This is a genomic window from Burkholderia pyrrocinia (assembly GCF_001028665.1).
Classification (GTDB): domain Bacteria; phylum Pseudomonadota; class Gammaproteobacteria; order Burkholderiales; family Burkholderiaceae; genus Burkholderia; species Burkholderia pyrrocinia.
This window is the reverse complement of the sequence record NZ_CP011503.1, coordinates 736,825-793,343: the sequence shown is the minus strand read 5'-3', so window position 1 is coordinate 793,343 and position 56,519 is coordinate 736,825. Positions and strand designations below refer to the sequence as shown.

The following is a 56,519-nucleotide window of genomic DNA, read 5'->3' as shown; positions in this document are numbered from 1 at the left end:
GCGGCAGCGGCAGCGGCCGCACCGCTCCAGGTGCCGGCCGGCTTCGACACCGAAGCGTTCCTGCGCAGCGCGAAGGTCTATTTCGTGCGCCTGCAGGCCGCGTGGGACCAGGGCAACCTGGCCGACATCCGCGAGTTCACGACGCCCGAAATGTTCGCCGAGATCAAGATCGACCTCGATTCGCGCGGCAACGAGTCGAACCAGACCGACGTCGTGCAGCTCGACGCGGAACTGGTCGCGATCGAGGATCGTGGCATCGAGCAGTCGGCGAGCGTGCGCTTCCACGGCCTGATCCGCGAATCGGCGAACGCGTCGGCCGCGCCGTTCGACGAAGTCTGGAACCTGTCGAAGTCGGGCAGTCAGGGCTGGCTGCTCGCGGGCATCCAGCAGCTCAACACGCACTGAGCGTGACCGGCGGCCCGCGCCGCCGGCCGCCTGGGCGACGGCCGCCGCACTGCGACCGCTTGCCGCCCGGGTGTACGGTCGGGCACGGTCTGCCGACGATCCGACGTTACAATAGAAACCCGCGTGGGCGCCCGGCCTGCGCGGGTTTTTTCTTTCCCAGCCCGATGACCTTTGCCGCCAAGCCTTTTGCTGCTGCTGTCAATCACCTGCTCGCGCGCGAATCGTGGGCGCGCGACCGCCTGATTCCGTATGCGGGCAAGACTGCCCGGATCGACGTACCCCCCGTCACGCTCACGCTGCTGGTGCAGCCCGACGGTTATCTGTCGGCTGTCGACGCGCACGATGCGCAACAGGTCGACGTGTCGATCGCACTCGCGGGCGACACGGTCGCCGCGTTCCTGCAGGGCGGCCAGGCGGCCGTGATGAAGCACGTGAAGATCGAGGGCGATGCAGAATTCGCGACGCAGATCGCGAAGCTGGCCGAGCACCTGCGCTGGGAACCGGAAGAAGATCTCGCGAAGCTGGTCGGCGACGCGGCGGCGTACCGGATCGCGACGGTCGTGCGCGATGCCGGCGCACGCGCGCGGCGCACGGGCCGCAACGTGCTCGATTCCGTCGCCGAGTACTGGCTCGACGAAAACCCGCAAGTCGTCCGGCGCACGGCGCTCGGCGGCTTCGACGCCGAACTGGCGCGCGCACGCGATGCGCTCGCGCGGGTCGAAAAGCGGGTCGAGCGACTCGAACAAAAAATCGGCGCGCGCACGGGTTCCGGCCCGCGCGGCGCGCACTGAGGGCCGCAGGGCATGCGCATTTTCCGTTTCATCAAGATTGTCTACACCGTCATCCGCTTTGGTCTCGACGAAGTGATGCTGTCCCGGATCGACGACCGGCGCGTGAAGCTGCTGCTGCGGATCACGACGATCGGCCGCCGCTATTCCGATCCGCCCGCCGTGCGGCTGCGTCACGCGCTCGAAAGCCTCGGCCCGATCTTCGTGAAGTTCGGCCAGGTGCTGTCGACGCGCCGCGACCTGCTGTCGGTCGATTTCGCGAACGAACTCGCGAAGCTGCAGGACCAGGTGCCGCCGTTCGATTCGGCGGTCGCGATCGCGATCGTCGAGAAGTCGCTCGGTGCGCCGGTCGACGAGCTGTTCGATGAATTCGAGCGCGAGCCGGTCGCGAGCGCGTCGATCGCGCAGGTGCACTTCGCGAAACTCAAGCAGGGCGTGCACGCGGGCAAGGCCGTCGCCGTCAAGGTGCTGCGCCCGAACATGCTGTCCGTGATCGATTCGGATCTCGCGCTGATGCGCGACATCGCGATCTGGACCGAGCGCATGTGGGCCGACGGCCGGCGCCTGAAGCCGCGCGAGGTCGTCGCCGAATTCGACAAGTATCTGCACGACGAGCTCGACCTGATGCGCGAAGCCGCGAACGGCAGCCAGTTGCGCCGCAATTTCGCGGGCCTCGACCTGCTGCTCGTGCCCGAGATGTTCTGGGATTTCTCGACGTCGCAGGTGCTCGTGATGGAGCGCATGACCGGCGTGCCGATCAGCCAGGTCGAGACGCTGCGCTCGGCCGGCGTCGACATCAAGAAGCTCGCGCGCGAAGGCGTCGAGATCTTCTTCACGCAGGTGTTCCGCGACGGCTTCTTCCATGCGGACATGCACCCCGGCAACATCCAGGTGAGCCTCGACCCGAGCACGTTCGGCCGCTACATCGCGCTCGATTTCGGGATCGTCGGCGCGCTGTCCGATTTCGACAAGAACTACCTCGCGCAGAACTTCCTCGCATTCTTCAAGCGCGACTACCACCGCGTTGCGACGCTCCACCTCGAATCGGGCTGGGTGCCGCCCGAGACGCGCGTCGAGGAGCTCGAAAGCGCGATCCGCGCGGTGTGCGAGCCGTATTTCGACCGCGCACTGAAGGACATCTCGCTCGGCCAGGTGCTGATGCGCCTGTTCTCGACGTCGCGCCGCTTCAACGTCGAGATCCAGCCGCAACTCGTGCTGCTGCAGAAGACGATGCTGAACGTCGAAGGGCTCGGCCGCTCGCTCGACCCCGAACTCGACCTGTGGAAGACCGCGAAGCCGTACCTCGAGCGCTGGATGACCGAGCAGATCGGCCTGCGCGGCTGGTACGAGCGCTTCAAGGTCGAGGCGCCGCAGTGGAGCAAGACGCTGCCGCAACTGCCGCGCCTGATCCACCACGCGATGGCGGCGCGCCATGACGCGCCGCGCGCCGCGAGCGAGGACCTGATGCGCCAGATCCTCATCGAGCAGAAACGTACGAACCGGCTGATGCAGGCGCTGCTGATCTTCGGCCTTGCCGTCGGGGTCGGGGCGCTCGTCGCGCGCGTGTTGCTCGCGCTTGCGTACGGCACATGACCGAAAGGAGCAGCGCGATGCCCGATCCGAAACAACCGGCCGCGCCGACGGCCGCCGATTTCGCGACGCGCGACCCCGGCAACGCGTCGTTCTGGGACGAGCGTTTCGAGCGCGGCGTGACGCCGTGGGAATTCGGCGGCGTGCCGGACGGCTTTCGCGTGTTCGCGCACCGGCTCGAGCCGTGCGCGGTGCTGATCCCCGGCTGCGGCAGTGCGCAGGAGGCCGGGTGGCTCGCGCAGGCCGGCTGGCCCGTGCGTGCGATCGATTTCGCCGCGCAGGCGGTGGCTGTCGCGAAAGCGCAGCTCGGCGCGCATGCGGATGTCGTCGAGCAGGCCGACTTTTTCGCCTACCGGCCGCCGTTCGACGTGCAGTGGGTGTATGAGCGCGCGTTCCTGTGCGCGCTGCCGCCGAGCCTGCGCGCCGACTATGCGGCACGGATGGCCGAGTTGCTGCCGGCGGGCGGATTGCTGGCCGGCTATTTCTTCGTGACGGCGAAACCGAAGGGGCCGCCGTTCGGGATCGAGCGTGCCGAACTCGACGCGCTGCTCGCGCCGCACTTCGACCTGATCGAGGATTTGCCCGTCACCGATTCGCTGCCGGTGTTCGAAGGGCACGAGCGCTGGCTCACGTGGCGCCGCCGCTGATGCCCTGGCGTCACGGCCGTTGCCGGAGCGCGTCGAGGTTTCGGCTATAATTCAAGGTTTTGCAAGCCGTTTCCAGTTTCCGCGGGAAAAATATCATGCCGATCTACGCCTATCGATGCGAAGCGTGTGGTTTCGCGAAGGACGTGCTCCAGAAGATGAGCGACGCGCCGCTGTCGCAGTGCCCGGAGTGCGGGAAGGATGCGTTTCGCAAGCAGGTGACTGCCGCGGGCTTCCAGCTGAAGGGCTCCGGTTGGTATGTCACCGATTTCCGCGGCGGCTCGGGCGGCGCCAGTGCACCGGCGACGGCGTCGGGCGACGCGGCGCCGGCAGCTGCTGCGGCGGCCACGCCCGCGGCGGACGCGCCGGCTGCATCGAGCAGTTCCGAAAGCACGACGACGAGCGCCGCGCCGGCACCGGCTGCAGCGCCCGCCGCCGCCAGCAGTTGACCGTCGCGGCCCGGCCGGGCCGCGACTACCCCGCGCCGCCGGCGCGGTTCATTGACGGCAGATGATGAAAAAGACGACCCTGAAATCGGTGTTTCTGACCGGCCTGCTGGTTCTCGTCCCGCTCGCGATCACGCTGTGGGTGCTCGGTCTCATCATCGGCACGATGGACCAGACGCTGCTCCTGCTGCCGGAATCGTGGCAGCCCGAGCGGCTGCTCGGTTTCCACCTGCCGGGGATCGGCGCGGTGCTGACGCTCGCGTTCATCTTCGTCGTCGGGCTGGCCACGCGGAATTTCATCGGCCAGAAGCTCGTCACCTGGTGGAACGCGGTCGTGCGCCACATCCCGGTCGTCGGGCCGATCTACACGAGCGTCAAGCAGGTGTCGGACACGCTGCTGTCGAGCAGCGGCAACGCGTTCCGCAAGGCGCTGCTGATCGAATACCCGCGCCGCGGCTCGTATACGATCGCGTTTCTGACCGGCACGCCCGGCGGCGACGTGCTCAATCATCTGACGGAAGAATACGTGAGCGTATACATCCCGACGACGCCGAACCCGACGTCGGGCTTCTTCCTGATGCTGCCGAAGAGCGAAGTCATCGAACTCGACATGTCGGTCGATGCCGCGCTGAAGTACATCGTCTCGATGGGCGTCGTGGCGCCCCCGGCGCCGGCTCCGGCGCCCGCCCGCCGCCCCGTCGAGCCGCCGCTGTAAGTAAAGAATCATCGCCCGGGCCGCGCGTTGCGGCACCCGTTGATCAAACCGAACGAAAGCAAACATCATGTCGATGCGTACTGAATACTGCGGTCTCGTGACCGAACACCTGCTGGGCCAAACCGTGTCGCTGTGCGGCTGGGTGCAGCGCCGCCGCGATCACGGCGGTGTGATCTTCATCGACCTGCGCGATCGTGAAGGCCTCGTGCAGGTGGTGTGCGACCCGGATCGCGCGGAGATGTTCGCGACCGCCGAAGGCGTGCGCAACGAGTTCTGCGTGCAGATCAAGGGCCTCGTGCGCAACCGTCCGGACGGCACGGTCAACGCCGGCCTGAAGAGCGGCAAGATCGAAGTGCTGTGCCACGAACTGAACGTGCTGAACGCGTCGGTTACGCCGCCGTTCCAGCTCGACGACGACAACCTGTCCGAAACGACGCGCCTCACGCACCGCGTGCTCGACCTGCGCCGTCCGCAGATGCAGCACAACCTGCGCCTGCGTTACCGCGTCGCGATCGAGGCGCGCAAGTACCTCGACGAGCAGGGCTTCATCGACATCGAAACGCCGATGCTGACGAAGAGCACGCCGGAAGGCGCGCGCGACTACCTCGTGCCGTCGCGCGTGAACGCGGGCCAGTTCTTCGCGCTGCCGCAGTCGCCGCAGCTGTTCAAGCAGCTGCTGATGGTCGCGAACTTCGACCGTTACTACCAGATCACCAAGTGCTTCCGCGACGAGGATCTTCGTGCCGACCGTCAGCCGGAATTCACGCAGATCGACTGCGAGACGTCGTTCCTCGGCGAGCAGGAAATCCGTGACCTGTTCGAAGACATGATCCGTCACATCTTCAAGACGACGATCGACGTCGAACTCGACGCGATCTTCCCGGTGATGCCGTACTCGGAAGCGATGGCGCGTTTCGGTTCGGACAAGCCGGACCTGCGCGTGCAGCTCGAATTCACCGAGCTGACCGACGCGATGAAGGACGTCGACTTCAAGGTGTTCAGCACGCCGGCCAACGCGAAGGACGGCCGTGTCGCGGCACTGCGCGTGCCGAAGGGCGGCGAGCTGTCGCGTGGCGACATCGACGGCTACACGGAATTCGTGCGCATCTACGGCGCGAAGGGCCTCGCCTGGATCAAGGTCAACGAGAAGGCGAAGGGCCGCGACGGCCTTCAGAGCCCGATCGTCAAGAACCTGCACGACGCGTCGATCGCGGCGATCCTCGAGCGCACCGGCGCTGAAGACGGCGACATCATCTTCTTCGCGGCCGATCGCGCGAAGGTGGTCAACGACAGCCTCGGCGCGCTGCGCCTGAAGATCGGCCATTCGGAATTCGGCAAGGCGAACGGCCTCGTCCAGGCCGGCTGGAAGCCGCTGTGGGTCGTCGACTTCCCGATGTTCGAATACGACGACGAAGATGCGCGCTACGTCGCTGCGCACCATCCGTTCACGAGCCCGAAGGACGAGCACCTCGAGTACCTCGAGACCGACCCGGGCCGCTGCCTCGCGAAGGCCTACGACATGGTGCTGAACGGCTGGGAAATCGGCGGTGGCTCGGTGCGTATCCACCGCGAGGAAGTGCAGAGCAAGGTGTTCCGCGCGCTGAAGATCGGCGCGGAAGAGGCGCAACTGAAGTTCGGCTTCCTGCTGGACGCGCTGCAGTACGGCGCGCCGCCGCACGGCGGTATCGCATTCGGCCTTGACCGCATCGTCACGATGATGGCCGGCGCCGACTCGATCCGCGACGTGATCGCGTTCCCGAAGACGCAGCGTGCGCAGGATCTGCTCACGCAGGCACCGAGCCCGGTCGACGAGCGTCAGCTGCGCGAACTGCACATCCGTCTGCGTCAGCCGGAACAGCCGAAGGCGTAACGCGTTTTCGCACCCGGTCGTGTGTGCGGCGATGCGCACACGACGCAACTGAAAAAGGCGCAGCGATGCGCCTTTTTCATTTTTTGCGGTACAGTCGCAGCACTTGCCGCCCGTTCGGAGCACATGCCCGGCGCGCGGCCCTGTGCCGCATGAAACAAAGATGACGAAGCCGCCGAAAATCCCCGAATCCGTTCTCGTCGTGATCTACACGCCCGACCTCGATGTGCTGGTGATCAAGCGTGCCGACCAGCCCGATTTCTGGCAATCGGTGACCGGATCGAAGGACGCGCTCGACGAGCCGCTCGCGCTCACCGCCGCGCGCGAAGTGGCCGAGGAAACCGGCATCTCGGTCGGCACGCCGGACCTGCCGGCCACGGCGCTGGTCGACTGGCGCCACCGGATCGAATACACGATCTATCCGCAATACCTGCACCGCTACGCACCGGGCGTCACGCGCAACACCGAGCACTGGTTCGGCCTGTGCGTGCCGCGTCGCGTCGACGTGACGCTGTCGCCGCGCGAGCATGTGGATCACGCATGGCTGCCGTTCCGCGAGGCGGCCGCGCGCTGCTTCTCGCCGTCGAACGCCGAGGCGATCCTGCAATTGCCCGTGCGCGTCGCACTCGCGCGCACGCCGCACGGCTCGTCCGCATGACTGCGGAGACCCGCAAGCGCTTCGCGCAATTGCGACAGATGTTCCTGCAGGAACGCGGCTCGGCGTCGCGGCTCGCGTTCACGGCGGGCAACACGGTGCGGCTGTGCGAGGGCGGCGGCGAATTCTTCCGGGCACTGATCGAGCAGATCGACGGCGCGCGCGAGCAGGTGATGCTCGAAACCTATATCTTCTGCGACGACGCGGCCGGCCGGCCGGTGTCGGACGCGCTGATCCGCGCGGCGCAGCGCGGCGTGCGCGTGCGCGTGATCACCGACGGCATCGGCACCGCACGCCTGCCGCTGTTCGACACGTGGGCGCAATCCGGCGTCGAGCACTGCATCTACAACCGCTTCCTGTTCGGCCGCTTCGGCTTTTCGCGCACTCACCGCAAGCTCGCGGTGATCGATCATGCGACCGCGTTCTGCGGCGGCATCAACATCGTCGACGACTACGCGCAAAACGGCACGACGCTGCCGTTTCCGCGCTGGGACTTCGCGGTCGAGATGGCAGGGCCCGCGGTGTCCGACGTGCGCGCCGCGTTCGAGCTGCAGTGGCACCGGATCCAGTTCGGCCACAAGCCGTATGCGCAGTACGCGGCCGGGCTGAACGGCGGCGAAGCGTTCCCCGACATGTTCCGGCGCTGGATGCGCAGCCACCGGTGGATCAAGGCCGGCGCGCTGCGGGTCGTGACGGAGCCGAGCGTCGCGTTCGTCGCGCGCGACAACGTCGTGAACCGCCGCGCGATCGAGAAGGCCTATCTCGCGGCGATCGGCCAGGCGCGCCAGCAGATCCTGCTCGCGAATCCGTACTTCATGCCGGGCCGCAAGCTGCGCCGCGCGCTGACGGGCGCCGCGCGGCGCGGCGTCGACGTACGGATCCTGATCGGCCGCAAGGAGTTCGCGGCGCTCGATACGGCCGTGCCGTTCCTCTATCACACGCTGCTGCGCGCGGGCGTGCGCGTGGCCGAATACGACAAGACGATGCTGCACGGCAAGGTGGCCGTGATCGACGACAACTGGGCGACGGTCGGCTCGTCGAATCTGGACGCGCTGAGCCTGATGCTGAACAATGAGGCGAACGTCGTGCTGGTGCGCTACGATGCGGTCACGAACGAACTGCGCGATGCGATCGCGGCCGCGTTCGCCGATGGCCGGGAGATCGACGCCGCGCGATTCGCCGCGCGCCCGCGCATCGAGCGTATGCTGAACTGGCTCGCCTATACCGCGTATCGGGTCGTGATGAAGGCGCTGACGGTCGGCAGTTACGACTGACGCGGACTAAGCATCCGCTTCAAAAAATCTGTCCGCACGTTCGTGCGGAAAAGCCGCTCCGGTCCCGCCGGAATCGCGCAAAATAGCGGCTCGGTTAGACACCGGTTTCTAATAATTTCCTTGTTTCGCGAGCGGCCGCACTCAATAATAGTACGGCCGTTCGATTTTATTCGAACCCCCGAACGGTTACAGAAATAGCTATGCGAAAAGGCGAACAGACGCGTGCCGCGATACTTGAAGCTGCTTTGGACCTCGCCAGCCGTGACGGGCTGGAGGGGCTGACGATCGGCCTGCTGGCCGAGCGCATGCAGATGAGCAAGAGCGGCGTGTTCGCGCACTTCGGATCGCGCGAGGACCTGCAGGTCGAGGTTGTCCGCGAGTATCACCATCGTTTCGAAAACGAGGTGTTCTTTCCGAGCCTGCGCGAGTCGCGCGGTCTGCCGCGTCTGCGGGCGATGCTGGCGCGCTGGATCGAGAAGCGCATCCAGGAGGTGACGACTGGGTGCATCTACATCAGCGGCGCAGTGGAGTACGACGACCGGCCGGACAGCCCCGTGCGCGAGCAGTTGATCGCGAGCGTGACAGCCTGGCGTGCCGCGTTGCTGCGTGCCATTTCGCAGGCGATGGAAGAGGGGCATCTGCGTACGGATACCGATCCGGACCTGATGCTCTTCGAGTTGTACAGCTTCACGCTCGGCCTGCATCACGACGCACGTTTCCTGCATTCGCCGGATGCCGTGCGCCTCACGTGGGCCGCGCTGGAAAAGACGATTGTTTCGTATCAGAGCGAGAGCCGTTAGCGGCGCGTGATCCGCCCGCCAGGAGCTCGAGCCGTTGCCCACCTTTGGAGAGAGTCATGGGACAGTACGCCGCGCCGCTGCGCGACATGCAATTCGTGTTGCACGAGCTTCTGAACGTCGAAGCCGAGGTCAAGCAAATGCCGCGGCATGCGGACCTCGACGCCGACACGATCAACCAGGTCCTCGAAGAAGCGGGCAAGTTCTGCTCCGAGGTGCTGTTCCCGCTGAACCAGGTCGGCGACCGCGAAGGCTGCACGTATGAAGGCGACGGCGTCGTGAAGACCCCGACCGGCTTCAAGGAGGCGTACCGGCAATACGTCGAGGCCGGCTGGCCGGCGCTCGGCTGCGATCCGGACTACGGCGGCCAGGGCCTGCCCGCGTTCGTGAACAACGCGCTCTACGAGATGATGAACTCGGCGAACCAGGCATGGACGATGTATCCGGGCCTGTCGCACGGCGCGTACGAATGCCTGCACGCGCACGGCGCGCCGGAACTGCAGAAGGCCTACCTTCCGAAGCTCGTGACGGGCGAATGGACCGGCACGATGTGCCTGACCGAGCCGCACTGCGGCACCGACCTCGGCATCCTGCGCACCAAGGCCGAACCGAACGGCGACGGCTCCTACTCGATCAGCGGCACGAAGATCTTCATCTCGAGCGGCGAACACGACATGGCCGAGAACATCGTCCACCTCGTGCTCGCGCGCCTGCCGGACGCGCCGCAGGGCACGAAGGGCATCTCGCTGTTCATCGTGCCGAAGTTCATTCCGGACGCGTCGGGCGCGCCGGGCGAGCGCAACGGCATCAAGTGCGGCTCGATCGAGCACAAGATGGGCATCCACGGCAATTCGACGTGCGTGATGAACCTCGACAACGCGAAGGGCTGGATGGTCGGCGAGCCGAACAAGGGCTTGAACGCGATGTTCGTGATGATGAACGCGGCCCGCCTCGGCGTCGGCGCGCAGGGCCTCGGCCTCACGGAAGTCGCGTACCAGAACTCGCTCACGTATGCGAAGGAGCGCCTGCAGATGCGCTCGCTGACGGGCCCGAAGGCACCGGACAAGCCGGCCGACCCGATCATCGTGCACCCGGACGTGCGCCGCATGCTGCTCACGCAGAAGGCGTATGCGGAAGGCGCACGCGCGTTCACGTACTGGTCCGCGCTGCAGATCGACAAGGAGCTGTCGCACGCCGACGAAGCGGTGCGCAAGGAAGCGGCCGACCTCGTCGCGCTGCTCACGCCGATCATCAAGGCGTTCCTGACCGACAACGCGTTCGAGTGCACGAACCACGCGATGCAGATCTACGGCGGCCACGGCTTCATCTCCGAGTGGGGCATGGAGCAGTACGTGCGCGACGCGCGGATCAACATGATCTACGAAGGTACGAACTCGATCCAGTCGCTCGACCTGCTGGGCCGCAAGGTGCTCGGCGACATGGGCGCGAAGCTGAAGAAGTTCGGCAAGCTCGTTACGGAATTCGCGGAAGCCGAAGGCGTGAAGCCGGAAATGGCCGAGTTCATCAACCCGCTCGCCGACATCGGCGACAAGGTGCAGAAGCTGACGATGGAAATCGGCATGAAGGCGATGCAGAACCCCGACGAAGTCGGCGCTGCCGCCGTGCCGTACCTGCGCACCGTCGGCCACCTGGTGTTTTCGTACTTCTGGGCGCGGATGGCGCGCCTCGCACTCGACAACGAAGCGTCGGGCGATCCGTTCTACAAGTCGAAGCTCGCGACGGCCCGCTTCTACTTCGCGCGCCTGCTGCCCGAGACGGCATCGACGATCCGCGCCGCGCGCGCCGGCTCGAAGACGCTGATGGAAGTCGACGAATCGCTGTTCTGACGCGAGTCCGGGCGGTGCGCGATGCGTGCCGTCCGAACGCAACGGTTCCTGGTACTCACTACGCTGTGCAGCCCTCACATCCCGCGCTGCACGACATTATCCGGAGACATCCCGTGAGCAATTTCCTGATTCGCAAGGTCGCCGTGCTGGGCGCCGGCGTGATGGGCGCGCAGATCGCCGCGCACCTCATCAACGCGCGCGTGCCGGTGCTGCTGTTCGACCTGCCGGCCAAGGAAGGCCCGAAAAACGCGATCGCGCTGAAGGCGATCGAGAACCTGAAGAAGCTGTCGCCCGCGCCGTTCGGCGTGAAGGACGACGCGAAGTACCTCGAAGCAGCGAACTACGAGGACGACATCGCGAAGCTGGCCGAATGCGACGTCGTGATCGAGGCGATCGCCGAGCGGATGGACTGGAAACACGACCTGTACAAGAAGGTCGCGCCGCACATCGCGCCGAACGCGATCTTCGCGACCAACACGTCGGGCCTGTCGATCACGAAGCTGTCCGAAGGTTTCTCGGACGAGCTGAAGTCGCGCTTCTGCGGCGTGCACTTCTTCAACCCGCCGCGCTACATGCACCTCGTCGAGCTGATCCCGACCGCGCATACGCGCCCGGAAATCCTCGACCAGCTCGAGACGTTCCTGACGAGCATCGTCGGCAAGGGTGTCGTGCGCGCGAAGGACACGCCGAACTTCATCGCGAACCGCGTCGGCATCTTCTCGATCCTCGCGGTGATCACCGAGGCCGCGAAGTTCGGCCTGCGCTTCGACGAAGTCGACGACCTGACGGGCAGCCGTCTCGGCCGCGCGAAGTCGGCGACGTTCCGCACCGCCGACGTGGTCGGCCTCGACACGATGGCGCACGTGATCAAGACGATGCAGGACAACCTCGCCGACGATCCGTTCTTCCCGGTCTACCAGACACCCGCCGTGCTCGCCGAACTGGTGAAGCAGGGTGCGCTGGGCCAGAAGACGGGCGGTGGCTTCTACAAGAAGGAAGGCAAGGCGATCAAGGTGCTCGACGCGAAGACGGGCACCTACGTCGACTCGGGCGCGAAGGCGGACGAAACCGTCGGCCGCATCCTGAAGCGTCCGCCGGCCGAGCGCCTGAAGCTGCTGCGCGAGACGGACCATCCGCATGCGCAGTTCCTGTGGTCGATCTTCCGCGACGTGTTCCACTACATCGGCGTGCATCTCGAGTCGATCGCCGACAACGCGCGCGACGTCGACCTCGCGATCCGCTGGGGCTTCGGCTGGAACGAAGGCCCGTTCGAAGGCTGGCAGGCTGCCGGCTGGAAGCAGGTCGCCGAGTGGGTGCAGGAAGACATCGCGGCCGGCAAGGCACTCGCGAACGTGCCGCTGCCGTCGTGGGTGCTCGAAGGCCCGGTTGCCGAGCAGGGCGGCGTGCACACGGCCGAAGGCTCGTGGGCGCCGGCAGCGCAGCGCTTCGTGCCGCGTTCGGATCTCGCGGTGTACGGCAAGCAGGTGTTCCGCGCGCCGCTGCTGGGCGAAACGGGCGCCGATCCGAAGACCTACGGCAAGACGCTGTTCGAGACCGACGCGGTGCGCGCATGGGTCGACGACCGTGCGGGCGAGGACGACGTCGTGATCGTGTCGTTCAAGTCGAAGATGAACACGATCGGACCGAGCGTGATCGACGGCCTCGTGCAGGCGATCGAACTCGCGGAGAAGGACTACAAGGGCGTGGTGATCTGGCAGCCGACGTCGCTGAAGCTCGGCACGCCGGGCGGCCCGTTCTCGGCCGGCGCGAACCTCGAAGAGGCGATGCCCGCGTTCATGATGGGCGGCGCCAAGGGCATCGAGCCGTTCGTGAAGAAATTCCAGGAAGGCATGCTGCGCGTGAAGTACGCGAACGTGCCGGTCGTTGCAGCCGTGTCGGGCATCGCGCTCGGCGGCGGGTGCGAGCTGATGCTGCACAGCGCGAAGCGCGTCGTGCACGTCGAGAGCTACATCGGTCTCGTCGAAGTGGGCGTCGGCCTGGTGCCGGCGGGCGGCGGCCTGAAGGAAGCGGCGCTGCGCGCGGCCGATGCCGCAACGGCCGCGAACGCGACCACCGACATCCTGAAGTTCGTCACGAAGTCGTTCGAGAACGCGGCGATGGCGAAGGTGTCGGCGTCCGCGCACGATGCGCGTGCGATGGGCTACCTGAAGCCGTCCGACACGATCATCTTCAACGTGTTCGAACTGCTCGACACCGCGAAGAAGGAAGCGCGCGCACTGGCTGCCACCGGCTACCGCGCACCGCTGCGGGCGAAGGACGTGCCGGTCGCGGGTCGCTCTGCGATCGCGACGATCAAGGCATCGCTCGTCAACATGCGTGACGGCCGCTTCATCAGCGACCACGATTACCTGATCGCGAGCCGCATCGCGGAAGCCGTGTGCGGCGGCGACGTCGAAGCCGGCAGCCTCGTCGACGAGCAGTGGCTGCTCGCGCTCGAGCGCCGCGCGTTCGTCGAGCTGCTCGGCACGCAGAAGACGCAGGAACGGATCATGGGCATGTTGCAGACCGGCAAGCCGGTGCGTAACTGAGCGAGCGGACAGAGCGGACAAGGAGTCTGAAATGAGCAAACAATTGCAAGACGCATACATCGTCGCCGCCAGCCGCACGCCGATCGGCAAGGCCCCGCGCGGTGTATTCAAGAACACGCGCCCGGACGAGCTGCTGGTCCACGCGATCAGGTCGGCGGTCGCGCAGGTGCCCGGCTTCGACACGAAGCTGATCGAGGACGCGATCATCGGCTGCGCGATTCCGGAAGCCGAGCAGGGCCTGAACGTCGCGCGGATGGGCGCGCTGCTCGCGGGCCTGCCGCAGACGGTCGGCGGCGTGACGGTCAACCGCTTCTGCGCGTCGGGCATCACGGCGCTCGCGATGGCGGCCGACCGCATCCGAGTCGGCGAGTCGGACGCGCTGTTCGCGGGCGGCTGCGAATCGATGAGCATGGTGCCGATGATGGGCAACAAGCCGTCGATGTCGCCGCACATCTTCGATCGCAATGAAGACTTCGGCATTGCGTACGGGATGGGCCTGACGGCCGAGCGTGTCGCCGACCAGTGGAAGGTGAGCCGCGAAGACCAGGACGCGTTCTCGGTCGAGTCGCACCGGAAGGCGCTCGCCGCGCAGCAGGCCGGCGAGTTCAACGACGAGATCGCCGCGTACACGCTCACCGAGCGTTTCCCGAACCTGGCAACGGGCGAAGTCGACGTGAAGACGCGCGAGATCGCGCTCGACGAAGGTCCGCGCGCGGATACGTCGATCGAAGGCCTCGCGAAGCTGCGCGCGGTGTTCGCGAACAAGGGCTCGGTCACGGCCGGCAACAGCTCGCAGACGTCGGACGGCGCCGGTGCGCTGCTCGTCGTGTCGGAGAAGGTGCTCAAGGAGTTCAACCTGACGCCGCTCGCGCGCTTCGTGAGCTTCGCGGTGCGCGGCGTGCCGCCGGAAATCATGGGCATCGGTCCGAAGGAAGCGATTCCGGCCGCGCTGAAGGCTGCGGGCCTGAAGCAGGACGATCTCGACTGGATCGAGCTGAACGAAGCGTTCGCCGCGCAATCGCTGGCGGTGATCCGCGATCTCGGCCTCGACCCGTCGAAGGTCAACCCGCTGGGCGGCGCGATCGCACTCGGCCACCCGCTCGGCGCGACCGGCGCGATCCGCGCGGCGACCGTCGTGCACGGCCTGCGCCGCCGCAACCTGAAGTACGGGATGGTCACGATGTGCGTCGGCACCGGCATGGGCGCGGCGGGCATCATCGAACGCCTGTAAGCGGGACGCGACGAAAAGCGACGACGGTGCGCGGGCCACGAGCTCGCGCACCGTTTTTTCATTCCGGTAGAGGAAAGTCAAAGGAGACGGTTGTGGCCGAAATTCAAGTGGAACGCGCCGACGGCGTAATGACGATCACGATCGCGCGCCCGGCGAAGAAGAACGCGCTGACGGCGGCGATGTACCAGACGATGGCCGATGCACTGGCCGACGCGCAGGAAGACAAGGTGGTCCGCGTGATCCTGCTGCGCGGCAGCGACGGCAATTTCAGCGCGGGGAACGATCTCGAGGATTTCCTGAAGTCGCCGCCGAAGGACGAGAACGCATCGGTGTTCCAGTTTCTCGCGCGGATCAGCAGCGCACAGAAGCCGATCGTGGCCGCGGTGCCGGGCATCGCGGTCGGCGTCGGCGTGACGATGCTGCTGCACTGCGATCTGGTCTACGCGGCCGATACCGCTGCGTTCTCGCTGCCGTTCGCGCAGCTCGGGCTGTGCCCGGAAGCCGCATCGAGCGTGCTGTTGCCGCGCCTGGCCGGCCATCAGGTCGCCGCGGAGAAGCTGCTGCTCGGCGAGGCGTTCGACGCACTGGAAGCGCACCGGATCGGGATCGTCAACCGCGTGCTGCCGGCTGCCGAGCTCGATGCGTTCGCGGCGAAGCAGGCGGCGAAGCTCGCCGCGCTGCCGGCGTCGTCGCTGCGCGTGACGAAGGCGCTGCTGAAGGATACGGGCGGCGTGGCTACCGCCGCGCGGATGGCCGAGGAGGCGGGCCACTTCTCCGCAATGCTGCGCGCGCCGGAAGCGCGCGAGGCGATGACGGCGTTCTTCGAGAAGCGCAAGCCGGATTTCCGTCAGTTCGACTGACGCAGCAGGCCGCGCCGGCGGCGGAACGCCGGCGCGATTCCGCGCTCGGGATCAGGCCGTGCCGTAGTCGACGTGGCCGGTTTCGCGGCAGAAGCTGACGAGCCGCAGGCCGGCCGCCTTCGCGATCTCGATCGCGAGCGACGACGGCGCGGAAATGGTCGCGACCATCGGGATGCCGACCCGTGCGGCCTTGCGCACGAGCTCGTAGCTCGCGCGGCTCGACAGGAACACGAAGCCGTCGGTCGTATCGGCGCGCGACAGCACGAGCGAGCCGATCAGCTTGTCCAGCGCATTGTGGCGGCCGACGTCCTCGAACGCGATCCGGATCGCGCCTGTTGCGTCGCACCACGCGGCCGCATGCAGGCCGCCCGTGAGCTGCGTGAGCGCCTGGTGGGCCGGCAGCCCGTGCGCCGCGCGCGCCAGCGCGTCGGGCGCGAGGCGTGCGAGAAAGCCCGTGTCGGGCACGCGTTCGGGCGCGAGGTCGAGCAGGTCGATGCTTTCGATCCCGCACACGCCGCACCCGGTGCGGCCCGCGAGTGCGCGGCGCCGGTCCTTCAGTGCGGCGAACGCCTGCTGGACGACTTCCAGGTGCACTTCCGCGTGCGGCAACGGCGCGTCGGCGTGCAGGATCACCTCGATGTCCTTGATGTCGCTGCCGCGCGCGACGATCCCTTCCGAGATCGCGAAGCCGACCGCGAACGCCTCGAGGTCGCACGGCGTACACATCATCACCGCGTGCGAGATGCCGTTGAAGACGAGTGCGACGGGCCATTCCTGGCCCACGTAGTCGTGCGCGGTTTCGACGGCGCCGCCGCGCGTGCGGCTCACGGACAGTTCGATCGCGCCGCGCGGGTCGGCGCGCAGTTCGTCGCGCAGTTCGTCGGATTCGGTCGGATTCACGAGCACTCCCGTTGATTCGAAGCACGGCCGGCGACAATCGTGTCCGCCGCCCGCGCGCAGAGGTTCTAAAATACCTCAGGCAGGCCGGCCGCGCCGGCATCCGCCACGTCAGGTAACGACCATGGGACTCAGCGACGCTCCGTTGCTATTCAACTTCGAACACGATTCGTCGGAAAACTTCACGTACATCCCGATGATCGTGCGTTTCAATCTCGACCGCTTCGGTCTGCGGATTTCGCTCGAGCAATGGCAACTGCTGCCGCTCGAGGACCGCAAGCTGCTTGCGCGCTTTCCGGCCGACGACGACACCGCGATCGAGCCCAATTTCGATCACGCGCTGTTCGAGATGCTGCGCACGCACGCCGATCTCGAACCGTCGTGGTTCCAGCCGGACGAGCAGCCGACCTGGCGCGCCACCGACACGGTGCCGGAGTCGCTCGTGCAGCAGAGCGCGCTGGCCGGGCTGTCGGCGCCCGCACTCGCGCAGTGGCAGCGGCTCGCGCCGTTCCAGCGCTACGTGCTGGTGAAGCTGTCGCGCAAGCCGAAGCTGAATCACGATTTCCTGCCCGCGATGCGGGAGTTCGGGCTGACGGCCACGCACTGACGAGCCGCGTGCCGCGCCGCAGCGCGGCACTCGCCCGTCAGAGCGGCGGCAGTTGCCGTGGCTTGCGGTCCGGGCCGGTCGCGACGTACGTGAGCGTCGCTTCGGTAACCTTCACGATTTCGCCCATCAGGCGCATACGCTGCGCGTACACCTCGACGTCGACCGTGATCGACGTGTTGCCGGTGCGCGTGATGGTCGCGTAGAAGCTCAAAAGATCGCCGACGAACACCGGCTGCTTGAACACGAACGAGTTGACCGCGACCGTCGCGACGCGCCCATTCGCGCGCTGGCTCGCGGGGATCGAGCCGGCGATGTCGACCTGCGACATGATCCAGCCGCCGAACACGTCGCCGTGGACGTTCGCGTCGTGCGGTTGCGGGACGACGCGCAGCGCGGGCTGTTTTTGCGGGAGTTCGAGGGTCGAATCGGTCATGGCGGGGGCTTTCATCCTGTAATAAATTCACCGCCGCGCGCAGGCTGGCCGGCGAGGCCGCCGGCAGCGGCGCGAAGCGGCTTCTGCGACAATACAACGTCCGCAAATTGTACGAGAAAGCGGGCGAGCCGGCCGCCGATGAAAGCGCCCGGCACCGCCGCCGATCCTTCCCCCATGCGCCGATTTCCTGCTTCCGGCGAGCCCGCGCCGGCTTCGACCGGGCCCCGCAACGACTGGCAGACCATCCGGTCGCTGCTGCCGTACCTGACCACCTACAAATGGCGCGTCGCGCTTGCGCTCGCCTGCCTGATCGGCGCGAAGGTCGCGAACCTCGGCGTGCCGGTCGTGATGAAGCGCATCGTCGACCACCTGTCCTACGTGCAGCAGATCACCGCGCTCGGCCGCGCCGAGCAGTCGGCCGGCATCGTGCTCGCGGGCGGCGTCGGCCTGCTGGTCGTCGCGTATGCGTTCGTGCGGCTGTCGACGTCGCTGTTTACCGAGCTGCGCGAGATCCTGTTCTCGAAGGTCACCGAGAGCGCGGTGCGCCAGCTCGCGCTGCAGGTGTTCCGGCACCTGCACGGGCTGTCGCTGCGGTTTCACCTGGAGCGCCAGACGGGCGGCATGTCGCGCGACATCGAGCGCGGCACGCGCGGCATCCAGCAACTGATTTCGTATTCGCTGTACAGCATCCTGCCGACGCTCGTCGAGGTCGGGCTCGTGCTCGGTTTCTTCGTGGTCAAGTACGAGGCCTATTACGCGTACGTGACGTTCGCGGCGCTGGTCACGTACATCGTGTTCACCGTGAAGGTCACCAACTGGCGCACGCACTTCCGCCGCACGATGAACGAACTCGATTCGCGCGCGAACTCGCGGGCGATCGATTCGCTGATCAACTACGAGACGGTGAAGTATTTCGGCAACGAGGAGTGGGAAGCGCAGCGCTACGACGAGAACCTGAAGCGCTACCGCAAGGCCGCGATCCGCTCGCAGAACTCGCTGTCGGTGCTGAACTTCGGCCAGCAGGCGATCATCGGCACGGGGCTCGTGTTCATCCTGTGGCGCGCGACGCAGGGCGTGCTGGCGGGCAAGCTGACGCTCGGCGATCTCGTGCTGATCAACACGTTCATGCTGCAGCTCTATATTCCGCTGAACTTTCTCGGCGTCGTCTATCGCGAGCTGAAGCAGAGCCTCACCGACATGGACCGGATGTTCGGGCTGCTGTCGGCCGCGAAGGAAGTCGCGGACCGGCCCGATGCGCAGCCGCTCGCGGTGGCCGGCGCGCAGGTGCGCTTCGAGCACGTGAACTTCGCGTACGAGCCGGCGCGGCCGATCCTGCACGACGTGACGTTCACGATCGACGCGGGCACGACGACCGCGGTGGTCGGCCACAGCGGCTCGGGGAAGTCGACGCTGTCGCGCCTGCTGTTTCGTTTCTACGATCTCGACCGGCAGGCGGGCGGCGCGATCCGGATCGACGGCCAGGACATTCGCGACGTCACGCAGAATTCGCTGCGCGCATCGATCGGGATCGTGCCGCAGGACACCGTGCTGTTCAACGACTCGATCTACTACAACATCGCGTATGGCCGGCCGACCGCGACCCGCGACGAGGTGGTCGCGGCCGCGCGGGCCGCGCACATCCACGATTTCATCGAGAGCTTGCCGAAGGGCTATGACACGTCGGTCGGCGAGCGCGGGCTGAAGCTGTCGGGCGGCGAGAAGCAGCGCGTCGCGATCGCGCGCACGCTGCTGAAGGATCCGCCGGTCCTGCTGTTCGACGAGGCGACGTCGGCGCTCGATTCGCGCTCGGAACGCGCGATCCAGCACGAGCTCGACCAGATCGCGCGGCATCGCACGACGCTCGTGATCGCGCACCGGCTGTCGACGGTCGTGCACGCGCAGCAGATCCTCGTGATGGATCACGGGCGGATCGTCGAGCGCGGCACGCACGACGAACTCGTGCGCGCGGACGGACTGTATGCGCAGATGTGGGCGCTGCAGCAGCAGCGCGCGGCGGCGGGCGGGGAAGAGGCCGAGGCCGCGTAAGCGGCGGTGCTGCGCGCCGTGGCGCGCAGCGGGAAGGCGGTGGTCTGCCGCAAGGGCGCGGGTGGCGTAGAGGCACGACGCGGCGCCGCGCCGCTGGTCCGTCCGTCGTCCGGTCAGTCCGTGGCGCGCAGCCGCGCGTCGAGCTCGCCGAGCTGCGCGGGCGTGCCGACGTTCTCCCAGATGCCTTCGTACAGTTCGCCGCTCGCGCGGCCGGCCTCGATCGTCGCGCGGAAGTACGGCGTCAGTGCGCGTCGCGTGCCGGGTGCCAGATCGCGGAACATCCGCGTGTCGTACAGGCCGATGCTGCCGAACGTGACGCGGTCGCCACCGTCGAGCGACAGGCGCCCGTCGCCACCGAGTACGAAGTCGCCGGACGGATGGAATGGCGGATTCGGCACCATCACGAGATGCATCGCGGGCGCGTCGAGCGCCGACATGCGCGCTGCAGGGGCGGCGAGCGTCCCGTAATCGAACTCGGCGAACACGTCGCCGGCCACCGCGACGAACACCGTCGACCGCCCGTCGCGCTCGAGCAGCGGCAGCGCCTGCGCGATGCCGCCCGCGGTCTCCAGCGCTTCGCCCTCGGCCGAATACGCGAGCCGCACGCCCCAGCGCGAACCGTCGCCGAGCGCGGCCTCGATCCGTTCGCCGAGCCACGCATGGTTGATCACGATCGTCTCGATGCCCGCGCGCGCGAGCGCTTCGATCTGCCAGACGATCAGCGGCTTGCCGCCCGCTTCGAGCAGCGGCTTCGGGCGGGTGTCGGTCAGCGGGCGCATCCGTTCGCCGCGCCCGGCGGCGAAGATCATCGCCGTGGTCAGGGTGTCGCTCATGTTCGGCCGGGTTTCAGGACAGTCAGAACGTATAGCCCACGTCGGCCGGCGCGTTGCCCTCGAGTTCGTCGAGCAGCTTCGCGAACGGCACGAGCGGGCGGTAGCGCAGCGCGACCTTGCGCGCATACGCGAGGAAGCGCGGCAGGTCGTTCAGGTAGTGCGGCTTGCCGTCGCGGTAATTGATGCGCGCGAACAGGCCGAGGATCTTGATGTGGCGCTGCAGCCCCATCCATTCGAGCTGGCGGTAGAACTCGCCGAAATCCGGGTCGACCGGCAGGCCGGCCTTTTTCGCCTTCTCCCAGTAGTACGCGAAGCAGTCGAGCTCGAACTCCTCGTCCCAATTGATGAATGCGTCGCGCAGCAGCGACACGACGTCGTACGTCAGCGGCCCGTAGACGGCGTCCTGGAAGTCGAGCACGCCCGGATTCGGCTCGCAGACCATCAGGTTGCGCGGCATGAAGTCGCGCAGCATGAAACCCTGCGGCTGCGCGTGCGCGCTGGCGACCAGCAGCGCGAAGGTACGGTCGAGCGTGCCGCGCATCGCGTCGGTGACCGGCTTGCCGAGGTGGCGGCCGACGAACCATTCGGGCAGCAGCTCCATTTCGCGGCGCAGGAACGCTTCGTCGAACGGCGGCAGCACGTCGGGCTTCGACGTGAGCTGGAAGCGGATCAGCGCGTCGAGCGCGTCGCGCATCAGCGGCCGCGCGGCGGCCGGGTCGACCGGATCGAGCACCGAGATGTACGGCGTGCGCCCGAGGTCCGTCACGAGCATGAAGCCCGCGTCGAAATCGTGGGCCAGCACGTCCGGCACGTGGTCGCCGGCCGCGGCGAGCAACTGCGCGACCTGGACGAACTCGCGGCACTTCTCGGGCGGCGGCGCGTCGACGGCGATCAGCGCGCCGCCGGCGCTCGTGGCCGACGCGACACGGAAATAACGGCGGAAACTGGCGTCCGACGATGCAGGCGCGAGGGTCGACAGGTCGAGCGCGTAGCGCCCGGCGAGCGGGCGCAGCCACGCGGCGAGTGCTTCGAGGCGGGCGTCGGGCTGGGATGCGGCGGATGGGGGCGTCATGAAACTCGGGGGAGGGGGGAACGTCTTGCCATATAATACCCCACGACTTTTTTGACGCGCCCCGCGTCAGCTTCCGCCGTGCAGGCCCGCTGCCTGTCGCGCCGTCCGCCCGATCGCCTCCCCGGTTTGCGCTCAGCCGCAGTCGCGGTTCGACGGCGCGGCCCGCCGTGCGCGAGTGTGCCGTGAAGGCGCGGTTGACAAGGGGCGATTCGCCAAACGATAGATGCCGCCCAAACCGCTATTCCCGAATGTTTTCCCCGGTGACGGGGCGCCGCGCAAACGGCGGCTCGCGCTCGCGCTCCTGGCCGTGCCCGGCCTCGTGCCGGCCGTGTCGTACGCGCAGCTGTCGGGCGCGGCTGCGCAGCCGCAGCCGCTCGACTCGCCGTGGGATCTGCGTCTCGCGCCCCAGCTCGAGGATCATCCGCTGAAGGACGGCGCGAAGCCCGCTGCCTTCGTGATCGCCGACCACACGAGCGGCACGGCCGAGCAGGACCTGGCCGCGAAGGGTTCGGCCGAACTGCGGCGCGGCGACGCCGTCGTGAAGGCCGACGCGATCCACTACGATCAGGATACCGACATGGCCGATGCGTACGGCCAGGTCAGGGTGGTCAATGGCGGCACGTCGTTCGCGGGCCCCGAGGCGCATCTGAAGATCGAGGCGAACCAGGGCTTCATGACGGCGCCGAAGTACCACTTCAACGTGACGGGCGGGTCGGGCAGCGCGGAGCGCGTCGACATGGTCGACAACGAGCGCTCGGTGTTCGTCAACGGCACGTACACGGCGTGCCAGTGCTCGACGAACCCCGCGTGGTACATCAAGGGCAGCCGCTTCGATTTCGATACGGGCGCCGACGAAGGCACGGCGCGCAACGGCGTGCTGTTCTTCCAGGGCGTGCCGATCTTCGCGAGCCCGTGGATGACGTTCCCGCTGTCGGGCGAGCGGCGCAGCGGCCTGCTGCCGCCGACGTTCTCGGTGAACTCGAGCAACGGCTTCGAGCTGACGCTGCCGTACTACTTCAACATCGCGCCGAACCGCGACCTGACGCTCACGCCGCGCATCATCTCGCGGCGCGGCGTGATGGCCGAAGCGACGTTCCGCTACCTGTCGCCGTCGTACTCGGGCACGTTTACGGCCAATTACCTGCCGGATGACCGGCTCGCGCATCGCAACCGCTACGCGATCTACTGGCAGCACCAGCAGAACTTCGGCGGCGGCTTCGGCGGCTACGTCTACTACAACAAGGTCTCGGACAACACGTATCCCGAAGATCTCGGTTCGTCGAACCAGTTCGTCAACGGGACGCAGACGCTGTACCAGCAGGAAGCCGGTCTCACGTACAACAACGGCCCGTGGTCGGTGCTTGCGCGTTACCAGCACTGGCAGACGCTGCCGCCGTCGATCGCGCCGTACAGCCGCGAGCCGCAGTTGAACGTGAAGTACACGAAGTACAACGTCGGCGGCTTCGACTTCGGCGCGGAAGCCGACTATTCGCGGTTCCGCATCACGACGGCCGATGCGACCGAAGGCGACCGGATCGTCTTCAACCCGTACATCGCGTACGGCGTATACGGCCCCGGCTACTTCGTCGTGCCGAAGGTCCAGTACCACTTCGCGTCGTACGACCTGAGCCACCTGTCGTCCGGCACCCCGAACAATCCGAAGCGCTTCACCGAGTCGATCCCGACCGTGACCTTCGACTCGGGCCTGATCTTCGACCGCTCGGTGCGCCTGTTCGGGCAGGACTTCATCCAGACCCTCGAGCCGCGCCTGTACTACGTGTACACGCCGTATCGCGACCAGTCGAACGCGCCGCTGTTCGACACCGCGGAATCGGACTTCGGCCTCGCGGAGATCTACCAGCCGAACACGTTCGTCGGCAACGACCGGATCGCCGATGCGAACCGGATCACGGCCGGCCTCACGTCGCGTTTCATCGATCCGCGCACCGGCGACGAGCGTGCGCGCTTCGTGATCGCGCAGCAGTACTACTTCGCCGATCAGCGCGTCACGCTGAATTCCGCGCAGGCCGCGGCGCAGGCGCGCCACTCGGACCTGATCGTCGGCGCCGCGCTGAAGCTTGGCTCGGGCTTCATGTCGGAGACGGCGTTCCAGTACAACCAGAACAACAACCAGCTCGTGAAGTCGAGCGTCGGTTTCGGCTACAGCCCGGGCGAGCGCCGCGTGATCAACGTCGGCTACCGCTATACGCGCGCGAACACCACGCTCGACGGCCAGCCGATCAACCAGTTCCTGGTGTCCGCGCAATGGCCGCTCACGCGCCGCCTGTATGCGATCGGCCGCTTCAACTACGATCTGGCCGGCGATCGCGTGGTCGACGGTCTGCTCGGCTTACAATACGACGCGGATTGCTGGGCGCTCGGGGTCGGTGTGCAGCGGGCTGCAAACGGCATCAATTCGTCGGGACAGCAGAACTCGTCGACGCGCTTCATGATGCAGCTCACGCTCAAGGGCTTGTCGACCGTCGACAACGGCCTCGTGTCCGCATTCCGCGCCGGGGTGCCGGGCTACACGCCGCTGCCGCCGCCGCCGCCGCCGATGTCCCGCTTCAGCAACTACGAGTAACGCCGGCTTGTCTGCACCGGTCAGCACGATTTCAATGGAGTATCAGTGGCAATGAAGAAAACCCTTCGTTTCGCGGCAGTCGTGTCCAGCCTCGCCGCGTCCGCCGCGCTGCTCGCCGCCGCGCCGGCCGCGGCGCAGGCGCTCGGTTCGCACGGTGCGCAACTTGCCGACGAAGTCGTCGCGGTCGTCAACAACGACGTGATCACGGGCCGCGAACTCGACCAGCGCGTCGGCCTGATCGCGCGCCGGCTGCAGCAGCAGAACGCGCCGGTGCCGCCGGCCGACCAGTTGCGCGCGCAGGTGCTGAACCAGATGGTGCTCGAGCGGATCCAGGTGCAGAAGGCCAAGGACGACGGGATCCGCATCGACGACGCGACCGTGCAGTCGACGCTGCAGCGTCTCGCGCAAGCGAACGGGATGACGCTCGAACAGTACCGCGCGCGTCTGGAGTCGCAAGGCGTGCCCTGGAGCATCTTCACGAGCGATGCGCGTACCGAGCTGATGCTGTCGAAGCTGCGCGAGCGCGAGGTCGACGGCAAGATCACCGTGTCGGACGCCGAAGTCGCGAACTACATCGCGAGCCAGCGCGGGCCGAACGCGGCGCAGCAGCAGGACCTGCGCTTCCAGCACATCTTCATCAAGGCGCCGACCAACGCGCCGCAGGCGGACATCGAAGTCGCGCAGAAGAAGGCCGACGCGCTGCTGCAGGAAGCGAAGTCGGGTGCCGATTTCGAGCGGCTCGCGAAGAACAACTCCGAAGCGAACGACGCGAAGAAGGGCGGCGATCTCGGCTTCAAGGCGCCGAGCGCGCTGCCGGCCGAAGTCGTCGATGCCGCGTCGAAGCTGCGCCCGGGCCAGGTCAACCCGACGCTGATCCGCGTGCCGGACGGCTTCGAGATCGTGCGTCTCGTCGACCGCCGCCAGAGCCAGGGCGCAACCGCCGCGGCACCGAAGATCGTCCAGACGCACGTGCGCCACATCCTGCTGCGCGTGGGCGAAGGCAAGTCGGAAGGCCAGGCGCGCCAGCAACTGGCCGACATCCGCAACCAGGTCGAGGCCGGCGGCGATTTCGCGAAGTTCGCGCGCACCTACTCGCAGGACGGTTCGGCGTCGCAGGGCGGCGATCTCGGCTGGATCAGCCCGGGCGAAACCGTGCCGGAATTCGAGCGTGCGATGAACAACCTGCAGGACGGCCAGATCAGCCAGCCGATTCGTACCGAGTACGGCTACCACCTGATCCAGGTGCTGACCCGCCGCGAGGCGGAAGGCTCGGTGCAGCAGCAGATGGACATCGCGCGTCAGGCGATCGGCCAGCGCAAGGCCGAGCAGGCGTATGCCGACTGGCTGCGCGAGTTGCGCGACTCGTCGTACGTGCAGTACAAGATCGGCGGCGCCGGCCCGGCGAACTGAACGAGCTTCTGATGACCACGCCCGCGCTGCAGATCGCGATCACGACCGGCGAACCCGCGGGCGTCGGCCCGGAGCTGACCGTGCAGGCGCTGCGTGATGCCGCGCAGCGCTGGCCCGACGCGCATTTCACCGTGCTCGGCGATGCGGCGCTGCTCGACGCGCGCGCGGCGGCGGTCGGCGCCGACCCGGCAACGCTCGCCGGCGGGCAGGTGTCGGTCGCGCATCGCGCGCTCGCCGTTCCCGCACAGGCAGGCAAGCTGGATGCGGCGAACGGCCGGTACGTGCTCGACTTGCTCGACGCGGCGATCGACGGCGCGCTGGCGGGCCGGTACGACGCGATCGTTACCGCGCCGCTGCAGAAGAGCACGATCAACGATGCGGGCGTGCCGTTCACCGGCCATACCGAATACCTTGCCGAGCGCACGCATACGCCGCGTGTCGTGATGATGCTGGCGGGCACCGGCGACAAGCCGTTGCGCGTCGCACTCGCGACCACGCACCTGCCGCTGAAGGACGTGTCGGCCGCGCTGACGATCGACGGGCTCGTCGAGACGCTCGCGATCATCGATCGCGACCTGCGGCGCGACTTCGGTCTCGCCGCACCGCGCATCCTCGTGACGGGCCTGAACCCGCACGCGGGCGAGAACGGTTATCTCGGCCGCGAAGAGATCGACGTGATCTCGCCGGCGCTGGCCCGCGCGAACGCGCAGGGCATCGATGCGCGCGGCCCGTATCCCGCCGACACGCTGTTCCAGCCGCGCCATCTGGCCGATGCCGATTGCGTGCTCGCGATGTTCCATGACCAGGGGTTGCCCGTGCTGAAGTATGCGACGTTCGGCGAGGGCATCAACGTGACGCTCGGGCTGCCGATCATCCGCACGTCGGTCGATCACGGCACCGCGCTCGATCTGGCCGGCACGGGCCGCGCCGATCCGGGCAGCATGGTTGCCGCGCTCGATACGGCCGTCACGATGGCGCGCCATCGCCGCGCGGCCTGACGCGGCCCGACCTCACCCCATTCGTCGTATTTTTCGTTTTACTCAGTCGATGTCGAACAGCAGACAGCACCAAGGCCACTTCGCGCGCAAGCGCTTCGGGCAGAACTTCCTCGTCGATCACGGCGTGATCGATTCGATCGTGTCGACGATCGGTCCCGCGCGCGGCCAGCGCATGGTCGAGATCGGCCCCGGGCTCGGCGCGCTGACCGGGCCGCTGATCGAGCGTCTGTCGACGCCCGAGTCGCCGCTGCATGCGGTCGAGCTCGACCGCGACCTGATCGGGCGCCTGCAGCAGCGCTTCGGCGCGCTGCTCGAACTGCACGCGGGCGACGCGCTCGCGTTCGACTTCGGCTCGCTCGCGGCGCCCGGCGACAAGCCGTCGCTGCGGATCGTCGGCAACCTGCCGTACAACATTTCCAGCCCGCTGCTGTTTCACCTGATGACGTTCGCCGACGTGGTCATCGATCAGCATTTCATGCTGCAGAACGAAGTCGTCGAGCGGATGGTCGCGGAGCCGGGCACGAAGGCGTTTTCGCGGCTGTCGGTGATGCTGCAGTACCGCTACGTGATGGAAAAGATGCTCGACGTGCCGCCGGAATCGTTCCAGCCGCCGCCGAAGGTCGATTCGGCGATCGTCCGGATGATTCCGTACGAGCCGCACGAACTGCCGGACGTCGATCCGGTGCTGCTCGGCGAAATCGTCACCGCCGCGTTCTCGCAGCGCCGCAAGATGCTGCGCAATACGCTCGGCGACTATCGCGAGACGATCGATTTCGATGCGCTCGGCTTCGATCTCGCACGCCGTGCGGAGGACGTGAGCGTGGCCGAATACGTCGGCGTCGCGCAGGCGCTCGCGGCGGTGCGCAAGGCCGGGTAACGCGCGTAGCGCGAGCCGGACCGGATGTCGCGATGAGGCTGCTCCGCGGGGCAGCTTTTTTATTGCGCGGGCATGTTGCGCCTGTCTGGCTGCCGCCCGCCGTCACACCCGCCTGCGCGGCGGCGCGTTGACGAGCGCGATGCCGGTCAGCACGAGCGCGGCCGCGGACATGAAGCGCCAGCCGACCGATTCGCCGAGCAGCAGCACGCCGAACGCGACGCCGAACAGCGGCGACAGGAACGTGAATACGGACAGCCGCGACGCGCTGTAGCGCGTCAGCAGCCAGAACCACGACAGGTAGCTGACGAACGCGACGATCACCGACTGGTACGCGAGGCTCGCCACCGCGAGCGGCGTGACGTGCGCGAACGACACCTGCCCGAACAGCGCGGCGAGCGCGACCAGCACGACCGCCGACACCGCGAGCTGGTAGAACAGCGTCTTGCTCGCACTGGCGCGCGCGAGCGCCGTCGAGCGCACGACGACCGTCGTCGCGGCCCACATCGCGCCGCCGAGAATGCCGAGCGCGTCGCCGGCCAGCCCCGCCAGCACGGATGCGCCCGGCGCGCGCGGCTTCAGGAAGCCGTCCGCGAACGCGAGCGCGATGCCGGCGAACGCGAGGCCGACGCCGGCCCACTGCGTGCGCTGCAGCCGTTCGCCCGGCGCGAACAGGTGCAGGCCGAGCGCGGTGAAGCAGGGCGCCGTGTACAGGAAGATCGCCATGTGCGACGCGCTCGTCAGCGTCAGCCCGAAGAACACGCAGACGAATTCGCCGGCGAACAGCGCGCCGGCCGCGAGGCCCGCGCCGAACGTGCCGTCCGCGCGGAACAGCGGCGTGCCGCGCGCGCGGGCCCAGCCCCACAGCAGTATCGCGGCGATCACCGAGCGCAGCCCGGCCTGGAACATCGGCGCGATGGCGGCGTTCGTGCTCTTGATCGCGACCTGCTGGAAGCCCCAGATCGCGCACAGCAGCAGCATCAGGCCGACGGCGCGCAGGTCGAGTGCGCGGCGCATCGGCGTGGCGGCAAGCGTGGTCATCGGCGGGCCTCGCTGATTCGATACGGTGGCAACGAGATCAGGCGGGTGGCGCGTCCGGCGCGCTCGAATCGGCGGTTTCGCACGGCAGAGTGGCTGGTTGGGAGGGTGGTCGCGTTCGGGGGGCGGGCCGCATGCCCGCTTTTGGTGCGAAGTGGAAGGATGTTACCCGATCGGCCGGCCCGAAGGGGGCGCGTCGAGTGCGGCCGGTTCTGCCGGCGTACCCGCACTCGCGCGTATCGGATCGATGCTCCGTATCGGCCACCACGACTGGGCGTCCCCGACTGGGCGCCCCCAACGAGTTTCACCCGACTCTGGTAGAGTTTCCGGTTCTGGAAAGTCCCCACAGGAGTACATGACATGCGTTTGCTGCATACGATGCTGCGAGTCGGCGATCTCGACCGCTCGATCAAGTTCTACACCGAATTGCTCGGCATGAAGCTGCTGCGTCGCGACGAATTTCCGGAAGGCAAGTTCACGCTCGCGTTCGTCGGCTACGAAGACGAAAGCACGGGCACCGTGATCGAGCTGACCCACAACTGGGATACGCCGTCCTACGATCTCGGCAACGGCTTCGGCCATCTGGCGGTGGCAGTCGAGGATGCCTACGCGGCCTGCGACAAGATCAAGGCGCAAGGCGGCAAGGTCACGCGCGAAGCCGGCCCGATGAAGCACGGCACGACCGTGATCGCGTTCGTCGAGGATCCGGACGGCTACAAGATCGAGTTCATCCAGAAGAAGGCGCACTGAGCGCCGGATGAACGGGCCGCGGCGCGCGATGCGCGCGGCGGCGGGTCGAACGGGCGGTGCGGGGTGACCCGCATCGCCCGTTTGCGTTGACGGGCAACGCTGCGCGTTACAGCGACGGCAGCAGCTCGGGCGGGTGATGCTTGAGCGTGTGCCGCGCCTCGCGGAACTCGGGGAAGATCGATTCGACGGTCTGCCAGAAGGCCGGGCTGTGGTTCATCTCGCGCAGGTGTGACAGTTCGTGCGCGACGACGTAGTCGACGATCGACATCGGGAAATGGATCAGCCGCCAGTTCAGGCGGATCTTGCCGTCGCTCGAGCAACTGCCCCAGCGCGTCGCGGCCGACGACAGCGCGTACATCGAATACGTGACGCCGAGCTTTTCCGCGTAGACCGCGAGGCGTTCGCCGAAGATCCGCTTCGCCTCGCCCTGCAGCCAGCCCTGCACGCGATCCTTGATCTGCTGCATGTCGGCCTGCGCGGGCAGCGGCAGCGAGAGCCGCAGCGCATCGGCGTCGAACCCGACGGCGCCCGCGCCGAGCGCGATCGTCACCGTCTTGCCGAGATACGGCAGCTGCGCGCCGTCGCGCCAGTCGATCTGCGGCAGCGCGCGCTGCTCGGTGCGCGTCTTCCACTCCGCGAGCTTCGCGAAGATCCAGCGTTGTTTCTCGGAGATCGCGGCCTCGATGTCGGCGAGCGTGACCCAGCGCGGCGCGGTGATCGACAACCCGCTGCCGTCGATCGTGAAGCCGATCGTGCGACGCGCCGAACGCTTCAGGCGATATTCGAGCACGCGGCTGTCGAGTGCGAACGTGCGCACGCGCGAGCGGTCGGGCGCCGGGCCCGGATCGAGCGGTGCGGCGGGTGCCGCTTCAGGCGGCGCCGGCGGCGTGGCGGGCGCCGACGGTGCGGCGGCCGGCCCGTCGAAGAGCGGCAGATCCATCTGGCGATGATCGAGAGCCACGACGGCTGGCCGTGGCCGCGGACGCTGTTTCATCAGTTCGCTTCTTTTTGTCGTGCGCAACGGCTGCAACCCGGGGGATTCAGACGCGCGCGGCATCGCGCGTGCCGGCATTGCCCGCCTGGCGATAGGAATCGGGATCGATGCGGCGCATTTCCGCTTCGATCCATGCTTCGACCTGCGAGTTCAATGCATCGGGTGTGAGGCCGGTCGAATCGATCGGCTTGCCGATCGACACCGTCACCACGCCCGGGAATTTCGTGAACGAGTTGCGCGGCCACACCCGCCCTGCATTGTGCGCGATCGGCACGACGGGCGTGCCGGTTTCGATCGCGAAGCGCGCGCCGCCCGTCTTGTACTTGCCCTGCTTGCCGACCGGCGTGCGCGTGCCCTCGGGGAACATGATCATCCATGCGCCTTCCGACAGGCGCTTCTTGCCCTGGCGGATCACCGAATTGAACGCGTTCTTGCCTTCCTTGCGGTTGATGTTGACCATGTGCAGCAGCCCGAGCGCCCAGCCGAAGAATGGCACGTACAGCAGCTCGCGCTTGAACACGTAGCAGAGCGGCTTCGGCATCAGCGCCGGAAACGCGAGCGTCTCCCACGCGGACTGGTGCTTCGACAGCAGCACGGCCGGACCGTCGGGCAGGTTGTCCATCCCTTCGATCCGGTAGCGGATGCCGTTCAGCCAGCGCACGACCCACAGCGTCGACTTGCACCAGCCGGCCGCCATCCAGTAGCGCGCGTCGGGACGCATGAACGGGAAGGCGATGAAGCACGCGGTGGCGTACGGCACCGTGTACAGGATGAAGTAGATCAGCAGCAGCAGGGAGCGGACGAAGCGCATCGGCGTGAGTCTGGTGTTAGGGAGGATGCGCGCGGCAGCCGCATCACTCGTGTTCGTGTGAAAGGAAATCGAGCGCAAACGCGCGCAGGTCGTCGTGGACCTTCGTGCCGGGCGGCAAATTGCCCGCGGCGAGTGTTTTCTTGCCCTTGCCGGTCAGCACGAGGTGCGGCTGGAAGCCGACCGCGACACCGGCCTGCAGGTCGCGCAGCGAATCGCCGACGACCGGCGTGTGAGCGGGATCGATCTCGAAGCGCTCGGCGATCATCTGCATCATGCCGGGTTTCGGCTTGCGGCAGTCGCAGTGATCCTCGGCCGTGTGCGGGCAGAAGAACACCGCGTCGATGCGCGCGCCGACCGCGGCCGCCGCGCGATGCATCTTCAGGTGCATCGCGTTGAGCGCGGCCATGTCGAACAGCCCGCGTCCGATGCCGGACTGGTTGGTCGCGACGACCACGCGATAGCCCGCGTGGTTGAGCCGGGCGATCGCCTCGAAGCTGCCGGGCAGCGCGATCCATTCGTCGGGCGTCTTGATGAACGCATCCGAATCGACGTTGATCACGCCGTCCCGGTCGAGGACGACGAGCTTTCGGTTGGGGCTGGTCGGCATCGTGCGGCCCTTATGCGGCGAGCTTCGAGATGTCGGCGACGCAGTTCATCTGCAGGTGCAGCGCCGACAGCAGCGCGAGACGGTTCGCGCGCAGCGCGGGATCTTCCGCGTTGACCATCACGTCGTTGAAGAACGTGTCGACCGGCGCGCGCAGCGCGGCGAGCGCCGACAGCGCGCCCGTGTACGCACGTGCCTCGAGCTGCGACTGCACGTGCGGCGTCACGGCCGCGAGCTGTTCGTGCAGCGCCTTTTCGGCAGCTTCGACGAGCAGCGCCGGCTGCACCGCGCCGTTCGCGCCGCCTTCCGACTTCTTCAGGATGTTCGAGATCCGCTTGTTCGCGGCCGCGAGCGCTTCGGCTTCCGCGAGGTGCGTGAATTCGCGCACCGCGTCGAGGCGTGCGACGAGATCGTCGACGCGCGTCGGGTTCAGGCTCAGCACCGCGTCGATTTCGCCGGCCGAATAACCGCGCTCGCGCAGCAGGCCGCGCAGGCGATCCATGAAGAACGCGAAGATCGCATCGGTCGATTCGGCGACGCCCGGCACGCCTTCGAAGCGTGCGTGGGCCGTGCGCAGCAGCGACACGAGATCGAGTGGCAACTGCTTTTCGAGCATCAGGCGCAACACGCCGAGCGCGTGACGGCGCAGCGCGAACGGATCCTTCTCGCCGGTCGGCGCGAGGCCGATCCCCCAGATGCCGACGATCGTCTCGAGCTTGTCGGCGAGCGCGACGGCGGTCGACACGGGCGTGGTCGGCAGTGCGTCGCCGGAGAAGCGCGGCTGGTAGTGCTCGGCGCACGCGAGCGCGACGTCGTCGGCTTCGCCGTCGTGGCGCGCGTAGTACGTGCCCATCGTGCCCTGCAGTTCCGGGAATTCGCCGACCATGTCGGTCAGCAGGTCGGCCTTCGCGAGGCGCGCGGCGCGCTTTGCGTGCGCGGCGTCGGCGCCGATCGCGGGTGCGATCTCGCCGGCCAGCGCCTCGAGGCGCTCGACGCGCGCGAGCGCCGAACCGAGCTTGTTGTGATAGACGACGTTCGCGAGTTGCGGCACGCGGTCGGCGAGCGGCTTCTTCTTGTCCTGCTCGAAGAAGAACTTCGCATCGGCGAGGCGCGGGCGCACGACGCGCTCGTTGCCTTCGACGATCTCGCCCGGCGCCTTCGTCTCGATGTTCGACACGATCAGGAAGCGCGAGCGCAGCTTGCCGCCGACGTCGGTCAGCGCGAAATACTTCTGGTTCGTCTGCATCGTGAGGATCAGGCATTCCTGCGGCACCTGCAGGAATTCGTCCTCGAAGCGGCACGGGTAGACGACCGGCCATTCGACCAGCGACGTTACTTCGTCGAGCAGCGATTCGGGCATCACGACCGTGTCGCCGTTCGCGTGTTCGTTCAGTTGCGTGCGGATCGTTTCGCGGCGATCGGCGAAGTGCGCGATCACGCGGCCCTTGTCGCGCAGCGTGTCGGCGTACGCGCGTGCATGCTGGATCGCGACGAGGCCGTCGGACAGGAAGCGGTGGCCGAGCGTGGTGTCGCCGGCGTCGATGCCGAACGCGGTGACGGGCACGATGCGATCGTCGTGCAGCACCGTCAGGCGATGCACCGGGCGCACGAACTGCACGTCGGAACCGTCCGGGCGTTGATACGTCATCACCTTCGGGATCGGCAGCTTCGCGAGCGTTTCGTCGAGCGCGGCCTGCAGGCCGTCGGCGAGCGTCGCGCCGGCTGCCGAATAGTTGATGAAGAATGCTTCGGCCTTGCCGTCCTGCGCGCGTTCGAGATCGGCGATCGACAGGTTCGGGTGGCCGAGCGCCGCGAGCTTCTTCGCGAGCGGGGCCGTCGGCTTGCCTTCGGTGTCGAGCGCGACCGACACGGGCAGCACCTTTTCGCGGACCTGCTTGTCAGGCGCGACGGCGCGCACGTTCTGCACGACGACGGCGAGGCGGCGCGGCGTGGCGTAGCGTTCGAACACGAGTTCGCCTTCGACGAGGTCGCGCGCCGCGAGGCGTTGCGCGAGACCTTCGGCGAATGCGTCGCCGAGGCGCGCGAGGGCCTTCGGCGGCAACTCTTCGGTCAGCAGTTCGACGAGCAGGGGGGCGGGATGATTGTGCGTCATGTTTGGAAGAAATCTCGTCTCGTCAGTCTTGGTCGATCTTGCGTTCGACCTTGAGCGGCGGCGCCCATGCCGGCTGCGCGGCGTCCTGGGCATCGGTGGTGAGGCCCGGCACGCCCGGCGGGTTGCCGAGCATCGGGAAGCCGAGCTTCTCGCGCGAGTCGTAGTAAGCCTGCGCGACGAGACGCGACAGCGCGCGGATGCGGCCGATGTACGCCGCGCGCTCGGTCACCGAGATCGCACCGCGCGCATCGAGCAGGTTGAACGTGTGGCCGGCCTTCAGCACGAGTTCGTACGCGGGCAGCGCGAGCTGCGCGTCGATCATCCGCTTCGCTTCCGCTTCGTAGCTGTTGAAGAACGTGAACAGCAGGTCGACGTTCGCATGCTCGAAGTTGTAGGTCGACTGCTCGACCTCGTTCTGGTGGTAGACGTCGCCATACGACAGGCGGCGCAGCTCGGGGCCGTTCGGGCCGTGCTCTTCCCACTCGGTCCACACGAGGTCGTACACGTTCTCGACCTTCTGCAGGTACATCGCGAGGCGCTCGAGGCCGTACGTGATTTCGCCGAGCACGGGCTTGCAGTCGAGGCCGCCGACCTGCTGGAAATACGTGAACTGCGTGACTTCCATCCCGTTCAGCCACACTTCCCAGCCGAGGCCCCATGCGCCGAGCGTCGGGTTTTCCCAGTCGTCCTCGACGAAGCGCACGTCGTTCTGCTGCAGGTCGAAGCCGAGCGCTTCGAGCGAGCCGAGGTAGAGATCGAGGATGTTCTCCGGTGCCGGCTTGAGCACGACCTGGTACTGGTAGTAGTGCTGCAGGCGGTTCGGGTTCTCGCCGTAGCGGCCGTCCTTCGGGCGGCGCGACGGCTGCACGTACGCGGCGCGCCACGGCTCCGGGCCGACCGCGCGCAGGAACGTGTGGACGTGCGACGTACCCGCGCCGACTTCCATGTCGATGGGCTGGAGCAGGGCGCAACCCTGCTTGTCCCAGTAGGACTGCAGCGTCAGGATGATTTGCTGAAACGTAAGCATGAAGAGCCTTCGAGGCGCTGGCGCTCCGTTGCGGGCGGCGCTCCGGGCGGGGCCCGGAGGGTCGGCTCGCGCGGCGGCGCGGCTTGTTAGTGTGCTGAAACGCGTAATTTTACCGGATCGGCGACCGGATGCGGCCGGAACGCGGGCAACGGCGCCGCCGGCCCGCTTCCTGCGGCCTGCGCACGCGTGGCCCGGGCGCGCCGCGCGGCCGCGTGCGGCCCGTCGCGACGCGTGTGCCGCGCCCTTCGTACGGGCGTTAAGATGCGCGTATTGCGGCGCGCGACGTGTGCCGCGTCACCGCTTGCCGACTCCGATTGCATGGACGATTCGACCGACATCCTCATTCCGCTGCTTCCGCCGTTCCTCGCGCTGCTTGGGCGGGCCGCAGATGCGCAGGCACGCGGCGAGCGTGCCGCGCACGATCAGTGGCTCGCCGCTGCCGCCCATCTGCATGCGGTCGACGCCGATGCGCTCGCGCAGCTCACGGCGACGCTCGTCGCGCGGCAGCGTACGGCCGACGCGCTCGCGCTCGCCGAATGCGCGGCGCGCGTGCGGCCGGGCGCGGCCGCGCACTTCAATCACGGCTACACGCTGCAGATGGCCGGCCGTCACGCGGACGCCGTCGCGCCTTACCGCGCGGCGCTGGCGGTCGATGCCGGCTGGCCGTCGCTGCGCAACAACCTCGCGATCGCGCTGCGGCTGTCGGGCGGCGATCGTACGGAGGAAATCGCGCTGCTCGACGCGGCCGTGAACGCCGATCCGCGCGACGTGCAGGCATGGATCAACCTCGTCGTCGCGCGGCTCGCGACGCAGGACCTCGATGGTGCGCTCGCGTGCGCCACACGGCTCGCCGACCTCGCGCCCGACAACGCGCTCGCGATGAACAACGTCGCGATGGCGATGAAGGAGGCGCAGCGCTGGGACGACGCCGAGCGTTACGCGGCGCGCGCGTGCGAACTGGCGCCCGACGATGCGTCGTTCCGTTTCAACCTCGCGATCGTCCAGCTCGTGCGCGGTAACTACGCGGCCGGCTGGCGCGGCCACGAGGCGCGCTGGGACGGCGCGGGCGAGCTGCGCGGCCGCCGGCCGGCACTGCCGGGCCCGCGCTGGCAGGGCGAGCCGCTCGCGGGCAAGACGCTGCTCGTATGGGGCGAACAGGGGCTCGGCGACGTGCTGCAGTTCTGCCGGTTCGTCACGCCGCTCGCCGAGCGCGTGCATCGCGAGGGCGGCCGGCTCGCGTGGAATACGTTCCCGCAGGTGGGCACGCTGATGCAGCGCAGCCTGGGTGCGCAGGCGGACGCGTTCGGCGCGGGCGGCGGTGTCGATGCGTTGCCTGCATTCGATTACGAAGTGCCGCTGATCGGCCTGCCGCTGATGCTCGACCTAGAAGCGTCGACGCTCGCGTCGTCGGTGCCGTACCTGCGGGCCGATCCGGATGCGCGCAATGCGTGGCGCACGCGGCTCGCGGGCGACCGCCGGCTGAAGGTCGGGCTCGTGTGGACTGGGAGCGCGGGCCACCAGCGCAACCCGTTCCGGCGCGTCGGGCTCGAGCGTTATGCCGACGCGTTCCGCGGGATCGACGGCGTCGCGTTTTATTCGCTGCAGCCGGGTGCGAACGCGGATGTCGCGGCGGCGCGCGCAGCCGGCTTCGCGATCGAGGACTTCACGGCGGAACTGAAGAGCTTCGACGATACGGCTGCGTTCATCGGCGCGCTGGATCTCGTGATCACCGTGTGCACGTCGGTCGCGCACCTGTCGGGCGCGCTCGGTGCGCGCACCTGGGTGCTGCTCGACGTGAATCCGCACTGGCCGTGGCTGCTCGAACGCAAGGACAGCCCGTGGTATCCGACCGCGACGCTGTACCGGCAGCGGACGTTCGGCGCGTGGGAACCGGCGATGGAGGAGGTGAGCCGCGATCTGCGGAGCCTGGCCGCGCAGCCAGATCAATCGGATCAATTGGCCCGGCAGGCCTGAGCGGCCGACCGCTTTGCGGTCACGGGCCGCGTCGCGCAGCGGCGGCCTCCACGCAGCGCGCGGCGGCCGCCTGGCGCGTCATGCGTGCCGGTCGTCGTCGGGCTTCGCGCCGTTGCGCCGGCGCAGCCCCGGCCCGAACGTGAAGCCGAACGCGAGCAGCACGAACGACACCGCGAGCACGATGTTGTTGCCGCTCGTCACGTACGGCGTGAAGCCGCTCGTGCCTTCGATCCGCACGTCGAGCGAGCCGATCGTGAACGGCTTCAGCTGGCCGAGCACGCGCCCGCGCGCGTCGATCGCGGCCGTCATCCCGGTGTTGGTCGAGCGCAGCATCGGCCGGCCCGTCTCGAGCGAGCGCATCCGCGCGATCTGCAGGTGCTGGTCGAGTGCGATCGTGTCGCCGAACCACGCGAGGTTCGTCACGTTGACGAGCACGCCGGGCGGCTGCGGGTTGTCGCGGATCGTCGCGGCGATTTCCTCGCCGAACAAGTCCTCGTAGCAGATGTCGGCCATCACGGGCTGGTTGTGCACGAGGAACGGCTTCTGCACGGGCGCGCCGCGCGCGAAGTCGCCGAGCGGCATCTTCATCAGGTCGACGAACCACCGGAAGCCCCACGGGATGAATTCGCCGAAGGGCACGAGGTGGTGCTTGTCGTAGTGATAGATGTCGCGCGAGTTCGGCGTCACGCCGTACAGGCTGTTCGTATAGTCGACGTAGCGGCCGTCCTCGGTCACCGACGCGCCGACCGCGCCGAACAGCACGGCGGAGCCGGTCGTGTCGCTGAACTTGCGAATCGCGACGGCGAACGGCTCGGGCAATTCCTGGATCATCACCGCGATCGCGGTCTCGGGCGTGACGATCAGGTCGGCGGGCTTCTCGACGATCATCTGCTGGTACATCTTGATCGCCGCGTCGATGCCTTCCTGCTCGAACTTGATGTCCTGCTTCACGTTGCCCTGCAGCAGCCGCACCGTGAGCGGCGCGTTCGCGGGCACGGTCCAGGTGACCTGCGACAGCCCGAGGCCGGCCGCGACGAGCGCGACGGCGACGCCGGCCGGCGCGGCGATGCGCACGCGCGGATTGCCGCCGGCGCTGCCTTCACGTGCGGGCGAAGGGCGCGCGGCGGCAAGCGCCTGCACGACCAGCGCGGCGAACAGCGCGAGCACCCATGCGATCCCGTACACGCCGACCACCGGCGCGAAGCCCGCGAACGGGCCGTCGACCTGCGGGTAGCCGCTCGCGAGCCACGGAAAGCCGGTGAACAGCGTGCCGCGCAGCCATTCGCCGAAGGCCCATGCGCTCGCGAACGCGAACGCGCCGTGCCAGGTCGGCGAGAACGGCCGCGGGTCGGGCGCGCGGCGATGCCACGCATGGCCCGCGCAGAACGACCACAGCCCGGCCGAGAACGCCGGGTACAGCGACAGGTACAGCGAGAACAGAATGAGCGCGCCGCCCGCGAGCGGCGCGGCCATCTCGCCGTACACGTGCATGCTGATGTAGAGCCACCAGATGCCGCTGATGAAGTTGCCGAAGCCGAACGCGCCGCCCGTGAGCGCGGCGCCGCGCCAGCTCGACGTGCGCGTCAGTTGCGCGAAAAACCAGACGAATACGACGAGCTGCAGCCAGCCGCCGTGCGGGGTCGGTGCGAAGCTGAGCGTATTGGCCGCGCCGGCGAGCAGCGCGGCCGGGTAGTGCCAGCGCGGCAGCGCGCGGCCGGGTGCCGGCGCGAGAAGGCCGCCAGCCGGGCGGGACAGGATCGGATCGTCCATGTGAAGCGGAAGTGGGCGAGCGGTTGAAGGAGACGCGGCTGGCGCGGGACGGTCAGTCCTCGTGCGAGGTTTCGGCGCGACGGCTGGTGTGCGGATTGCGGCGCACCAGCAGCACATGAACCTGGCGCGCATCGCCGCGCTGGATCTCGAACACGAGGTTGCCGAGCTGCAGCTTCTCGCCGCGGTGCGGCACGCGTCCGAAATGATGGGTGATCAGGCCGCCGATCGTATCGACTTCGTCGTCGGGGAAATCGGTGCCGAACGCCTCGTTGAACTGTTCGATCTCGGTGAGCGCACGCACGCGGTAGCGGCCGTCCGGCCCCGCGATGATGTTGCCGGCTTCCTCGTCGAAGTCGTATTCGTCCTCGATGTCGCCGACGATCTGTTCGAGCACATCCTCGATCGTGATCAGGCCCGCGACGCCGCCGTATTCGTCGACGACGATCGCGAGGTGGTTGCGGTTCACGCGGAAGTCGTGCAGCAGCACGTTCAGGCGCTTCGATTCGGGAATGAACACGGCCGGGCGCAGCATCCCGCGCACGTCGAACTCTTCTTCGGCGTAGAAGCGCAGCAGATCCTTCGCGAGCAGCACGCCGATCACGTTGTCGCGGTTTTCCTCGAACACCGGGTAGCGCGAGTGCGCCTTTTCGAGGACGAACGGGATGAAATCTTCGGGTTTGTCGGCGATGTTGATCGCGTCCATCTGCGCGCGCGGGACCATGATGTCGCGGGCGCACAGGTCGGATACCTGGAACACGCCTTCGATCATCGACAGCGAATCGGCGTCGATCAGGTTGCGTTCGTGGGCGTCCTGGAGGATTTCCAGCAGCTCGCCGCGGGATTCGGGCTCGGGCGAGATGAAGTCGGTCAGGCGCTCGAGGAGCGAGCGCTTTTCTTGCGGTTTGTCGGTTGGCTTACGACTGGGATACGAATCGTTCATGGTGGTGCGCCCGGGTCATGCCGGGGCGCGCTGTCACGGAGTAGGCAAGGATACACCAAGGGCACGACGCGACCGTGTCACCCCGGCCGCACGGCCAGGGTGAGCCCGCGCGGGCCCCGCTCGCGGACGGCCGCGCCGGGCGCGACAACGTCCTCGTGTCCATCCTATCTCAGAAAAGGGCGGCGGCGCACCCGCGGCAAAAAACGGGTGTGGAAAGGGCGGGCAGGCGCGACGCGGGAAGGCGACCGGCCGGCCGGTCGGTGCCGGCGGCAATCTGCCGCATGCGATCGCGCCAGGCGCGCGGCTCAGAACCGCATGCCGGCCGAGCAGCCGCCGGCTGCCCCGCCGTTGCTCGCGGCGCCGCCGCAGCCGAATATCCCGCAGCCGGACAGCGCGACGCTCGCGGCGACGAGCAGCGCGGCGAGCTTGCAGCGCGACCAGCGTGAAGGTTTCATCGGTAGCGTCCTTGTTCGAATGAGCGGGCGGCGCGGCTTCGCGTGGCGGCAAGCCGGGTGTCGCGTTGCGTCACCGGCATCGCGCGAGCAGCCCTTCCAGCGCGCGATCGGGAATGCCGCTCGCGCGCAGCGCGTCGACCGTGCGGCTTACGTAGTCGAGCGTCGTGCCGTAGCGGCCGGCCGCGCAACCGAACACTTCCTTCACGACGGGGTCGGACAGCTTGCCCGTATAGGTCGGCGCGTCGCGGCGCATCACGAACGCGAGCGCGTTCACGCGTTCGCCGTTCTCGAGCGAGCATGGCAGCCACGCGGGCCGGTACGAACCCATCGGCATCTCGCGCTTCCACAGCGTTTCGAGGTGCGGCTGCGCGGTCGGGCCCGCGAGCCGGAACGCGATGCCCGAGCACGAACCGCCGCGATCGAGCGCGAGCACGAGGCCCGGATGTTCAGGCGTGCCGCGGTTCACGCGCGACCACAGGTAGAGTCCGCGATGGTAGCCGTGCACCTTGCCGCGCACGGCGGCGACGGTCGGCAGCCCCGGGTTCCAGATCAGCGAGCCATAGCCGAACAGCCAGAGGTCCTGCCGGCCGTCCCAGTCGCGCATCGTGTGCGCGAGCGACGCCGCGAGCTCGTCTTCCGTCAGCAGCCGCCCGTCGCCGATCGACGGCGGGTAGGCGGGCGGGAGCATCGCGGCGTTGCGCATCGTGCGGCCGACTTACTGGTACGGATTCGGGAAGCCCAGCTTCGCGAGGATGTCGACTTCGAGCGCTTCCATTTCGGCCGCGTCCTCGTCGCTCGTCTCGTGGTCGTAGCCCTGCGCGTGCAGCGCGCCGTGCACCAGCAGGTGCGCGTAATGGGCCGTGAGCGGCTTGCCCTGGTCGTGCGCTTCCTTCTCGACGACCGGGCAGCACAGCACCAGGTCGCCGATCACGGTGCCGTCGGGCGCCGCGTCGTACGCGAAGGTCAGCACGTTGGTCGGGTAGTCCTTGTGGCGGTAGCCGGCGTTCAGCGTGCGGCCTTCGTTTTCGCCGACGAAGCGCACGGTGAGCTGCGCGCCGGCGAACAGCGCCGGCTCGATCCATTCGGCGATCAGCTTGCGCTTGGGCAGCGCCTTGCGCACGTCGCTCGTGATTTCGTCGCCGTACTGCACGGACAGGTCGAGTTCCGGCTCGCGCAATGCGTCTTCGATTTCATCTTCGCGCGGCGCGGGCTCGGCGCCCACGTGCAGCGTCACGCTGTCGTAGTGCTCGGGCTGCAGCGCGAGCTTCGCGCGCATCGCCGGGTCGTTGTGCTGCGCGACGATCGCGACGGCTGCTTCCCCCGAGCTGCCCGACAGGTCGAACATCAGGCTGCGGCCATCCGGGAAGTCGATTCGCAGCCCCTGCGCGTTGACGGTGCGGGCCTTGCCCTTCGCATCGAACAGCGAAAGACGGGGGGATTCGGGCGCGGCGGACTGGGCGCGCCCGGACTTGCGAGAACGGGAGGATTTCATGACGCGTGCGGCGATTGGGACGCGTTGAGGATACACCAAACGGCCGATCGCACCCGAATTCGCGCGGGTGAAAAAAAGCCCGGTGCGCCGTCTGGCGGGCCGGGCCGGGATGCCGGGGCAGCGCGCGGGCGCCGCCGGCCGGTCAGCCGTCCTGATGCTGCGCGTGGAATTCGTCGTACGCCTCGACGATGCGCGCGACGAGCGGATGGCGCACGACGTCCGCGCTCGTGAAGCGCGTGAGCGCGATGCCGCGCACGCCGCCGAGTACCTGCTGCGCCTCGACGAGGCCGCTCTTGTGGCCGCGCGGCAGGTCGACCTGGCTCGTGTCGCCGGTCACGACCGCCTTCGAGCCGAAGCCGATCCGCGTGAGGAACATCTTCATCTGCTCGGGCGTCGTGTTCTGCGCCTCGTCGAGGATGATGAACGCATGGTTCAGCGTGCGGCCGCGCATGTACGCGAGCGGCGCGATCTCGATCATCTGGCGCTCGAACATCTTCGCGGTCTTGTCGAAGCCGAGCAGGTCGTACAGCGCGTCGTACAGCGGACGCAGGTACGGGTCGACCTTCTGCGCGAGGTCGCCCGGCAGGAAGCCGAGCCGCTCGCCGGCCTCGACGGCCGGGCGCGTCAGCACGATCCGCTTGACCTGGTCGCGCTCGAGCGCGTCGACCGCGCACGCGACCGCGAGGTAGGTCTTGCCGGTGCCGGCCGGCCCGATGCCGAGCGTGACGTCGTGCGACAGGATCTGCTTCAGGTATTCGCGCTGCGCAGGCGTGCGGCCGCGCAGGTCGGCGCGCCGCGTGTAGAGCTTCGGTCCCTGCTCTTCGAGCGCCTCGTCGTCGAGCTGCACGACAGGCTCGTCGAACGGATGGTCGGGGTCGCCGCGGAAGCGCACGTCGAGCGTGTTCTCGCGGCCGTTGCCGGAGGTGTGGCGCACTTCGACCAGCGCGAGCTGGATGTCGTCGACCGACAGCGGATCGCGCGCACGGTTGTAGAAGTTGTCGAGCGCCGCGAGCGCGAGCTTGGCGCCGCGCCCGCGGATCGTGATCCGGTGGCCGCGCCGCGCGAGCGTGACGTCGAGTGCCTGTTCGATCTGCCGCAGGTTTTCGTCGAGCGGGCCGCAGAGATTGGCGAGGCGCGCGTTGTCGTCGCGCGGCGCGATGAATTCCAGGGGTTGGGCGGTCTTCAAAGTGGCGTCGGGCTCCGGTGATGCGTCGGTCAGTGGGTGGCCGCGCTCGCGTCGTCGCTGACGAGCACGAGCTCGCCGCGCAGCGAGTGCGGGTACGCATGGTTGATCTTCACGTCGATCATCTGGCCGATCAGGCGCGGGTGCGACGCGAGCGGCGCCGGGAAATTCACGACCCGGTTGTTCTCGGTGCGGCCCGCGAGTTCGTTCGGGTCCTTGCGCGACGGGCCCTCGACGAGGATCCGCTCGACCTTCCCGACCATCGACTGGCTGATGCGCGCGACGTTTTCCTCGATGGTCGCCTGCAGATGTTGCAGGCGTTTGAGCTTCACTTCGCGCGGCGTGTCGTCGTGCAGGTTCGCGGCCGGCGTGCCGGGGCGCGGGCTGTAGATGAACGAGAAGCTCGTGTCGTAGCTCATCTCGTGCACGAGCGCCATCATCTTGTCGAAATCCTCCTCGGTCTCGCCGGGGAAGCCGACGATCATGTCGGTCGACAGCGACAGGTCGGGGCGGATCGCACGCAGCTTGCGGATCACCGATTTGTACTCGAGCACCGTATAGCCGCGCTTCATCGCCATCAGGATGCGGTCGGAGCCGTGCTGGACGGGCAGGTGCAGGTGGCTCACGAGCTTCGGCACCTTCGCGTAGGTGTCGATCAGGCGCTGCGTGAATTCCTTCGGGTGCGACGTCGTGTAGCGGATCCGCTCGATGCCGGGGATGTCGGCGACGTATTCGATCAGCGTCGCGAAATCGGCGATCTCGGCCGCGCCGGCCGTCAGCGCGCCGCGATACGCGTTCACGTTCTGGCCGAGCAGCGTGACTTCGCGCACGCCCTGGTCGGCGAGGCCGGCCACTTCGGTCAGCACGTCGTCGAGCGGGCGCGACACTTCGTCGCCGCGCGTGTACGGCACCACGCAGTAGCTGCAGTACTTCGAGCAGCCTTCCATGATCGATACGAACGCGCTCGGCCCCTCGACGCGCGCGGGCGGCAGGTGGTCGAACTTCTCGATTTCGGGGAACGTGATGTCGACCTGCGCGCGGCCGCTCGCGCGGCGCGCGTCGATCATCTGCGGCAGGCGGTGCAGCGTCTGCGGGCCGAACACGAGGTCGACGTACGGCGCGCGCGACACGATCGACGCGCCTTCCTGGCTCGCGACGCAGCCGCCGACGCCGATCAGCAGGCCGGGCTTCGCTTCCTTCAGCTCGCGCACGCGGCCGAGATCGGAGAACACCTTCTCCTGCGCCTTTTCACGCACCGAGCACGTGTTGAACAGGATGATGTCCGCGTCTTCGGGCGTGTCGGTCTTCTCGAGGCCTTCGGCGGCATTGAGCACGTCCACCATCTTGTCCGAGTCGTACTCGTTCATCTGGCAGCCGAAGGTCTTTACGTAAACTTTCTTGGTCATGGGGATTCGCCGTTCGCAGTGGTTGACCTGGGGGCGTCGTCAAGAGTGAATCGGGACGGCCGTGCGCTGCACGCAGGTTGCGCGCATCAAGCATGAAAAGCCGTCGGGAAAGCCTTCCATTATAGCTTTTCACGCTGCCCCGGGCGGGCGGCGGGTTGCGGCCGCGCGACGTCGATCGCCGCGTTCCGACCCTTGAACGGCGGCGCGCTGGCTGGCCATCAGCGGCACGCGTTCAGCAGGTCGTCGAGCGCGGCTTCCTCTTGCGCGAAGCGTTCGGCGAGAAAGTCGAGCAGCACGCGTACGCGCGGCGCCATGTAGCGCTTGCTGTGGTAGATCGCATGAAGCGGCGCGTCCTGGTGCCTCCAGTCGGGCCGCAGCACGCGCAGCCGGCCCGCGCGGACGTCGTCGGCGATGTCCCACAGCGATTTCAGCGCAATGCCGTGGCCGCGCAGCGTCCATTCGCGCGTGAGGCCGCCGTCGTTGGTCTCGAACGCGGTCGCGACCGGCACCCGGTGGATCTGCACCTCGTCGCCGCGCGTGAAGTGCCAGACGCTCATCGGCCCGGACGCGATCGTGATCACGTTGCACGGAAAGCGGGCCAGATCGTGCGGGTCGGCCGGCATGCCGTGGCGCTCGACGAACGACGGCGCCGCGCACAGTACGCGCCGGTTCGTCGCGAGCCGGCGGGCGATCAGCGCGCCGTCGGGCGGCGCGGCGAAGCGGATCGCGAGGTCGATCTCGTCCTGCCACAGGTTCGACGACGAATCGGACGCCGTCAGCGAGAACGTGACGTCCGGATGGCGCGTCGTGAATTCGTCGAGCCAGTCGAGCAACTGGTTGCGGCCGAAATCGGACGTCGACGACAGCCGGACCTTGCCGCGGACGACGTTGCGGCCTTCCTGCAGCATCGCGTCCGCGTCGTCGAGCGCCTGCAGCGCCTGGCGGCAGCAGTTCAGGTACAGCCGGCCCTCGTCGGTGAGCCGCAACTGCCGCGTCGAGCGTTCGAAAAGCCGTGTAGCGGTCTTCGCCTCGAGCTTTGCGAGGCGCGCGCTCGCGGCGGCCGGCGTGAGGTTCAGCTTGCGCCCGGCCGCGGACAGGCTGCCCAGTTCCGCCGCCTCGACGAACAGCCGGATGTCGCCCAGTCGATCCATGCGATTTTCCAGAATCTTTTGAAAATGGTTCAAATGCCACGCCAATTATCAAATATAGGCGTCTTCGGGACAATGCGCGCACATCCCGCTTCTTGTGCGGTGCGGCACCGACCGGGCGCCGCGTCCGCCGCCTTCCGGAGAACGTCATGCCCATTCCGTTACTGGCGCTCGCGATCAGCGCGTTCGCCATCGGCACCACCGAATTCATCATCATGGGCCTGCTGCCCGAAGTCGCGCACGATCTCGCCGTGTCGCTGCCGTCGGCCGGCCTGCTCGTCACGGGTTACGCGCTAGGCGTCGCGGTCGGCGCGCCGCTGCTCGCGGTGCTGACGAGCCGCATGCCGCGCAAGGCCGCGCTGCAGTTGCTGATGGCGATCTTCATCGTCGGCAACGTGCTGTGCGCCACCGCGTCCGGCTACGCGATGCTGATGGTCGCGCGCGTCGTCACGTCGTTTGCGCACGGTTCGTTCTTCGGGATCGGCGCGGTGGTCGCCGCGTCGCTCGTGCCGGCCGACAAGCGGGCGAGCGCGATCGCGCTGATGTTCACGGGGCTCACGCTGTCGAATGTGCTCGGCGTGCCGTTCGGCACGTTCGTGGGCCAGTTGCTCGGCTGGCGCGCGTCGTTCTGGATCGTCGCCGCGCTCGGCGTGCTGGCGCTCGGCGGTGTCGCCGCGCTGGTGCCGAACCGCCACGACAGCGGGCCGGTCGGCCTGGGCCACGAGGTGCGCGTGCTGAAGGAGCCGCAGGTATGGCTCGCGCTGCTGATGACGGTGCTCGGCTTCGGCGGCGTGTTCGTCGTGTTCACGTATATCGCGCCGATTCTCGAGACCGTGTCGGGCTACGCGCCGCGCTCGGTCGCGCTGATCCTCGTGCTGTTCGGCGCGGGGCTGACGATCGGCAATACGATCGGGGGCAAGCTCGCCGACCGCGCGCTGATGCCGTCGCTGATCGCGATCCTCGTCGTGCTGATGGCGGTGATGGCCGTGTTCGCGAAGACGAGCCACCTGCCGGTCGCGGCCGCCGTCACCGTATTCGTGTGGGGGATCGCCGCGTTCGCGACGGTGCCGCCGCTGCAGGCGCGCGTGGTCGAGAAGGCCGCGAGCGCGCCGCATCTCGCGTCGACGCTCAATATCGGCGCGTTCAACGTCGGCAATGCGGGCGGCGCGTGGCTCGGCGGCCTCGCGCTGGAACACGGCTTCGCGCTCGATGCGCTGCCGTGGGTCGCCGTCGCGGTGACGTTCGCGGCGCTCGTCGTCACGTGGCTCGCAATGCGGCTCGACGCGCGGGCGCCGGCACGCGGTGCGGCGCCGGCGGCGTAATGAGTGGCGTAATGAGCGTCGCGATAGTGACGTGACAGCGACGCCATAGCGGCAGGAAAAGGTTCGCGAGAAACGCATTCCTCCGCGATGCTGATAACGGTGTGAAGATAACTTCGTTTGCCCGCGCAAGGTCGGGTGATAGCGTCTCGATACGCGCCGTTGCTGGCGCAACCCGATTCCGATCCCGGCTTACCCCATACGCAGGGCCGCGCAGCGGCCCGGAGGCAATGCTATGTCTTCACCCCTGGCGCTGGTGCGCGATGTGTCCTCCTTCGAGTCCGGCGATGCCGCCGACGCGCGGACGTCCGCGTCGCTCGACCTTCTCGAGCAGGTCGTCGGCGTGAACCTCGCGCGGTTGCGCGCCGAGCGGCAACTGTCGCTCGATGCGCTCGCGCGGCTGTCCGGCGTGTCGCGCGCGATGCTCGCGCAGATCGAGTCGGCGCGCAGCGTGCCGTCGATCAAGGTGCTCTGCAAGATCGCCGCGGCGCTGAAGGTGTCGGTCGCCGCATTCCTGCGCCGCCATGCGGTGAACGGTTTCGAGCACCTGGCGGCCGAGCGCGCGTCGCGCGTCGTCAGCTCGAACGGCCGTTTCTCGGCACGTGCGCTGTACCCGGAAGGCGAGCCGGCCGCGGCCGAGTTCCACGAGTTGCGGATCGCACCGCTGCATACGGAGCCCGGCACGCACCGCGCGCCCGGCACGACGGTCAACCTCGTCGTCAGCGAGGGCACGCTCGAAGTCAGCGTGCATGACCGCCGCCAGTTGCTCGCGACCGGCGACGCGATCGTGTTCGATGCCGACCAGCCGTACAGCCTGCGCAACCCGGGCGACAGCGAAGCGCGCGCGTTCCGCGTGACGGTGAGCCCCGAAGTGCCGCCGCGCTGGCTCGTGCCTGACGCGGCGCACGCGGCCGGCTGATCGTGCGGGCCGCACGGCGCGGTTGCCGTCCCCATATCGGGCGGGATCGCGGCGCGACCGTCGGCCGTTTGGACGATGCCGTTAGACGGAGTCGTCAGTAAGGTTTCAGGTGTGGTTCGCTGCGCGACGTGCGCGGCTGTTGTATGCTTGGCCCGCCGTTGATGGGCAGCCCCCATCCGGCAATCAGTGCGTCTTCAGGGCGGGGCGAGATTCCCCACCGGCGGTAGGCTGGCGTAAGCCGGCGAGCCCGCGAGCGCCCGCGCAACCGCGCGGGGTCAGCAGATCTGGTCGAATGCCAGAGCCGACGGTCACAGTCCGGATGAGAGAAGATGTGCAGATAGTCATGTCCGCCAGGGCCGCTTCGCGATGCGTGCGAAGCGGGTTGTCGTTCTGTCTGTTTGCAATGCCCTGAAACGTTTTTCGCCCAAATCGTATTTGCGAGGAGCGTTTCACATGTCCTTGATGTCCGTTTCGTCGGCACCCGCCGACGCCTTTGCCGATCTCCCGTTGCTGGATTCCGAACCGGTGCCGCCGCGCATTGCCGCTGCGCTCGAAGCGATGCGCGCAGGCCGCGCGGTCGTGCTGCAGGATGATCACGACCGCGAGAACGAGGCCGACCTGATCGTCGCCGCCGAGCGCATCACGCCCGAGACGATGGCGCTGCTGATCCGCGAGTGCAGCGGCATCGTGTGCCTGTGCCTGACCGACGACACGGTGCGCGCGCTCGAACTGCCGCCGATGGTGCAGACCAACGAGAGCCGCAACGGCACCGCGTTCACCGTCTCGATCGAGGCGCGCGAAGGCGTGCATACGGGCGTATCGGCGGCCGACCGCGTGACGACGATCCGCGCGGCGATCGCAGACAATGCGAAGCCGCACGACATCGTGCGTCCGGGCCACGTGTTTCCGTTGCGTGCGCAACCAGGCGGCGTGCTGGCGCGCCGCGGTCACACCGAAGGTACGGTCGACCTGTCGATCCTCGCGGGCCTGAAGCCGGCCGGCGTGCTGTGCGAGCTGATGAATCCGGACGGCACGATGACGCGCGGCGACGACGTCGAGCGTTTCGCGCAACAGCACGGGTTGCCGATGCTGACGATCGCGGAACTCGTCGAATTCCGCGAGGCGCTGGCGGCTGCGCGCGAGCGTTGCTGCGAACCGGCTTGAGGGTGGCATGAGCGGGCGCGTTCGCGCGCCCTTGACCTGGCGTGCGTGAACCATCACACGCCGGGTCGGCCTGACCCGGCCTGAATGAAAGTCAGGACTGCACGTCGCCGAATTCGCCGCGCATGCCGGCTTCGACGAGCGCCGGCAGTTCGTCCATCCTGCGCATGATTCGCGTGATGCCCATCGCGCGCAGCGCGTCCGCATAGTTGTCCGGGATGTGGCTCGCGCCGACGAATGCGATCGTCTTCATTCCTGCCGCGCGTGCGGCATTCAACCCCGATACGCTGTCCTCGACGACGATGCAGCGCGCCGGCGCCACGCCGAGCGTGTGCGCCGCATGCAGGTAGACGTCGGGGTAGGGCTTCGGCCGCGATACCTGCTCGGAACTGAACACGCGCTCGCCGAAGATCTCGGTGAGCGACGCGCGCTTCAGCGAGTTGCGCACGCGCACGAGCCGGCTGTTGGACACGACGGCGGCCGGCAGGCTGACCTTCAGCAGTGCGTCGCGCACGCCGGTGATCGGCGCGAGCGATTGCGCCAGCGCGATCTCGATGTTGTGCTCGACGGTCTCGATGAAGTTGGCCGGCATCTCGACCCCGAAGCGGGATTCGAGCCCCGACAGGAAACGCGACGTCTGCTGGCCGAACGCCGACTTCGCGGCGGCTTCGAAATCGATGTGCGGGAAGGTGGCGGTCAGCGTTTCAAGCAGTACGCGGTCGGCGATGACTTCGCTGTCGACGAGCACGCCGTCGCAGTCGCAGATGAGGTGATCGAGCATGATGGTGAAAAAGCGGGATATCGGCGACGCCGATCGATTCGCCATCATACGTGCTTTCGCGTGCTTGCCGCGCGACGTTTCGGCAAATTTGCCCGATGCGGCCGCGGCGTCGCAGCCCGTCGTACCGGTGTGTCGCCACCGATCGCGCGACGGCGGCGGCCCGCTTGCACGGGCCGCCATCGTTTGCGTCACATCTCGATCACGCGCCCCGTTTTCCACGACGTCATCGCGGCCTCGGCCAGCTCGAGCGCGGCGAGCCCGTCGTCGATCGTCGTCCTGACCGGCGTGCCGTCGCGCAGCGCGTCGACGAAGTGCGCGATCTCCGCCGCGTACGCATGCCGGTAGCGCTCGAGGAAGAACGGCTCCGGCACGTCCGTCGCGATGCCGCCGGCCAGCCACGCGCTCACCTCGGTCGGCCGCACGTTGCCGGCCTGCAGCATCCCGTTGCTGCCGAGCAGCTCGAAGCGCTGGTCGTAGCCGTAGGCCGCGCGGCGCGACGTGTTGATCTGGCACAGCAGCCCGCGCCGCGTGCGGATCGTCACCGCGGTCGAATCGATGTCGCCGGCATCGAGCACGGCCGGGTCGGTCAGGCAACTGCCGGTCGCGTGCAGCGTCTGCGCTTCGTCGCCGAGGATCCAGCGGAACACGTCGAAGTCGTGGATCAGCATGTCCTTGAAGATGCCGCCCGAGCTGCGGATGTAGTCGACGGGCGGCGCACCCGGGTCGCGGCTCGTGACGACCAGCATCTCCGGTGCGCCGATCTCGCCGCGCTCGACGCGTGCCTTCAGCGCGGCGAACGTCGGGTCGAAGCGGCGCTGGAAACCGATCATGCAGGTCACGCCGGTGCGCCGCACGACGTCCGCGCATTCGCGCGAGCGCTCGACGGTCAGGTCGACCGGCTTCTCGCAGAACACGGCCTTGCCTGCGTTCGCCGCCGCGACGATCAGGTCCGCATGCGTGTCGGTGCTCGACGCGATCACGACCGCCTGCACGGCCGCGTCGCCGAGCGCGCGCTCGATGTCGGTGACTTGCGCGCCGTGCGCGTGTGCAAGCGCTTCGGCCGACGGCGCTTGCCGGTCGATCACGTACTTCAGCTTCGCGCCCGGGTGGCGCGCCAGATTCGCCGCATGGATCTTGCCGATTCTTCCCGCGCCGAACAAAGCGAATTCGATCATCCTGTTTTCCTCTTCCGTTGAGTCCGTTGTCTTCCTGTCGGGCGTGCGCATATCGAGTGCTTTGCCGCACGCTTCGTCACGTTCACTAGTCGTCACGCCGGCCGTGCACGGCAGCGACGCTCAGCAATCCGCCAGTTCGCGCCGCACGTAGTCGATGCTCGCGCGCAGCCGGTCTTCGATGTCGTCGGCCTCGGCGATTTCGTTCGCGAACGGCTCGAACGAGAATGCGCCGCGGTAGCCGCGCGCGAGCAGTTCGCGCAACTGCCGGATGTTGCCGAGCCGGTCGGCGCCGCCGACCAGCACGCGATGGCCGTCGCGCATCCGGTCGACCGGCAGGTCGTCTTCGTCTACGCCCGAGATGTGCACGAGGCCCGTCAGGTTCGGGAAGAAGATGTCCTCGCCCGACAGGTGATGGTGGAACGTGTCGTGTACGAGCCGGAAAACCTGTTCGCCGGCCGCGTCGTAGATCCCTTTCACCGCATCCGACTTGCGGCGCAGCGCGCATTCCTCGAAACCGAGCGGCTCGATGAAGCCGAGCAGGCCGCGCGCTTCGAGGATCGGCCTGAGCGCCTTCAGCGCCTTCACGAGATCCGCATGGCGCACGTCCGCGCCGCGTGCGTCGCCGCGGCTGTTGGTCGGGCACAGCACCAGCGCGCGTGCGCCGCATTGCGCCGCGTAGTCGGCCAGCACGGTCGCTTCGTCCGCGCGCTCGGCGTTCCATTGCTCGAAGCGCTGCAGCGCGTTGATCGTCAGGATCGTCACGCCGCCGGCTTCGGCCGTCGCGCGCACGGCGGCGGCCGGCGTGCCGTCGGCGATCTCGACGCCGTCGAGGTCGTTGCGGATCTCGATCGTGTCGATGCCGAGGCGCCGGCACAGCGCGACATAGCGGTCGAGCGGCAGGCGCGGCGCGCTCATCCGGTTCAGCGAAAAGTGGAATGCTTGCGTCATCGTTCTGTCCTTGCGTGTCGAGTGGGGGCGGGGTGCGAATCAGGTGCCGGTGCGAGCGATGCCGCCGCCCGGCAGGTTTGCCGGCGGCGCGGCGAGTGCGTGCCACGTGTCGCGCAGCCAGTGTGCGCACGCGACGTTGTTGTCGAAGATCGAATAGCGTGCGCCGCCGCCGTAATCGGGAAACGGGATGAACTCGCAACTGATCTGTTCGAGCCGATTCGGCCGCGCGTGAACCTGCGATTGCAGCAACTGGCGCAGTGCGGCCTTCCACGTGTCGAGCGCCGCTGCGTGCCATTCGCCGTGCCAGGCGCCCGGTGCCGGCGCGACGAACGGATACTGGATGCCGCGGCCGGGCCTGCCGTCCGCGCGGCGCATCCAGCGGTTCTCGGGATTGTTCGGAATCACGCTGCGCGCATGCGCATGCCGGACCCAGCCGCGCGCGATCCAGTCGGCGTAGAAGGTTTCAGGCGACGCAGGGTCGAGCATCAGGCTGCCGTTGTCGGTCGATTCGCGAATGCCCGATGCGTCGAGTTCGGCGCGATTGCCGATCTTGAACAGCAGGTGCGAATGATCGAGCGTGATCCGGAACGGCGCACCGGCCTGCTCGACATGCTGCGCGACACGTGCGACGCGCGCGAAATCCTCGCTCCACATGTCGACGTGCACTTCGAGGCTCGGCAGGCAGCCGACCGGCTCGCCGCGTTCGTACATGCGCAGGTAGAAATCGGCGACTTCGCGGTCCGACAGCGGATGGCCGTCCGCGTGATGTGCGTAGAGCTGGCAGTTGAGCACCGTGCTGCCGAACCGCGCGCCGGCATCGATGATTTCGGCGACATGCGGTTCGTCATGGCCAGCACGCCAGATGCCGCCGATCACGCGAATCGGCAGCGCGTGGCGTTCGACCAGCGCGAAATACGGCGACAGATCCTCGCCGCGCTCCGGGTTCTTTTCGATGTAGTCGAACACGCCGGCGTCGGCGACCATCCGGAAGCGTTCGGCCGGCGCGGGCACCGGCAGGCCGTCGTGTTCGAGCACGCCGTCGAGGTTCACGCCGATGAGGATCGGTTCAGCCATCGTCTCCTGTCCGTTGTTGTCGTGGGGATGGCTGCTCAATGTACGGACGCGTCGCGCGGGCTGCATGACGAACGTTGACGAAAAATCGCCAATGCGACGGTCGATTTTTCCGCCTCGCGCGTGCGGCATGAGGCGCGGCGACATTCAGGGCTGCAGGTAGGCGCTCGTCCTCACGTTCGCCGCACAGAACACCCGGAATTCGACCGGGTCGCCGGGCGGCGGCTGTTCGACGATCCCGCACGCATGCAGCACGTGCTGCAGCGCGGAAATCGCCTGTCCGTCCGGATCCTGGTCGATCGCGAGATCCATCGCGCCGGCCTCGATGAAGCTGCGGTGCTCGTCGAGCATCTCGTGCCCGATCCAGACGATACGCCCGGCCGCGCCGGCCTTGCGCAGCGCCGCTTCGATGCCGGCCGAGCCGGCGCCGCTGTTGTAGATCGCGACCACGTCGTCGTGCGCCTGCAGTGCCTTCGTCACCGCGCGGTAGCAGCGGTCGTCCTGGTCGAGCGTCTCGACCGGTTCGGCGTCGCAGCGCAGCGCGGCGAACGCGTCGGCGAGCTGGTCGCGGCAGCCGGCCATCCGGTCGGCGTGCGCGCGGTAGCCCATGCGGCCGCCGAGCAGCAGCACGCGGCCGGGGCGTGCCGCCAGGCGGCCGACGTAGTAGCCGGCCGTGCGTCCGGCGCGGTAGTTGTCGATGCCTGCGTAGTGCACGCGGTCGATGCCGCCGATGTCGGTGACCATCGTGACGACGGTCTCGCCGCGCGCGATCGCGCCGGCCAGCGCGTCGCGCACGCGGGCCGTGTCGCGTGCCGTGACGATCAGCGCCGCGCGCCGGTATGCGGGCCGTTCGATCAGCGTGGCGGCGCGTTCGTCGTCCGCCGCGGGCAGGATCGTCCGGTGCACGACCACGCGCCGGTCGAGCATCTGCAGCGAGCGCTGCAGCGCCTGCTGCAGCCGCCGGAAGAACGGCGCGTCGGTGTCCGGCAGCAGCACGTCGACGTGGATCAGCCCGTGCCGCGTGTCGGGCAGCTGACGCGGCACGCCGAGCTGCCGCGCCGCCGCGACCACGCGTTCGCGCGCCTGCGCCGAGACGCTGCCGCGCTCGTTCAGCACGCGGTCGACGGTGGTCGTGCTGACGCCGGCGAGCGCCGCGATCTCGTCGAAGCGCGCGGTGCGCTTGCGCCAGCGCGGCCCGGATTCACCTGCCATGGTCGTCTCCATCGTCGTGGTCGCCATCATCGGGTGCGTGGCGCTGTCGGGAACGCTAAAACGATGGCGAAATTTCGTCAACGTTTCGATTGAGCGGGGGCGGCGGGGCGCCTAATTTTGATTCCATGCCGAAGCGCTTGCCGCGCTTCCCGCGCACAAGCAAACCAGGAGACACGAGTGGCCCATACCGACGACCAGGCGCACGATCGCACGGCGGCGCGCCGTCAGGAATACCGAATGATCGGCGGCGCCGGCGAGCGTGCGTGCGCGGCGGGGCTCGTCAATGCCGAGTGGTACCGGTGCGCGGTGCCGCGACCGCTGATGAAGCAGCTGATGCAGCGCGGCGACGCGCGTGCGATCCGCGACACGCTGATCTGGTACGCGGCGATCGCGGCCAGCGGCGCGCTCGCGTGGCTTGCGTGGCGCGCGCATTCGGCGTGGGCCATTCCCGCGTTCTTCGTGTACGGCACGCTCTACTGCAGCCCGGCCGACTCGCGCTGGCACGAATGCGGGCACGGCACCGCGTTCCGCACGCGCTGGATGAACGACGCGCTGTACCAGGTCGCGTCGTTCCAGGTGTTCCGCCGCGCGACGGCGTGGCGCTGGAGCCATGCGCGCCATCACACCGACACGCTGGTCGTCGGGCGCGATCCGGAAATCGCCGCGCCGAAGCCGACCGACTGGCTCGCGCTCGCGCTGAACGTCGTCGCGCTGAAGCATGTGGCCGGCGAGCTGCGCAAGATGATCGCGGCCGCGTTCACCGGCCGGCTCGACGACGACGAGCGCACCTACGTGCCCGAATCGGAATGGCCGAAGGTCGTGCGCGAGTCGCGCATCCATCTGGCGGTCTATGCGCTCGTGGCCGGTGCGTCGCTGTACCGGCACACGCTCCTGCCGCTGCTCTACATCGGGCTGCCGAGCCTCTACGGCGCGTGGCTGTACGTGTACTTCGGCCTCACGCAGCACGCGGGCATGCCCGAGAACGTGCTCGATCACCGGCGTAATTGCCGCACCGTGATGATGAATCCCGTGTTCCGCTTCCTGTACTGGAACATGAACTACCACGTCGAGCACCACATGTTCCCGATGGTGCCGTTCCACGCGCTGCCGAAACTGCACGAAGCCGTCAGGGCCGACATGCCGCCGCCGTACCGCAGCACGCTCGCCGCGTATGCGGAGATCGTGCCGGCGCTGGTCCGGCAGACGCGCGACCCGTCCCATCACGTCGTGCGGCCCGTGCCGGACACGACGCGCGCGTGACCGCCATCGAACCACCCAATCACGGAGACACGCATCATGACGCAATGGATCGACACCGGCGCGCTCGACGACATCGACGACGAAGACGTCGCGCGCTTCGACCACGCAGGCCGCACGTACGCGATCTACCGGATCGACGGCGAGGTTTATGCAAGCGACGGCCTGTGCACGCACGAGCGCGTGCATCTCGCGGACGGGCTCGTGATGGGCCATGTGATCGAATGCCCGAAGCACAACGGGCGCTTCGACGTGCGCGACGGCCGGCCGCTGTCCGCACCCGCGTGCGAGAAGCTGCGCACCTACCGCGCGAAGATCGAAGGCGGCCGGATCCTGATCGAGGTGTGACGCGATGGCGAACGAGCGTGTGATGGCGATCGTCGGTGCGGGCCATGCGGGCGGCCGCGCGGCGCAGGTGCTGCGCGAGTCGGGCTGGCGCGGGCGCATCGTGCTGATCGGCGCGGAGGCGCACCTGCCGTACGAGCGGCCGCCGTTGTCGAAGGGCGTGCTGACGGGCGAGTGCAGCACGGCGCAGTGCCGGTTGCGCGAGCCGCACGCATGGGCGGCCGACGGCATCGAGCCGATCGTCGCGACGGTCGAGCGCATCGATCCGCACGCACGCGAAGTGCACGTGTCCGGCGCTCGGGTGTTCGGCTACGACGCGCTGCTGCTCGCGACCGGCGCTCGCGCACGCCGCCTCGCGATTCCGGGCGCGGCGCTCGACGGCGTGTTTGCATTGCGCACGCTCGACGACGCGGCGGCGCTCGGTGCGCGGCTCGTGCCCGACGCGCGGATCGTGCTGATCGGCGGCGGCTTCATCGGTCTCGAAGTCGCGGCGTCGGCGCGGCTGCGTGGCTGTCGCGTAACTGTGCTCGACGCCGCGCCGCGCGTGCTCGGGCGAGCGGTGCCGGAGACGATCGCGGCGCGCGTGCAGGCGCTTCACGAGGAGCAGGGCGTGGCGATCCGCGTGAACCGGAAGCCCGTTGCGATCGAGCGGACCTCGAGCGGCGCGCTGGCCGTCATGCTAGACGACGGCGGCACGCTGATCGCCGATACGGTCGTGGCCGGCATCGGTATCGAACCGTCCGACGAACTGGCACGCGACGCGGGCCTCGCGGTCGATCGCGGCATCGTCGTGAACGCGCGGCTGGAGACGTCGGCGCGCGGCATCTATGCGGCCGGCGACGTCGCGGTGTTTCCGAGTGCGTTGTCGGGGCGACCGGTCCGGCAGGAGACGTGGCACGGCGCGGAGACCCAGGCGCACGCCGCCGCGCGCAACATGCTCGGCGCCGACGACCCATACCGCGAGATACCGTGGTTCTGGTCGGATCAGTACGACGCGCAGTTGCAGGTGGCCGGGGAGCCGGCGCTCGGCGAGCGGGCGGTCGCGCGCCGGCTCGATGGCGACGCCGAAATCCATTTCCATTTCGACGGTGGCGGACGGCTCGTCGCGGCGAGCGGCTTCGGCCGCGCGTCCGGATTCGTCAAGGAGATGAAGCTGGCGAGGCGGCTGGTCGAATGCGGTGCCGTGGTGGTGCCCGCGATGGTC

General features: G+C 68.0%; 52 protein-coding genes and 1 riboswitch (2 of these 53 only partly in view). Of the genes, 28 read left to right on the top strand and 24 right to left on the bottom strand.

Going from position 1 to position 56,519, the window contains the following annotated elements; translation table 11 throughout:
- The 14 genes from ABD05_RS03675 to ABD05_RS03610 form a co-directional block, all read left to right on the top strand.
- A protein-coding gene (locus tag ABD05_RS03675; protein ID WP_047899002.1) for a Tim44 domain-containing protein crosses the window boundary here: on the top strand, positions 1–405 show its final stretch. The gene continues 627 nt to the left of window position 1, outside the view; 405 of the gene's 1,032 nt are visible here — the last part of the coding sequence; its start codon lies beyond the left edge, outside the window; the stop codon is at positions 403–405.
- Between the two features lie 164 nt (positions 406–569).
- A complete protein-coding gene (locus ABD05_RS03670; RefSeq protein WP_047899001.1) occupies positions 570–1,196 on the top strand; it encodes a ubiquinone biosynthesis accessory factor UbiJ in 627 nt (208 codons plus the stop codon).
- Positions 1,197–1,208: 12 nt separating this feature from the next.
- The gene (gene ubiB, locus ABD05_RS03665; RefSeq protein ID WP_047899000.1) at positions 1,209–2,786 is read left to right on the top strand and encodes a ubiquinone biosynthesis regulatory protein kinase UbiB; all 1,578 of its coding nucleotides are present in this window, start codon (positions 1,209–1,211) and stop codon (positions 2,784–2,786) included.
- A gap of 17 nt (positions 2,787–2,803) precedes the next feature.
- A complete protein-coding gene (locus ABD05_RS03660) occupies positions 2,804–3,430 on the top strand; it encodes a class I SAM-dependent methyltransferase (protein ID WP_047901059.1) in 627 nt (208 codons plus the stop codon).
- Between the two features lie 95 nt (positions 3,431–3,525).
- The gene (locus ABD05_RS03655) at positions 3,526–3,876 is read left to right on the top strand and encodes an FmdB family zinc ribbon protein (RefSeq protein ID WP_047898999.1); all 351 of its coding nucleotides are present in this window, start codon (positions 3,526–3,528) and stop codon (positions 3,874–3,876) included.
- A gap of 61 nt (positions 3,877–3,937) precedes the next feature.
- The gene (locus ABD05_RS03650; protein ID WP_047898998.1) at positions 3,938–4,588 is read left to right on the top strand and encodes a DUF502 domain-containing protein; all 651 of its coding nucleotides are present in this window, start codon (positions 3,938–3,940) and stop codon (positions 4,586–4,588) included.
- A 67-nt stretch (positions 4,589–4,655) separates the two neighbouring features.
- Positions 4,656–6,458 carry an aspartate--tRNA ligase gene (gene aspS / locus ABD05_RS03645; RefSeq protein ID WP_047898997.1) on the top strand — a complete coding sequence of 601 codons (1,803 nt, stop codon included), beginning with the start codon at positions 4,656–4,658 and terminating at the stop codon, positions 6,456–6,458.
- A gap of 160 nt (positions 6,459–6,618) precedes the next feature.
- The gene (gene nudB / locus ABD05_RS03640; RefSeq protein WP_047898996.1) at positions 6,619–7,113 is read left to right on the top strand and encodes a dihydroneopterin triphosphate diphosphatase; all 495 of its coding nucleotides are present in this window, start codon (positions 6,619–6,621) and stop codon (positions 7,111–7,113) included.
- Positions 7,110–8,384, top strand: a complete 1,275-nt coding sequence (gene clsB / locus ABD05_RS03635) for a cardiolipin synthase ClsB (RefSeq protein WP_047898995.1) — start codon at positions 7,110–7,112, stop codon at positions 8,382–8,384. The genes nudB and clsB overlap by 4 nt, the downstream gene beginning before the upstream one ends.
- Positions 8,385–8,584: 200 nt before the next feature.
- Complete coding sequence (locus ABD05_RS03630; RefSeq protein ID WP_047898994.1) at positions 8,585–9,184, top strand: TetR/AcrR family transcriptional regulator; 600 nt, start codon at positions 8,585–8,587, stop codon at positions 9,182–9,184.
- A gap of 56 nt (positions 9,185–9,240) precedes the next feature.
- Positions 9,241–11,028, top strand: a complete 1,788-nt coding sequence (locus ABD05_RS03625; protein WP_047898993.1) for an acyl-CoA dehydrogenase C-terminal domain-containing protein — start codon at positions 9,241–9,243, stop codon at positions 11,026–11,028.
- 113 nt (positions 11,029–11,141) lie between these two features.
- A complete protein-coding gene (locus ABD05_RS03620) occupies positions 11,142–13,577 on the top strand; it encodes a 3-hydroxyacyl-CoA dehydrogenase/enoyl-CoA hydratase family protein (protein ID WP_047898992.1) in 2,436 nt (811 codons plus the stop codon).
- A 31-nt stretch (positions 13,578–13,608) separates the two neighbouring features.
- Positions 13,609–14,808, top strand: coding sequence for an acetyl-CoA C-acyltransferase (locus ABD05_RS03615; RefSeq protein WP_047898991.1), 1,200 nt, complete (start codon positions 13,609–13,611; stop codon positions 14,806–14,808).
- Positions 14,809–14,900: 92 nt separating this feature from the next.
- On the top strand, positions 14,901–15,668 hold the full coding sequence (locus tag ABD05_RS03610; RefSeq protein ID WP_047898990.1) for an enoyl-CoA hydratase: 768 nt from the start codon (positions 14,901–14,903) through the stop codon (positions 15,666–15,668).
- A 51-nt stretch (positions 15,669–15,719) separates the two neighbouring features.
- Here ABD05_RS03610 and fdhD read toward each other — a convergent pair whose 3' ends face one another.
- On the bottom strand, positions 15,720–16,568 hold the full coding sequence (fdhD, locus tag ABD05_RS03605; RefSeq protein ID WP_047901058.1) for a formate dehydrogenase accessory sulfurtransferase FdhD: 849 nt from the start codon (positions 16,566–16,568) through the stop codon (positions 15,720–15,722).
- A 121-nt stretch (positions 16,569–16,689) separates the two neighbouring features.
- On the opposite strand from fdhD, the gene ABD05_RS03600 reads away from it, so the two are divergent.
- Entirely contained in the window at positions 16,690–17,172 is a 483-nt protein-coding gene (locus tag ABD05_RS03600; protein ID WP_047898989.1) for a nitrate reductase associated protein, read from the top strand.
- 37 nt (positions 17,173–17,209) lie between these two features.
- On the opposite strand, the gene ABD05_RS03595 is transcribed toward ABD05_RS03600, so the two are convergent.
- Positions 17,210–17,605: an acyl-CoA thioesterase gene (locus ABD05_RS03595; protein WP_034208354.1), complete on the bottom strand. Its 396-nt coding sequence runs from the start codon at positions 17,603–17,605 to the stop codon at positions 17,210–17,212.
- 11 nt (positions 17,606–17,616) lie between these two features.
- On the bottom strand, positions 17,617–17,781 hold the full coding sequence (locus ABD05_RS35625) for an acyl-CoA hydrolase (protein WP_082146033.1): 165 nt from the start codon (positions 17,779–17,781) through the stop codon (positions 17,617–17,619).
- Here ABD05_RS35625 and ABD05_RS03590 point away from each other — a divergent pair.
- Positions 17,780–19,651, top strand: a complete 1,872-nt coding sequence (locus ABD05_RS03590) for an ABCB family ABC transporter ATP-binding protein/permease (RefSeq protein ID WP_047898988.1) — start codon at positions 17,780–17,782, stop codon at positions 19,649–19,651. The two genes, ABD05_RS35625 and ABD05_RS03590, sit on opposite strands and share 2 nt — an antisense overlap.
- A gap of 113 nt (positions 19,652–19,764) precedes the next feature.
- Here the strand turns inward: ABD05_RS03590 and murU are convergent, their stop codons facing one another.
- Complete coding sequence (murU, locus tag ABD05_RS03585) at positions 19,765–20,484, bottom strand: N-acetylmuramate alpha-1-phosphate uridylyltransferase MurU (RefSeq protein WP_047898987.1); 720 nt, start codon at positions 20,482–20,484, stop codon at positions 19,765–19,767.
- A gap of 22 nt (positions 20,485–20,506) precedes the next feature.
- A complete protein-coding gene (locus tag ABD05_RS03580; RefSeq protein WP_047898986.1) occupies positions 20,507–21,556 on the bottom strand; it encodes an aminoglycoside phosphotransferase family protein in 1,050 nt (349 codons plus the stop codon).
- Between the two features lie 223 nt (positions 21,557–21,779).
- Here ABD05_RS03580 and ABD05_RS03575 point away from each other — a divergent pair, with 223 nt between their 5' ends.
- From ABD05_RS03575 to rsmA, 4 genes are read left to right on the top strand one after another with little or no spacing between them, the layout of a single operon-like run.
- Positions 21,780–24,140: an LPS-assembly protein LptD gene (locus ABD05_RS03575; RefSeq protein WP_047898985.1), complete on the top strand. Its 2,361-nt coding sequence runs from the start codon at positions 21,780–21,782 to the stop codon at positions 24,138–24,140.
- A gap of 51 nt (positions 24,141–24,191) precedes the next feature.
- Positions 24,192–25,550, top strand: a complete 1,359-nt coding sequence (locus ABD05_RS03570; protein ID WP_047898984.1) for a peptidylprolyl isomerase — start codon at positions 24,192–24,194, stop codon at positions 25,548–25,550.
- A gap of 11 nt (positions 25,551–25,561) precedes the next feature.
- A complete protein-coding gene (gene pdxA / locus ABD05_RS03565; RefSeq protein ID WP_047898983.1) occupies positions 25,562–26,548 on the top strand; it encodes a 4-hydroxythreonine-4-phosphate dehydrogenase PdxA in 987 nt (328 codons plus the stop codon).
- A gap of 49 nt (positions 26,549–26,597) precedes the next feature.
- The gene (gene rsmA / locus ABD05_RS03560) at positions 26,598–27,425 is read left to right on the top strand and encodes a 16S rRNA (adenine(1518)-N(6)/adenine(1519)-N(6))-dimethyltransferase RsmA (protein WP_047898982.1); all 828 of its coding nucleotides are present in this window, start codon (positions 26,598–26,600) and stop codon (positions 27,423–27,425) included.
- A 102-nt stretch (positions 27,426–27,527) separates the two neighbouring features.
- On the opposite strand, the gene ABD05_RS03555 is transcribed toward rsmA, so the two are convergent.
- Positions 27,528–28,463 (bottom strand): DMT family transporter, encoded by a 936-nt coding sequence (locus ABD05_RS03555; RefSeq protein ID WP_047898981.1) that lies wholly within the window; start codon positions 28,461–28,463, stop codon positions 27,528–27,530.
- Between the two features lie 357 nt (positions 28,464–28,820).
- Here ABD05_RS03555 and gloA point away from each other — a divergent pair, with 357 nt between their 5' ends.
- Positions 28,821–29,210 (top strand): lactoylglutathione lyase, encoded by a 390-nt coding sequence (gene gloA, locus ABD05_RS03550; protein ID WP_047898980.1) that lies wholly within the window; start codon positions 28,821–28,823, stop codon positions 29,208–29,210.
- A gap of 106 nt (positions 29,211–29,316) precedes the next feature.
- Here the strand turns inward: gloA and ABD05_RS03545 are convergent, their stop codons facing one another.
- Genes ABD05_RS03545 through glyQ form a run of 5 tightly spaced genes read right to left on the bottom strand, consistent with a single transcriptional unit; the run spans position 29,317 to position 34,759 of the window.
- A complete protein-coding gene (locus ABD05_RS03545) occupies positions 29,317–30,204 on the bottom strand; it encodes a M48 family metallopeptidase (protein ID WP_034179426.1) in 888 nt (295 codons plus the stop codon).
- Between the two features lie 46 nt (positions 30,205–30,250).
- Positions 30,251–31,015 (bottom strand): lysophospholipid acyltransferase family protein, encoded by a 765-nt coding sequence (locus ABD05_RS03540; protein ID WP_047898979.1) that lies wholly within the window; start codon positions 31,013–31,015, stop codon positions 30,251–30,253.
- A 43-nt stretch (positions 31,016–31,058) separates the two neighbouring features.
- The gene (gene gmhB / locus ABD05_RS03535; protein WP_047898978.1) at positions 31,059–31,622 is read right to left on the bottom strand and encodes a D-glycero-beta-D-manno-heptose 1,7-bisphosphate 7-phosphatase; all 564 of its coding nucleotides are present in this window, start codon (positions 31,620–31,622) and stop codon (positions 31,059–31,061) included.
- A gap of 10 nt (positions 31,623–31,632) precedes the next feature.
- The gene (gene glyS / locus ABD05_RS03530) at positions 31,633–33,732 is read right to left on the bottom strand and encodes a glycine--tRNA ligase subunit beta (protein WP_047898977.1); all 2,100 of its coding nucleotides are present in this window, start codon (positions 33,730–33,732) and stop codon (positions 31,633–31,635) included.
- Between the two features lie 22 nt (positions 33,733–33,754).
- The gene (gene glyQ, locus ABD05_RS03525) at positions 33,755–34,759 is read right to left on the bottom strand and encodes a glycine--tRNA ligase subunit alpha (protein WP_081938347.1); all 1,005 of its coding nucleotides are present in this window, start codon (positions 34,757–34,759) and stop codon (positions 33,755–33,757) included.
- Between the two features lie 318 nt (positions 34,760–35,077).
- On the opposite strand from glyQ, the gene ABD05_RS03520 reads away from it, so the two are divergent.
- Positions 35,078–36,733 carry a tetratricopeptide repeat protein gene (locus ABD05_RS03520; protein WP_047898976.1) on the top strand — a complete coding sequence of 552 codons (1,656 nt, stop codon included), beginning with the start codon at positions 35,078–35,080 and terminating at the stop codon, positions 36,731–36,733.
- A gap of 78 nt (positions 36,734–36,811) precedes the next feature.
- Here the strand turns inward: ABD05_RS03520 and lnt are convergent, their stop codons facing one another.
- The 8 genes from lnt to ABD05_RS03485 form a co-directional block, all read right to left on the bottom strand.
- Entirely contained in the window at positions 36,812–38,503 is a 1,692-nt protein-coding gene (gene lnt, locus ABD05_RS03515; protein WP_047898975.1) for an apolipoprotein N-acyltransferase, read from the bottom strand.
- 52 nt (positions 38,504–38,555) lie between these two features.
- The gene (locus ABD05_RS03510) at positions 38,556–39,443 is read right to left on the bottom strand and encodes an HlyC/CorC family transporter (RefSeq protein WP_047898974.1); all 888 of its coding nucleotides are present in this window, start codon (positions 39,441–39,443) and stop codon (positions 38,556–38,558) included.
- Between the two features lie 305 nt (positions 39,444–39,748).
- The gene (locus tag ABD05_RS38555) at positions 39,749–39,898 is read right to left on the bottom strand and encodes a hypothetical protein (RefSeq protein WP_167347841.1); all 150 of its coding nucleotides are present in this window, start codon (positions 39,896–39,898) and stop codon (positions 39,749–39,751) included.
- A gap of 70 nt (positions 39,899–39,968) precedes the next feature.
- Entirely contained in the window at positions 39,969–40,601 is a 633-nt protein-coding gene (locus ABD05_RS03505) for a gamma-glutamylcyclotransferase (protein WP_047898973.1), read from the bottom strand.
- 12 nt (positions 40,602–40,613) lie between these two features.
- Positions 40,614–41,390: an rRNA maturation RNase YbeY gene (gene ybeY / locus ABD05_RS03500; protein WP_047898972.1), complete on the bottom strand. Its 777-nt coding sequence runs from the start codon at positions 41,388–41,390 to the stop codon at positions 40,614–40,616.
- Between the two features lie 142 nt (positions 41,391–41,532).
- Positions 41,533–42,576 (bottom strand): PhoH family protein, encoded by a 1,044-nt coding sequence (locus ABD05_RS03495; protein ID WP_047898971.1) that lies wholly within the window; start codon positions 42,574–42,576, stop codon positions 41,533–41,535.
- Between the two features lie 29 nt (positions 42,577–42,605).
- A complete protein-coding gene (miaB, locus tag ABD05_RS03490; protein WP_047898970.1) occupies positions 42,606–43,979 on the bottom strand; it encodes a tRNA (N6-isopentenyl adenosine(37)-C2)-methylthiotransferase MiaB in 1,374 nt (457 codons plus the stop codon).
- Positions 43,980–44,197: 218 nt separating this feature from the next.
- Positions 44,198–45,130: a LysR family transcriptional regulator gene (locus tag ABD05_RS03485; RefSeq protein WP_047898969.1), complete on the bottom strand. Its 933-nt coding sequence runs from the start codon at positions 45,128–45,130 to the stop codon at positions 44,198–44,200.
- Between the two features lie 146 nt (positions 45,131–45,276).
- Here ABD05_RS03485 and ABD05_RS03480 point away from each other — a divergent pair, with 146 nt between their 5' ends.
- The 3 genes from ABD05_RS03480 to ribB all read left to right on the top strand — a co-directional run bounded on the left by ABD05_RS03480 (position 45,277) and on the right by ribB (position 48,529).
- Complete coding sequence (locus ABD05_RS03480) at positions 45,277–46,449, top strand: MFS transporter (RefSeq protein ID WP_047901057.1); 1,173 nt, start codon at positions 45,277–45,279, stop codon at positions 46,447–46,449.
- Positions 46,450–46,681: 232 nt separating this feature from the next.
- Positions 46,682–47,365: a helix-turn-helix domain-containing protein gene (locus ABD05_RS03475; protein WP_047898968.1), complete on the top strand. Its 684-nt coding sequence runs from the start codon at positions 46,682–46,684 to the stop codon at positions 47,363–47,365.
- Between the two features lie 186 nt (positions 47,366–47,551).
- Positions 47,552–47,700, top strand: a riboswitch (FMN riboswitch).
- A 118-nt stretch (positions 47,701–47,818) separates the two neighbouring features.
- Entirely contained in the window at positions 47,819–48,529 is a 711-nt protein-coding gene (ribB, locus tag ABD05_RS03470) for a 3,4-dihydroxy-2-butanone-4-phosphate synthase (RefSeq protein ID WP_047898967.1), read from the top strand.
- Between the two features lie 91 nt (positions 48,530–48,620).
- Here ribB and ABD05_RS03465 read toward each other — a convergent pair whose 3' ends face one another.
- The 5 genes from ABD05_RS03465 to ABD05_RS03445 form a co-directional block, all read right to left on the bottom strand.
- Positions 48,621–49,307, bottom strand: coding sequence for an HAD family hydrolase (locus ABD05_RS03465; RefSeq protein ID WP_047901056.1), 687 nt, complete (start codon positions 49,305–49,307; stop codon positions 48,621–48,623).
- Between the two features lie 188 nt (positions 49,308–49,495).
- Positions 49,496–50,482: an inositol 2-dehydrogenase gene (gene iolG, locus ABD05_RS03460; protein WP_047898966.1), complete on the bottom strand. Its 987-nt coding sequence runs from the start codon at positions 50,480–50,482 to the stop codon at positions 49,496–49,498.
- A gap of 120 nt (positions 50,483–50,602) precedes the next feature.
- A complete protein-coding gene (locus tag ABD05_RS03455) occupies positions 50,603–51,430 on the bottom strand; it encodes a TIM barrel protein (protein WP_047898965.1) in 828 nt (275 codons plus the stop codon).
- A 39-nt stretch (positions 51,431–51,469) separates the two neighbouring features.
- Positions 51,470–52,504 (bottom strand): hypothetical protein, encoded by a 1,035-nt coding sequence (locus ABD05_RS03450; protein WP_047898964.1) that lies wholly within the window; start codon positions 52,502–52,504, stop codon positions 51,470–51,472.
- 144 nt (positions 52,505–52,648) lie between these two features.
- Entirely contained in the window at positions 52,649–53,713 is a 1,065-nt protein-coding gene (locus ABD05_RS03445; RefSeq protein ID WP_047901055.1) for a LacI family DNA-binding transcriptional regulator, read from the bottom strand.
- A gap of 177 nt (positions 53,714–53,890) precedes the next feature.
- Here ABD05_RS03445 and ABD05_RS03440 point away from each other — a divergent pair, with 177 nt between their 5' ends.
- The 3 genes in view from ABD05_RS03440 to ABD05_RS03430 are tightly spaced (at most 36 nt apart) and all read left to right on the top strand, a layout consistent with a single transcriptional unit that may run on beyond the window.
- Positions 53,891–54,973, top strand: coding sequence for a fatty acid desaturase family protein (locus ABD05_RS03440; RefSeq protein WP_047898963.1), 1,083 nt, complete (start codon positions 53,891–53,893; stop codon positions 54,971–54,973).
- A gap of 36 nt (positions 54,974–55,009) precedes the next feature.
- On the top strand, positions 55,010–55,318 hold the full coding sequence (locus ABD05_RS03435) for a non-heme iron oxygenase ferredoxin subunit (protein WP_047898962.1): 309 nt from the start codon (positions 55,010–55,012) through the stop codon (positions 55,316–55,318).
- 4 nt (positions 55,319–55,322) lie between these two features.
- Positions 55,323–56,519, top strand: the 5' portion of a protein-coding gene (locus ABD05_RS03430; RefSeq protein ID WP_047898961.1) for an NAD(P)/FAD-dependent oxidoreductase. 51 nt of this gene lie beyond the right edge of the window; only the first 1,197 of its 1,248 coding nucleotides appear in the window; its start codon is at positions 55,323–55,325; the stop codon falls past the right edge of the window.

Excerpts from the sequence above, each read along its gene's own strand:
- aspS (WP_047898997.1), top strand. The coding sequence starts at position 4,656 with ATGTCGATGCGTACTGAATACTGCGGTCTCGTGACCGAACACCTGCTG.
- ribB (WP_047898967.1), top strand. The coding sequence starts at position 47,819 with ATGTCCTTGATGTCCGTTTCGTCGGCACCCGCCGACGCCTTTGCCGAT.
- ABD05_RS03475 (WP_047898968.1), top strand. The coding sequence starts at position 46,682 with ATGTCTTCACCCCTGGCGCTGGTGCGCGATGTGTCCTCCTTCGAGTCC.
- ABD05_RS03455 (WP_047898965.1), bottom strand. The coding sequence starts at position 51,430 with ATGACGCAAGCATTCCACTTTTCGCTGAACCGGATGAGCGCGCCGCGC.
- ABD05_RS03575 (WP_047898985.1), top strand. The coding sequence starts at position 21,780 with ATGCCGCCCAAACCGCTATTCCCGAATGTTTTCCCCGGTGACGGGGCG.
- ABD05_RS03540 (WP_047898979.1), bottom strand. The coding sequence starts at position 31,015 with ATGCGCTTCGTCCGCTCCCTGCTGCTGCTGATCTACTTCATCCTGTAC.
- ABD05_RS03465 (WP_047901056.1), bottom strand. The coding sequence starts at position 49,307 with ATGCTCGATCACCTCATCTGCGACTGCGACGGCGTGCTCGTCGACAGC.
- ybeY (WP_047898972.1), bottom strand. The coding sequence starts at position 41,390 with ATGAAATCCTCCCGTTCTCGCAAGTCCGGGCGCGCCCAGTCCGCCGCG.
- ABD05_RS03480 (WP_047901057.1), top strand. The coding sequence starts at position 45,277 with ATGCCCATTCCGTTACTGGCGCTCGCGATCAGCGCGTTCGCCATCGGC.
- ABD05_RS03600 (WP_047898989.1), top strand. The coding sequence starts at position 16,690 with ATGGGACTCAGCGACGCTCCGTTGCTATTCAACTTCGAACACGATTCG.
- ABD05_RS03595 (WP_034208354.1), bottom strand. The coding sequence starts at position 17,605 with ATGACCGATTCGACCCTCGAACTCCCGCAAAAACAGCCCGCGCTGCGC.
- ABD05_RS03435 (WP_047898962.1), top strand. The coding sequence starts at position 55,010 with ATGACGCAATGGATCGACACCGGCGCGCTCGACGACATCGACGACGAA.
- clsB (WP_047898995.1), top strand. The coding sequence starts at position 7,110 with ATGACTGCGGAGACCCGCAAGCGCTTCGCGCAATTGCGACAGATGTTC.
- ABD05_RS03630 (WP_047898994.1), top strand. The coding sequence starts at position 8,585 with ATGCGAAAAGGCGAACAGACGCGTGCCGCGATACTTGAAGCTGCTTTG.
- gloA (WP_047898980.1), top strand. The coding sequence starts at position 28,821 with ATGCGTTTGCTGCATACGATGCTGCGAGTCGGCGATCTCGACCGCTCG.
- ABD05_RS03485 (WP_047898969.1), bottom strand. The coding sequence starts at position 45,130 with ATGGATCGACTGGGCGACATCCGGCTGTTCGTCGAGGCGGCGGAACTG.
- ABD05_RS03505 (WP_047898973.1), bottom strand. The coding sequence starts at position 40,601 with ATGCGCAACGCCGCGATGCTCCCGCCCGCCTACCCGCCGTCGATCGGC.
- ABD05_RS03520 (WP_047898976.1), top strand. The coding sequence starts at position 35,078 with ATGGACGATTCGACCGACATCCTCATTCCGCTGCTTCCGCCGTTCCTC.
- ABD05_RS03670 (WP_047899001.1), top strand. The coding sequence starts at position 570 with ATGACCTTTGCCGCCAAGCCTTTTGCTGCTGCTGTCAATCACCTGCTC.
- ABD05_RS38555 (WP_167347841.1), bottom strand. The coding sequence starts at position 39,898 with ATGAAACCTTCACGCTGGTCGCGCTGCAAGCTCGCCGCGCTGCTCGTC.
- rsmA (WP_047898982.1), top strand. The coding sequence starts at position 26,598 with ATGTCGAACAGCAGACAGCACCAAGGCCACTTCGCGCGCAAGCGCTTC.
- ABD05_RS03450 (WP_047898964.1), bottom strand. The coding sequence starts at position 52,504 with ATGGCTGAACCGATCCTCATCGGCGTGAACCTCGACGGCGTGCTCGAA.
- ABD05_RS03650 (WP_047898998.1), top strand. The coding sequence starts at position 3,938 with ATGATGAAAAAGACGACCCTGAAATCGGTGTTTCTGACCGGCCTGCTG.
- ABD05_RS03555 (WP_047898981.1), bottom strand. The coding sequence starts at position 28,463 with ATGACCACGCTTGCCGCCACGCCGATGCGCCGCGCACTCGACCTGCGC.
- ABD05_RS03625 (WP_047898993.1), top strand. The coding sequence starts at position 9,241 with ATGGGACAGTACGCCGCGCCGCTGCGCGACATGCAATTCGTGTTGCAC.
- ABD05_RS35625 (WP_082146033.1), bottom strand. The coding sequence starts at position 17,781 with ATGGGGGAAGGATCGGCGGCGGTGCCGGGCGCTTTCATCGGCGGCCGG.
- ABD05_RS03660 (WP_047901059.1), top strand. The coding sequence starts at position 2,804 with ATGCCCGATCCGAAACAACCGGCCGCGCCGACGGCCGCCGATTTCGCG.
- ABD05_RS03590 (WP_047898988.1), top strand. The coding sequence starts at position 17,780 with ATGCGCCGATTTCCTGCTTCCGGCGAGCCCGCGCCGGCTTCGACCGGG.
- glyS (WP_047898977.1), bottom strand. The coding sequence starts at position 33,732 with ATGACGCACAATCATCCCGCCCCCCTGCTCGTCGAACTGCTGACCGAA.
- nudB (WP_047898996.1), top strand. The coding sequence starts at position 6,619 with ATGACGAAGCCGCCGAAAATCCCCGAATCCGTTCTCGTCGTGATCTAC.
- ABD05_RS03655 (WP_047898999.1), top strand. The coding sequence starts at position 3,526 with ATGCCGATCTACGCCTATCGATGCGAAGCGTGTGGTTTCGCGAAGGAC.
- glyQ (WP_081938347.1), bottom strand. The coding sequence starts at position 34,759 with ATGCTTACGTTTCAGCAAATCATCCTGACGCTGCAGTCCTACTGGGAC.
- gmhB (WP_047898978.1), bottom strand. The coding sequence starts at position 31,622 with ATGCCGACCAGCCCCAACCGAAAGCTCGTCGTCCTCGACCGGGACGGC.
- ABD05_RS03545 (WP_034179426.1), bottom strand. The coding sequence starts at position 30,204 with ATGAAACAGCGTCCGCGGCCACGGCCAGCCGTCGTGGCTCTCGATCAT.
- ubiB (WP_047899000.1), top strand. The coding sequence starts at position 1,209 with ATGCGCATTTTCCGTTTCATCAAGATTGTCTACACCGTCATCCGCTTT.
- lnt (WP_047898975.1), bottom strand. The coding sequence starts at position 38,503 with ATGGACGATCCGATCCTGTCCCGCCCGGCTGGCGGCCTTCTCGCGCCG.
- pdxA (WP_047898983.1), top strand. The coding sequence starts at position 25,562 with ATGACCACGCCCGCGCTGCAGATCGCGATCACGACCGGCGAACCCGCG.
- iolG (WP_047898966.1), bottom strand. The coding sequence starts at position 50,482 with ATGATCGAATTCGCTTTGTTCGGCGCGGGAAGAATCGGCAAGATCCAT.
- murU (WP_047898987.1), bottom strand. The coding sequence starts at position 20,484 with ATGAGCGACACCCTGACCACGGCGATGATCTTCGCCGCCGGGCGCGGC.
- ABD05_RS03445 (WP_047901055.1), bottom strand. The coding sequence starts at position 53,713 with ATGGCAGGTGAATCCGGGCCGCGCTGGCGCAAGCGCACCGCGCGCTTC.
- ABD05_RS03570 (WP_047898984.1), top strand. The coding sequence starts at position 24,192 with ATGAAGAAAACCCTTCGTTTCGCGGCAGTCGTGTCCAGCCTCGCCGCG.
- ABD05_RS03510 (WP_047898974.1), bottom strand. The coding sequence starts at position 39,443 with ATGAACGATTCGTATCCCAGTCGTAAGCCAACCGACAAACCGCAAGAA.
- ABD05_RS03580 (WP_047898986.1), bottom strand. The coding sequence starts at position 21,556 with ATGACGCCCCCATCCGCCGCATCCCAGCCCGACGCCCGCCTCGAAGCA.
- ABD05_RS03615 (WP_047898991.1), top strand. The coding sequence starts at position 13,609 with ATGAGCAAACAATTGCAAGACGCATACATCGTCGCCGCCAGCCGCACG.
- miaB (WP_047898970.1), bottom strand. The coding sequence starts at position 43,979 with ATGACCAAGAAAGTTTACGTAAAGACCTTCGGCTGCCAGATGAACGAG.